General features: G+C 71.6%; 37 protein-coding genes and 1 pseudogene. 17 read left to right on the top strand and 21 right to left on the bottom strand.

Translation table 11 applies throughout. The features are described from left to right. From GXW76_RS13590 to GXW76_RS13575, 4 genes and pseudogenes are all read left to right on the top strand, one after another. Positions 1-381 (top strand): annotated as a pseudogene (locus tag GXW76_RS13590) (hypothetical protein); the annotation flags it as partial. 53 nt (positions 382-434) lie between these two features. Further along, complete coding sequence (locus GXW76_RS13585; RefSeq protein WP_211862622.1) at positions 435-689, top strand: hypothetical protein; 255 nt, start codon at positions 435-437, stop codon at positions 687-689. A gap of 14 nt (positions 690-703) precedes the next feature. Next, a complete protein-coding gene (gene ggt, locus GXW76_RS13580; RefSeq protein ID WP_246514263.1) occupies positions 704-2,395 on the top strand; it encodes a gamma-glutamyltransferase in 1,692 nt (563 codons plus the stop codon). A gap of 147 nt (positions 2,396-2,542) precedes the next feature. Then, a complete protein-coding gene (locus GXW76_RS13575; protein WP_211862621.1) occupies positions 2,543-3,631 on the top strand; it encodes an LCCL domain-containing protein in 1,089 nt (362 codons plus the stop codon). A gap of 8 nt (positions 3,632-3,639) precedes the next feature. On the opposite strand, the gene GXW76_RS13570 is transcribed toward GXW76_RS13575, so the two are convergent. The 3 genes from GXW76_RS13570 to GXW76_RS13560 all read right to left on the bottom strand — a co-directional run bounded on the left by GXW76_RS13570 (position 3,640) and on the right by GXW76_RS13560 (position 7,100). Further along, positions 3,640-4,962: a carbohydrate porin gene (locus tag GXW76_RS13570; RefSeq protein ID WP_211862620.1), complete on the bottom strand. Its 1,323-nt coding sequence runs from the start codon at positions 4,960-4,962 to the stop codon at positions 3,640-3,642. Positions 4,963-5,059: 97 nt separating this feature from the next. Beyond that, on the bottom strand, positions 5,060-6,430 hold the full coding sequence (locus GXW76_RS13565; RefSeq protein WP_211862619.1) for a sensor histidine kinase: 1,371 nt from the start codon (positions 6,428-6,430) through the stop codon (positions 5,060-5,062). After that, positions 6,423-7,100 (bottom strand): winged helix-turn-helix domain-containing protein, encoded by a 678-nt coding sequence (locus GXW76_RS13560; protein ID WP_211862618.1) that lies wholly within the window; start codon positions 7,098-7,100, stop codon positions 6,423-6,425. Before GXW76_RS13560 ends, GXW76_RS13565 begins: the two co-directional genes overlap by 8 nt. A gap of 140 nt (positions 7,101-7,240) precedes the next feature. Here GXW76_RS13560 and GXW76_RS13555 point away from each other — a divergent pair, with 140 nt between their 5' ends. Further along, on the top strand, positions 7,241-8,674 hold the full coding sequence (locus GXW76_RS13555; RefSeq protein WP_211862617.1) for a Do family serine endopeptidase: 1,434 nt from the start codon (positions 7,241-7,243) through the stop codon (positions 8,672-8,674). Positions 8,675-8,779: 105 nt separating this feature from the next. On the opposite strand, the gene GXW76_RS13550 is transcribed toward GXW76_RS13555, so the two are convergent. After that, a complete protein-coding gene (locus tag GXW76_RS13550; protein WP_211862616.1) occupies positions 8,780-9,694 on the bottom strand; it encodes an aminotransferase class IV in 915 nt (304 codons plus the stop codon). A gap of 123 nt (positions 9,695-9,817) precedes the next feature. Between GXW76_RS13550 and GXW76_RS13545 the strand changes: the two genes are divergently transcribed. The 7 genes from GXW76_RS13545 to GXW76_RS13515 all read left to right on the top strand — a co-directional run bounded on the left by GXW76_RS13545 (position 9,818) and on the right by GXW76_RS13515 (position 17,110). Further along, entirely contained in the window at positions 9,818-10,639 is an 822-nt protein-coding gene (locus tag GXW76_RS13545; protein ID WP_211862615.1) for an enoyl-CoA hydratase, read from the top strand. 7 nt (positions 10,640-10,646) lie between these two features. Continuing rightward, positions 10,647-12,275, top strand: coding sequence for an acyl-CoA synthetase (locus GXW76_RS13540; RefSeq protein ID WP_211862614.1), 1,629 nt, complete (start codon positions 10,647-10,649; stop codon positions 12,273-12,275). Next, positions 12,272-13,660, top strand: coding sequence for a dipeptidase (locus GXW76_RS13535; RefSeq protein WP_211862613.1), 1,389 nt, complete (start codon positions 12,272-12,274; stop codon positions 13,658-13,660). Before GXW76_RS13540 ends, GXW76_RS13535 begins: the two co-directional genes overlap by 4 nt. 118 nt (positions 13,661-13,778) lie before the next feature. Further along, positions 13,779-14,708: a DnaJ C-terminal domain-containing protein gene (locus GXW76_RS13530; RefSeq protein WP_456307108.1), complete on the top strand. Its 930-nt coding sequence runs from the start codon at positions 13,779-13,781 to the stop codon at positions 14,706-14,708. A 1-nt stretch (position 14,709) separates the two neighbouring features. Further along, positions 14,710-15,039 carry a MerR family transcriptional regulator gene (locus tag GXW76_RS13525; protein ID WP_211862611.1) on the top strand — a complete coding sequence of 110 codons (330 nt, stop codon included), beginning with the start codon at positions 14,710-14,712 and terminating at the stop codon, positions 15,037-15,039. Beyond that, the gene (locus tag GXW76_RS13520) at positions 15,036-15,938 is read left to right on the top strand and encodes a dihydrodipicolinate synthase family protein (RefSeq protein ID WP_211862610.1); all 903 of its coding nucleotides are present in this window, start codon (positions 15,036-15,038) and stop codon (positions 15,936-15,938) included. The genes GXW76_RS13525 and GXW76_RS13520 overlap by 4 nt, the downstream gene beginning before the upstream one ends. Beyond that, on the top strand, positions 15,935-17,110 hold the full coding sequence (locus GXW76_RS13515) for a Bcr/CflA family multidrug efflux MFS transporter (protein ID WP_211862609.1): 1,176 nt from the start codon (positions 15,935-15,937) through the stop codon (positions 17,108-17,110). Before GXW76_RS13520 ends, GXW76_RS13515 begins: the two co-directional genes overlap by 4 nt. 93 nt (positions 17,111-17,203) lie before the next feature. Here GXW76_RS13515 and GXW76_RS13510 read toward each other — a convergent pair whose 3' ends face one another. Together GXW76_RS13510 and GXW76_RS13505 are read right to left on the bottom strand one after the other, a co-directional pair. Beyond that, the gene (locus GXW76_RS13510; protein ID WP_211862608.1) at positions 17,204-18,880 is read right to left on the bottom strand and encodes a thiamine pyrophosphate-binding protein; all 1,677 of its coding nucleotides are present in this window, start codon (positions 18,878-18,880) and stop codon (positions 17,204-17,206) included. Positions 18,881-19,270: 390 nt separating this feature from the next. Continuing rightward, positions 19,271-21,241: an elongation factor G gene (locus GXW76_RS13505; protein ID WP_211862607.1), complete on the bottom strand. Its 1,971-nt coding sequence runs from the start codon at positions 21,239-21,241 to the stop codon at positions 19,271-19,273. A 319-nt stretch (positions 21,242-21,560) separates the two neighbouring features. Between GXW76_RS13505 and GXW76_RS13500 the strand changes: the two genes are divergently transcribed. Further along, complete coding sequence (locus GXW76_RS13500; protein ID WP_211862606.1) at positions 21,561-22,646, top strand: OmpA family protein; 1,086 nt, start codon at positions 21,561-21,563, stop codon at positions 22,644-22,646. Between the two features lie 61 nt (positions 22,647-22,707). On the opposite strand, the gene GXW76_RS13495 is transcribed toward GXW76_RS13500, so the two are convergent. The 10 genes from GXW76_RS13495 to GXW76_RS13450 form a co-directional block, all read right to left on the bottom strand. Continuing rightward, positions 22,708-23,553 (bottom strand): UPF0280 family protein, encoded by an 846-nt coding sequence (locus tag GXW76_RS13495; RefSeq protein ID WP_211862605.1) that lies wholly within the window; start codon positions 23,551-23,553, stop codon positions 22,708-22,710. 4 nt (positions 23,554-23,557) lie between these two features. After that, positions 23,558-25,042 (bottom strand): 6-hydroxynicotinate reductase, encoded by a 1,485-nt coding sequence (locus tag GXW76_RS13490; RefSeq protein WP_211862604.1) that lies wholly within the window; start codon positions 25,040-25,042, stop codon positions 23,558-23,560. 67 nt (positions 25,043-25,109) lie between these two features. Then, positions 25,110-27,878 carry a molybdopterin-dependent oxidoreductase gene (locus GXW76_RS13485; protein WP_211862603.1) on the bottom strand — a complete coding sequence of 923 codons (2,769 nt, stop codon included), beginning with the start codon at positions 27,876-27,878 and terminating at the stop codon, positions 25,110-25,112. Next, positions 27,875-28,717: an FAD binding domain-containing protein gene (locus GXW76_RS13480; protein WP_211862602.1), complete on the bottom strand. Its 843-nt coding sequence runs from the start codon at positions 28,715-28,717 to the stop codon at positions 27,875-27,877. The genes GXW76_RS13485 and GXW76_RS13480 overlap by 4 nt, the downstream gene beginning before the upstream one ends. Then, on the bottom strand, positions 28,714-30,453 hold the full coding sequence (locus GXW76_RS13475) for a hydantoinase B/oxoprolinase family protein (protein ID WP_211862601.1): 1,740 nt from the start codon (positions 30,451-30,453) through the stop codon (positions 28,714-28,716). Before GXW76_RS13475 ends, GXW76_RS13480 begins: the two co-directional genes overlap by 4 nt. A gap of 145 nt (positions 30,454-30,598) precedes the next feature. Further along, complete coding sequence (locus GXW76_RS13470; protein WP_211862600.1) at positions 30,599-32,617, bottom strand: hydantoinase/oxoprolinase family protein; 2,019 nt, start codon at positions 32,615-32,617, stop codon at positions 30,599-30,601. Positions 32,618-32,622: 5 nt separating this feature from the next. Further along, positions 32,623-33,336, bottom strand: a complete 714-nt coding sequence (locus tag GXW76_RS13465; protein ID WP_211862599.1) for an ABC transporter ATP-binding protein — start codon at positions 33,334-33,336, stop codon at positions 32,623-32,625. Then, positions 33,329-34,111 (bottom strand): ABC transporter ATP-binding protein, encoded by a 783-nt coding sequence (locus GXW76_RS13460; protein WP_211862598.1) that lies wholly within the window; start codon positions 34,109-34,111, stop codon positions 33,329-33,331. Before GXW76_RS13460 ends, GXW76_RS13465 begins: the two co-directional genes overlap by 8 nt. Then, entirely contained in the window at positions 34,108-36,012 is a 1,905-nt protein-coding gene (locus GXW76_RS13455) for an ABC transporter permease (protein ID WP_338150957.1), read from the bottom strand. The genes GXW76_RS13460 and GXW76_RS13455 overlap by 4 nt, the downstream gene beginning before the upstream one ends. Before the next feature lie 6 nt (positions 36,013-36,018). Beyond that, on the bottom strand, positions 36,019-37,233 hold the full coding sequence (locus GXW76_RS13450; RefSeq protein ID WP_211862597.1) for an ABC transporter substrate-binding protein: 1,215 nt from the start codon (positions 37,231-37,233) through the stop codon (positions 36,019-36,021). Positions 37,234-37,337: 104 nt separating this feature from the next. Here GXW76_RS13450 and GXW76_RS13445 point away from each other — a divergent pair, with 104 nt between their 5' ends. Both GXW76_RS13445 and GXW76_RS13440 read left to right on the top strand, forming a co-directional pair. Continuing rightward, positions 37,338-37,883 (top strand): sigma-70 family RNA polymerase sigma factor, encoded by a 546-nt coding sequence (locus GXW76_RS13445; protein ID WP_211862596.1) that lies wholly within the window; start codon positions 37,338-37,340, stop codon positions 37,881-37,883. Beyond that, positions 37,880-38,569 (top strand): anti-sigma factor, encoded by a 690-nt coding sequence (locus GXW76_RS13440; protein ID WP_211862595.1) that lies wholly within the window; start codon positions 37,880-37,882, stop codon positions 38,567-38,569. The genes GXW76_RS13445 and GXW76_RS13440 overlap by 4 nt, the downstream gene beginning before the upstream one ends. Before the next feature lie 84 nt (positions 38,570-38,653). On the opposite strand, the gene GXW76_RS13435 is transcribed toward GXW76_RS13440, so the two are convergent. Further along, positions 38,654-39,532 carry an S-methyl-5'-thioadenosine phosphorylase gene (locus GXW76_RS13435; RefSeq protein WP_211862594.1) on the bottom strand — a complete coding sequence of 293 codons (879 nt, stop codon included), beginning with the start codon at positions 39,530-39,532 and terminating at the stop codon, positions 38,654-38,656. Positions 39,533-39,599: 67 nt separating this feature from the next. Between GXW76_RS13435 and GXW76_RS13430 the strand changes: the two genes are divergently transcribed. Next, positions 39,600-39,773 carry a hypothetical protein gene (locus GXW76_RS13430; RefSeq protein WP_211862593.1) on the top strand — a complete coding sequence of 58 codons (174 nt, stop codon included), beginning with the start codon at positions 39,600-39,602 and terminating at the stop codon, positions 39,771-39,773. Between the two features lie 79 nt (positions 39,774-39,852). On the opposite strand, the gene ychF is transcribed toward GXW76_RS13430, so the two are convergent. The 4 genes from ychF to GXW76_RS13410 all read right to left on the bottom strand — a co-directional run bounded on the left by ychF (position 39,853) and on the right by GXW76_RS13410 (position 42,852). Next, the gene (gene ychF, locus GXW76_RS13425; protein WP_211862592.1) at positions 39,853-40,947 is read right to left on the bottom strand and encodes a redox-regulated ATPase YchF; all 1,095 of its coding nucleotides are present in this window, start codon (positions 40,945-40,947) and stop codon (positions 39,853-39,855) included. Continuing rightward, a complete protein-coding gene (locus GXW76_RS13420; RefSeq protein WP_211862591.1) occupies positions 40,937-41,443 on the bottom strand; it encodes a hypothetical protein in 507 nt (168 codons plus the stop codon). The genes ychF and GXW76_RS13420 overlap by 11 nt, the downstream gene beginning before the upstream one ends. Next, complete coding sequence (gene pth, locus GXW76_RS13415; protein ID WP_211862590.1) at positions 41,443-42,039, bottom strand: aminoacyl-tRNA hydrolase; 597 nt, start codon at positions 42,037-42,039, stop codon at positions 41,443-41,445. Before pth ends, GXW76_RS13420 begins: the two co-directional genes overlap by 1 nt. A gap of 141 nt (positions 42,040-42,180) precedes the next feature. Then, positions 42,181-42,852 carry a 50S ribosomal protein L25/general stress protein Ctc gene (locus GXW76_RS13410; protein WP_211862589.1) on the bottom strand — a complete coding sequence of 224 codons (672 nt, stop codon included), beginning with the start codon at positions 42,850-42,852 and terminating at the stop codon, positions 42,181-42,183. Between the two features lie 204 nt (positions 42,853-43,056). On the opposite strand from GXW76_RS13410, the gene GXW76_RS13405 reads away from it, so the two are divergent. Further along, a partial coding sequence (locus tag GXW76_RS13405) for a DUF2339 domain-containing protein (RefSeq protein ID WP_211862588.1) occupies positions 43,057-44,662 on the top strand: 1,606 nt, incomplete at its 3' end.

Genomic DNA, 44,662 nt, shown 5'->3' with positions numbered 1-44,662 from the left:
CCCCCCGTGCCCGCGCCCGTACCGGAGCCCGTCCCGGCGCCGCCCGCGCCGCAGGGCAACGCCGCGCCGGTCCCGGTCGCCCCCGTGCCGCCGCAGCGGCCCCCCGCATCGCGGCTGATGAACGTCGCCAGCGAGACCATCTCCCGCCTTTTCGTCGCGCGGGCGCAGGAGGGAATCGGGCGGGAGGACTGGCTGGGCAACGCGCAGATCACCCCCGGCAACGCCGTGCTGCTCCGGCCGCCGGCGGGGCAGGGTTGCCTGTTCAACATCCGCGTTGTCTATGTTGGCGGCAGGACCGAGGATCGTCCGGGGGTTGACCTTTGCGCCGCGCCGGAACTGCGTTTCGAAGGAAGCAAGGCGGCGCCGTCCTCCTCGCGCTGACATTCGCCGCCGCGCAGGCCGCGGCGCAGCAGGAGGCGCGCCCGCGCCCCTTCATGCTGATGAACCTCGGCCCCGCCGACATCATCGCGGTGGAGATGTCGCCCGCCGGGGAGGCGCAGTACGGCGCCTCGCTTATCGGACGCGTCGAGTTGCCGCCGGGCAATGCGCTCCACATCACCCCGCCCTCGCGCAACCCCTGCATGAACGACCTGCGGATCCGCTGGTCCGACGGCAGGACGGAGGAGCGCGCGCGCGAGGATTTCTGCCAGCCGCAGCGCGTGCTGCGGCTTTCCACGCCAGCGAACTGAACGGACCCAACGGCATGACGAGCGACTGGACGACGCGCGCGGGCACGCGCTTCACCTGCGAGAAGCGGCCGGCCACGGGCAGCCGGGGGATGGTGGTGACGAACCATCCGCTCGCCTCCGCCGCCGGTGCGGAGATGCTGGCGGCCGGCGGCAATGCCGTGGACGGGGCGATCGCGGCGCTGTTCACGCTCACGGTGGTCGAGCCGATGATGGTCGGCCTGCTCGGCGGCGGCACGGCGCATCTGCGGCTGCCGGACGGCACGCACACCATCATCGACGGCATGGCGACCTGCGCGTCCGCCGCGCGGCCCGACATGTTCACCCCGGCGCAGCCGGAGAATCCGCGCTTCCTGGAATCCGTCGGGCGGACGAATGTCGTCGGCGGCCTGTCGGTGGCTACGCCGGGCAACCTCAAGGCCTGGTGCGAGATCCTGGAACGCTTCGGCTCCCTGCCGCTGGCCGACGTGATGCAGCCGGCGATCCGCCATGCGGAGCGCGGCTTCCGCGCCACGCCCTATCTCGCGGAATGTGCCAAGGAAGCTGCTTCGGACATGGCGAAGGACCCGGCCATCGCCGCGCTCTACGTGCCGGACGGCGCGCCGCTGAAGCCGGGCCATCGCGTGGTGCAGTCCGACTACGCGGAGACGCTGAAGACCATCGCGCGGGAAGGTGCGGCGGCGCTGGACGGCGCGCTGGGCCAGGCGGTGGCCGACGGCATCGCGCGCGCGGGCGGCATCGTCAGCGCGGAGGACATCCGGGCCTACTGCACCATCGAGCGCGCGCCGCTGCGCGGCCCCTACCGCGACGTCGAGATCGTGCTGCCGCCGCCGCCCGCCTCCTCCGGCGTGCATGTGCTGCAGATGCTGAACATCCTCTCGGGCTACGACCTGCGCGCGATGGGCTTCGGCAGCGCGGATACGCTGCACCTGCTGGCGGAATGCCTGAAGATCGCCTTCGCCGACCGGGCGGTGGCCTCGGGCGATCCGGCCTTCGTGAAGGTGCCGGTGGAGAAGCTGATCTCCGCGGCCTATGGCGACGAGCGGCGCGCGATGCTGGACATGGCGCGCGCGCAGGCGTGGGGCGCGGGCATCGCGGCAGCGGAAAGCAACAACACGACCCACATCACCGTGGCGGATTCGGACGGGCGCATCGCCTGCATGACGCAGACGATCAACTCGACCTTCGGCGCGCGCTTCATCGTGCACGGCACGGGGATGATCCCGAACAACTACCTCGCGACCTTCGACCCGAGGCCCGGCAAGGCGCTGTCCATCGCGCCGGGCAAGCGGGTGACGACCTCGATGGCGCCGATGATCGTGCTGCGTGGCGGCAAGCCGGCCTATGCGCTCGGCATGCCGGGCGGGCTGCGCATCTTCGGCTCCGTCATGCAGGGGATGCTGAACCTGGTGGACCACGGCATGTCGCTGCAGGAGGCGGTCGAGGCGCCGCGCCTCTGGACCCAGGGCGACGCCGTGGAGATGGAGCCCGCCTTCGGCGAGGAGGTGCGCGCGACGCTCGCCGCGCGCGGGCATGACATCGCGCGCATGCCGCATGTCGGCGGCGGCATGTGCGCCATCGGCTTCCGGCCGGACGGGGCGATGGAAGGTGCCGCGTGCTGGCGCGCGGACGGCACGGCAGTCGGCGTCGGCGGCGGGCTGGCGCGGGAGGGCGTGCGGTTCTGGCCTGACGCGGCCGGCCCGCGCTGAGGCGCTCCGCGCCGTCCGCCCCGCTGGACAGCATGCATCGTTTCAGCGCCGGCCAGGCGGCCGGCGCCTATCGCTCGGTGGTCCGTGGCCGCCCACCCTTCTGCGCGCCACCGGGTCCTCGTGGACGCAATTTGGAGGAATGCCCTGGTGCTGGTTCCTGCTCGTCTCCTTCCTGCGCTGGCGGTCTTCGCCTGGCTGTCGCCGGCCGTCGCGCAGGACGGCCCATTGCCCAACTGCCCCGACGACTTCACCGGCCGACGAACCGGCGAAACCTTCACCTGTGCCTGCCGCGCCGGCAGCATCAACGATGGAGCGGTCTGGGGCACCGATACCTACACATCGGATTCCCGCATCTGCACCGCCGCGCGCCATGCCGGCCTGCTGAGCGCGAATGGCGGGGAGGTCGTGGTCACCGCCGCGCGCGGCGCTTCAAGCTACCGCGGCAGCACGCGCAACGGCGTCACGACGGACGACTACGAGGCATACGATTCGAGCTTCACCTTGCGGCCCGCCGCAGCGCGCACGGCCGCGCCGCAGCCTTGCCCTGAGAACTTCGCGCTCTACCGCGGCGTCGCCGAGCCGTTGCGTTGCCTGTGCCCGGGTGAGGCGACGACCGCCGGCAACGTCTGGGGCGTCGAGTTCTACACGGATGATTCCGGCATCTGCCAGGCCGCGGTTCATGCCGGCGCGATCCCGAGGACGGGCGGCGTCGTCACGCTGCGCAGCCTGCCCGGCCGCGACTCCTACGCCGGGGCGCTGCGCAACGGCGTACGCAGCAGCGTCTTCGACGCCTGGCCCGGCAGTTTTCGCTTCGAAGGCGTCGCCGCGAACGCTGCCGCCCCGGCCTCGGCCGCCGTGCCGGTGCAGGCGCCGGTCGCGACGACGCTCGCCGCGCGCGGCCAGGTGCAACTCTACATCACCTTCCGCACCAATTCGGCCGAGCTCGATGCCTCCGCCGCCGCCGTGCTCGGGGAACTGCGCGCCGCGTTGCAGGCCGATCCGGCACTGCGGCTGAGGCTCGTCGGCCATACCGACAGCACCGGCACGGCAACGCAGAACCGTCCGCTGTCGCAGCGCCGGGCCGAGGCCGTGCGTGCCTGGCTGGTGGCGCAGGGTATCGAGGCGGGCCGCCTCGCCGTCGAGGGGAGGGGGCCGGACCAGCCGCTGGCGGATAACGCCACCGAGGCCGGTCGCGCGCTCAACCGCCGCGTTTCGGCGATCCGCGTCGGAAGCTAGCCGGGGGATCAGAACCGCGCCACCGCCCGCAGCCCGACAAGCACCGCGTCTGGAAGCGAGGTGGTGGCGCTCCTCCGCTCGTCCGCCGCTCCAGCGGCGGGATTGAACAGGACCTGCATCAGCGGGCGCACGTAGAGCCGATCCGGCTCAACGGCGAAGTCGTAGTTCACTTCGAGCAGCGTCTCGTGGCTGCGCACCGGCGTCGCTGTGCCGAAGGTGAGCAGGTCACGATCGTAGCCGCGCCCCGCTTTGCCGACTCGCGCCCAGGAAACGGCGAGCGCGGCCGTGTCGGAACTCCGGCCGAAGGGCCCGTTCCAAGCGACGCCACCATCGATCTGCAGCGCGACCTCGTTGCGGTCCCCTGGCTGCGCGAAGGCGCGGGTGAAGGCCAGCACGCTTTCGGACTCGTCGCGCCAGAGCACCGCCTCGCCGACCAGGTAACCGCCATAATTGTTGCCGTAGCGCCGCGGCACGCCGTTCGAGGCCGGGTCGGCGAGTGGTCGCCCATCCGATGCGTAGCGCTGCGAGTCGAAGCCGCCATTGTGATACCAGCCGCCCAGCTTCAGGACCCAGGGCCGCGGTGCGGTCTCCGATGGCCGGGCAGCGCCCGTCACGGCCTCGCCGAGGTAGAAGATGCCGCCGCTCGTGCTGAAGGTGACGCCGTAGCGGTTGTGGTCCTGCGGGTTGGTGTCAATTCCATGACGCCCGCCCGGATTGCCCGAATAGATCGCGAGGCGCACCCCCGTCTCGTCCTTCGGGTCACCGAGGGCAACCCGGACTCCTGGCGTTGCCAGTGGATAGCCGGGCCCGCCGCCGGGCAGGGTGGAACCCAGCGCAACCGGCCAGCCGAAAGTGCCGCTGACGAGCGTGCGCGCCGATTCGATCGTGGCGAATTCCATGTCCGCCGAAAGCTGCCCGAAGCGCAGTGAGCCATGGGGGCCGAAGGAGCGGTCGAGCCAGAACTCGAAGAGCCTGACGGTCGAGACCGCCTCGATGTTGCTCGATGGCGCGAGGCCGCCGGTCAGCGTCGGCGTCGGCTGGCGACCCAGGATGCCGATCAGCGAGGCGCGGCCGGTCCATCCCTCGAGTCCGGCGAGGGTTCCGAGATCGACATCGAGGTCCGACCAGACCTGGCCGATCCCAGCCACCCCGGTCCGAACGCCGCCGCGCAGATTGGCAAAGCCGTCGACCGTGACCTCGGTCGACAGGCAGAGTCCCGGCGTCAGGGCGAAGCCCTCGGCGCACTCGGGCTGTTCTTGGGCACGGGTCGCGGGAGGTTGCGCGCAGGTCAGCGCAATCATGGCGAGGGCGGCAATGCCCCGACGACGCACGGGAATGGGACACCTTCTGGTCCGCGGGCGGGCGATCGTAGCTTCCATGTAAGGCAATGCAAATATTGGAAAATTCTGAGAGGCGACGACGCATCGTTCAATTTCGTTCGGCTCGCGTCGCCCCCGATGCCGTTGCGGTGGGCAGCGTGATGCGCGCGCGGAGGCCCGGCGCGGCATCCTCCAGTGCAATCGTCATCCCATGCAGATCCGCCACCGCCCGTACCAGCGCCAGCCCGAGCCCGCTGCCTGGCGTCGAACGTGATGCATCGAGCCGGTGGAAGCGGCGGAACACCTTCTCGCGCTCCGCTTCCGGGATGCCGGGGCCGTCGTCCGTGACGGTGAGCGCGCCCCCCCGCAGCGCGAGCGCGACGCGCCCGCCCACCCGCCCATGGCGGACGGCGTTCTCCACCAGGTTGGCGAGCAACTGCGTCAGCAGCGCGGGATCGCCTGTCAGGGCGACGTCCGGGGCGATGTCGGTGGCCAGCGTCTGGCTACGCGCCTCGGCGGCCGGGGCATAGACCTCGGCGACGGATTCCGCGACCGCGGAAAGGTTCACCTGGGTGAAGCCGCTGCGCTGCGTGCCGGATTCCACCTGTGCGATGCGCAGCAGCGCGGCGAAGATCTCAAGGAGGTTGTCGGCTTCGCCCTGCGCGGCGGCGATGGCTTCGGCAGTCGGTGCGCGTGCGGCGTCGTCGAGCCTCTGGCGCAGGCGGGTCAGCGGCGTGCGCAGGTCGTGGGCGATGTCGTCCGTCACTTCCCGCAAGGCCGCCATGAGCGACTGCAGGCGATCGAGCGTGGCATTGATGCGGGCGGCAAGGCGGTCGAACTCGTCTCCGCCCGCTCCAGGTTCCAGCCGCCGGGTGAGGTCGCCCGCCTGCACCGCAGCGAGCGCCGCCTCCATGCCCGCCGCGCGCCGCGCGACGCTGCGGCCGATCAGCAGCCCCCCCGCGAGGCCCAGTACCAGCACCACGGCGCCCACCCAGACCGCGGCGGTGAGCAGCCGCTGCTCCAGCTCGCGGACGGCGGAAAGGTCCCGCCCCACCACGATCGCGCCGCCGCCGGGCAGGGGGGCGGCGAGCATCAGGACCGGCGCATCCGTCCCGCCCGGCAGGCGGATGCTGCCCTCGCGCCAGCCCGGCTCCGACGGCACGCCGGAGAGGTTGCCGGCGACGCGATGCCCGTCCGGTGCGGCCAGCAGGTAGAACTCCGCGCCGGAGCGGTCGGCGGCCATGCGCGCCTCGATCGACAGCGCGATACCGCGCGCACCCGACAGCGCGCCGGATTGCAGCAGCACGCCCATCCCACGCTCGATCTCCTGCGCCGCCTGGCGCGCGGCGAAGCCGGCGGTGGACCACCAGGCGACACCGCCCACCAGTGCCGTGCCGGCCAGCGTCAGCAACAGATGCAGCAGCGTCACCCGGAAGGCGGTGGTGCGCGCGAAGGCCCAGCTGGAATGGATGTCAGCCATCGGCACGAATGACGTAGCCGGCGCCACGGACGGTGTGGATCAAGTCCCGCTCGAAGCCCTTGTCCACCTTGCCGCGCAGGCGGCTGATATGGGTCTCGACCACGCTCGTCTTCGGATCGAAGTGGAAGTCCCAGACGCCTTCGAGCAGCATGGTGCGCGTCACCACCTGGCCTTCGCGGCGCATCAGATATTCCAGGAGGCGAAACTCGCGCGGCTGGAGATCGATGCGCTGCCCGGCGCGAGTCACCGCGCGGCGGATCAGGTCCATCTCCAGGTCGGCCACGCGCAGGACGGTCTGTTCCTGTTGCAGCGGCGGGCGGCGGGCGAGCGCGTTGATACGCGCGAGCAGTTCCGCGAAGGCGAAGGGCTTGGCCAGGTAGTCGTCGCCGCCGGCCTCGAGTCCCTCCACCCTGTCGCCGACGCCGGCGCGCGCGGTCAGGAAGATCGCCGGCGTGGCGATCCCGGCGGCGCGCACCGCGCGGACCATCGACAGGCCATCGAGCTTGGGCAGCATGCGGTCCACCACCATCACGTCGTGCCCGCCGCCGGTGGCGAGGAACAAGCCGTCCTGCCCGTCCGCGGCGCGGTCCACGACATGCCCGGCTTCCTCGAGCCCGCGCGCGACATAGGCGGCGGTCTCGGCATCGTCCTCGACGAGCAGGATCCTCACGGTGCCTCCGGTGTCAGTCCCGCGCAGCATACGGATCGGTAAGGGCGGCGACAGGGGGCGGGGATGGTGGGGCGTGTCTTCTGCGATCCGACGCCCCGCCATCGCGGCGGGGCCCCGATATCCTGACCGGGAGAGACGACATGCCGACCCCCTTCAACCGCCGCCGCCCCGCCCTGATCGCCGGCGTGCTGGCGCTCGCACTCGGCACAACGGCGCTGACCGCGCTGCCGGGCATCGCGCAGCAGGCCCCGCCGGTCGCCGCCGTGGCGCTGCCGCGCGCCGTCGGCCCGGACTTCGCCGATGTGGCCGCGCGCGTCGCGCCGTCCGTGGTCCGCGTGCTGACCACCGAGCGCGTCCAGGCCGCCGCCGAGGTGCCGCCCGAACTGCGCGGCACGCCGATGGAGGAGATGTTCCGCCGCTTCGGCCGCCAGGGGCCCCAGCAGGGCCAGCGTCGCGCCGGCCAGGGTTCCGGCTTCGTGGTCGATGCCGCCGGCTACATCGTGACCAATGCGCATGTGGTGGGCGAGAACGCCCAGGTGCAGGTGGTGCTGGCCGACGGCCGCGAAATGCCGGCCCGCGTGGTCGGCCGCGACACCGCGACCGACGTGGCGCTCATCAAGGTCGAGGCGGGCGCGCCGCTCGCGGCGCTGTCCTTCGGCAACAGCGACAGCACGCGCGTCGGCGAATGGGTCATGGCCATGGGCAATCCCTTCGGCCTGGGCGGCACGGCCACGGCGGGCATCGTCTCGGCGCGCGGCCGGCAGATCGGCGCGGGGCCCTATGACGACTTCATCCAGACCGATGCGCCCATCAACCCCGGCAATTCGGGCGGCCCGCTGTTCAACGCCACCGGCGAGGTGGTGGGCATGAATACCGCGATCTTCTCGCCTTCCGGCGGGAACATCGGCATCGGCTTCGCCGTGCCGGCGCGGATCGTGACGAACGTGGTCGCGCAGTTGAAGGATCACGGCTCGGTGCAGCGCGGCTGGCTCGGCGTGTCGTTGCAGCCGATGGATCGTGACCTGGCCACGGCGCTCGGCATTGCCGACGCGAAGGGTGCGCTGGTCGCCGCGGTGGAGCCGGACAGCCCGGCCGCCAAGGCGGGGCTGCGGGCGGGCGACGTGATCACCGCGATCGACGGCCGCCGCATCGAGAACCCGCGCGACCTCGCCGCCGGCGTGGCCGACGTGGCGCCGGGCCGGACCGCGACGCTCGCGCTGCTGCGCGACGGGACGGCGACGGAACAGCGCGTCGAGATCGGCAACAATCCGGCCAACGCGCCCGTCGCGTCGAAGCCGGGCCCGGCGGGGCAGCCTTCCCTCGGCATCGCGCTTGCGCCGCGGCGCGAGGGTGGCGTCGCCATCACCCGCGTCGAGCCCGGCAGCGTCGCCGAGGAGCGTGGCCTGATGCCCGGCGACGTGGTGCTGCGCGCCGGTGAGCGAGAGGCGCGCCAGCCGCGCGACGTGATCGAGGCGGTGAACGCCGCCCGCGGCGCCGGCCGGCCCTCCATCGCGCTTCAGGTGGAGCGCGAGGGCAACCGCCGCTTCATCGCCCTGCCGCTGCGCGCGGCCTGAGGACCCGGCGCCCGGAGGACCCATCCCCCTCCTCCGGGCGACCGTGCGGGACGTCGCCGCCGCCATTTCCCCCTCGGCGGCACGCCCCCGGACGGCGCACGTCGGTCAGATGACCGGCGTGCGCCATTCCGCATGGGCGTTGGTGGTGCCGCGCACCACGGCCTCGTAGGCGGCCTGCAGCCGCATCGTCAGTGGGCCGGGCCGGCCATCGGCCACCGGAAGGCGGTCCACGCTCGTGACCGGCACCAGTTCCTGGCCCGTGCCGCAGAGGAAGACCTCGTCCGCGACGTGGAGCTCGGTGCGGTCGGCGCGGCGTTCCTGTGCCGGGATGCCATGCTCTGCGGCGAGTTGCAGCACGGTGTCGCGCGTCACGCTTTCCAGGATGTCGCTGTCACGCCCGGGCGTGACCAGCGCGCCGTCGCGCACCAGGAAGAGGCAGGCGGCGGCGGCCTCGCTGAGCTTGCCGTCGCGCGTCAGCAGGATGGGCGCGTCATAGCCGTCCGCCTTGGCCTGGAGCGTGGCGATGCGCCCGGCGTGGTAGTTCGCCGTCGCCTTCACGCGCGCGGGCATGGTGTTGTCCGCGATGCGCGTCCAGGAGGAGACGCAGACCGAAAGCCCGCTCTCGCGTTGCGGCGAGCGTTCGCGGGGGGTGGCGGCGCAGACCCAGCCGACCTTGCCGGTGGTGGCCTGGGAGCCACGGCTTTCGATGTGGACCTGCAGGCGGATGTAGCAATCGTCGTCCGGCGCATTGGCGCGGACGGAATCGAGCACGCCCTGGCGCAGCGCGTCGCGCGACGGCGGGTCGTCGAAGCGCAGGAACTTCATGCCCTGGTCGAGCCGCGCCAGGTGTTCCTCCAGCCGGAAGACCGAGAGGCGGCCGGTCGATGGGTTCATGTAGGCGCGGATGCCCTCGAACACCGCGGCGCCATAGGCGACGCCGACGGCGAGGGGGTGGATGCGTGCCTCCTCGAAGGGGATCGCCTTCCCGTTCTGGATGATGGTGTGGGCTGTCCAGGCCATGCACGGCTCCCCCCTGCTGCTCTCGCGGCAGGCTGGCCCCAGGGGCGGGGGCCGGCAAGGGGGTGCCTTCAAGCGGCGGGGCCGTACGGGCTATACTCCGCCCGCACGGCAGGAGGACGACCGATGAGCGCGGCAAAGGACATGGGCGCGGAAGCGCCGCTGCTGCTGCGGGAGGACGGCGCCGACGGCGTCGCCATCCTCACGCTCAACCGTCCGGCGGCACGCAACAGCCTGTCGCTGCCGATGCTCGAGGCACTGGAGAACGCCTTGGCCGCGATCGGCGAGGACCGCAGCGTGCGCTGCGTCGTGCTCGCCGCGGCCGGCCCGGTGTTCAGCGCCGGTCACGACCTGCGGGAGATCACCGCGCACCGCGCCGACGCCGATGGCGGGCGCGGCTTCTTCGACCGGGCGATGGAGACCTGTTCGCGCGTCATGCAGGCCGTCGTCGGCCTGCCGCAGCCGGTGGTGGCCGCTGTACAGGGCGTGGCAACGGCGGCGGGCTGCCAGCTCGTGGCGAGCTGCGACCTCGCGGTGGCTTCCGACCAGGCGCGGTTCTGCACGCCGGGGGTGGATATCGGGCTGTTCTGCTCGACGCCCGCGGTGGCGCTGGCGCGCGCCGTGCCGCGCAAGGCGGCGATGGAGATGCTGCTGCTGGGCGACATGATCCCGGCCGACGAAGCTTTCCGCATCGGCCTGGTGAATCGCGTGGTGCCGGGGGACAAGGTGATGGAGACGGCGCTGGCACTCGCCGGGCGCATCGCCGCGCGGTCCGTGCTGACGGTACGGATGGGCAAGAAGGCCTTCTACCGGCAGGTGGACCTGCCGCTCGGCGAGGCGTACCGCGAGGCCGCCTGCGTCATGGCCGAGAACCTGATGGCGCATGACGCCGCCGAAGGGATCGGTGCCTTCCTGCAGAAGCGCCAACCCGTCTGGGAAGATCGTTGAGGGACACATGACCGATTACGAGACGGGGCTGGCGCGCAACGCCGCGAACCACCAGCCGCTGACGCCGCTGCTGTTCATGGAGCGCGCGGCGCAGGTCTTCCCGGACCACCTCGCGGTGGTGCACGGCGCGACGCGGCGGAACTACCGCGAGCTGCGCGAGCGCTGCGTGCGCCTCGCGCATGCGCTGGCGAAGCGCGGCATCGGCCGCGGGGACACGGTGGCGGCGGTGCTGCCCAACATCCCCGAGATGCTGGAATGCCATTACGGCGTGCCGATGGCCGGCGCCGTGCTGAACACGATCAACACGCGGCTCGATGCCGCGACCATCGCCTACATCCTCGACCATGGGGAGGCGAAGGCGCTGATCGTGGACAAGGAATTCATGCCGGCGGTGCGGCTGGCCCTGGTGCAGGCCAAGGCGAAGCCGCTGGTCATCGAGGTGGACGACGCGCTCGCGCCCGCCTCCGCGAAGGGCGAGACTCTCGGCGGCATGGACTACGAGGCGCTGCTGGCCGAGGGCGATCCGTCCTTCGCCTGGCCGCTGCCGCAGGACGAGTGGGATGCGATCACGCTGAACTACACCTCCGGCACCACGGGCAAGCCGAAGGGCGTGGTCTATCACCATCGCGGCGCGCAGTTGCTGGCGGTGGGCAACGTGCTGTCGGCGGAGATGGGCAAGCACCCCATCTATCTCTGGACGCTGCCGATGTTCCACTGCAACGGCTGGTGCTTCCCCTGGACCGTCACGGCGCAGGCCGGCGTGCATGTCTGCCTGCGCGCCGTGCGCGGCGCCGACATGTGGCGCCTGATGGACGAGGAGGGCGTGACCAACATGTGCGGCGCGCCGATCGTCATGGCGACGCTGCTGAACACGCCGGAGACCGAGAAGCGGACGCTGCCGAAGCAGGTGAAGTTCATCGTCGCCGGCGCGCCGCCGCCCGAGGCGGTGCTCGCCGCCATGCAGGCCGCGGGCTTCGCCGTCTGCCACGTTTATGGCCTCACGGAGTGCTACGGGCCGTCGGTGGTCAATGAATGGCATGAGGCATGGGGCGCGAAGACCGGCCCCGAGCAGGCCGCGCTGATGGCACGCCAGGGCGTGCGCTACATCGCGCTCGAGGGCCTCGACGTCCTGGACCCCGCCACGATGCAGCCCGTGCCGCCGGACGGCGCGACGCTCGGCGAGGTGATGATGCGCGGCAACGTGGTGATGAAGGGCTACCTGAAGGACCAGGGCGCGACCGAGTCCGCCTTCAAGGGCGGCTGGTTCCACACCGGCGACCTCGCGGTGAAGTATCCGGATGGGTACGTCCAGCTCAAGGACCGCTCGAAGGACATCATCATCTCGGGCGGCGAGAACATCAGTTCGATCGAGGTCGAGGACGCGCTCTACAAGCACCCCGCCGTCGCGGTGGTGGCGGTGGTGGCGAAGCCCGACGAGAAATGGGGCGAGACGCCCTGCGCCTTCGTCGAGCTGAGGCCGGGCGCAAGCGCGACGGCGGAGGAGCTGATCACCTTCTCCCGCCAGCACCTCGCGCATTTCAAGGTGCCGCGGCAGATCATCTTTGCCGAACTGCCGAAGACCTCCACCGGCAAGATCCAGAAGCATGTCCTGCGCAGCCAGGCGAAGGAAGCATGAGCACCGTCGATACCGTTCTCGCCCACGCCGCCGCGCGGCGTGAGGAATCCCGCGCGCGCTGGTTCGAACTGCTGCGCATTCCCTCCGTCTCTGCGCAGCCCAAGCATGCCGGCGATTGCCGCAGGGCGGCCGAATGGGTGTGCGAGCAACTGCGCGCCATCGGCTTCACCGCGAATGTGCGCGAGACCAAGGGCCATCCGGTGGTGGTCGGTCATCATCCCGGCCCGACGGGCGGCGGGCGGCACCTGCTCTACTACGGGCACTACGACGTGCAGCCGCCGGAGCCGCTGGAACTCTGGACCAGCCCGCCCTTCGAGCCGGTGCTGACGGACGGCCCCAACGGCCCGCGCGTGGTCGCGCGTGGCGCGGTGGACGACAAGGGCCAGACCATGACCTGGCTCGAGGCGCTGCGCTTCTGGCACGAGACCGCCGGCGGCCCGCCCTGCCGCGTCAGTGTGCTGGTGGAAGGCGAGGAGGAGATCGGTTCCCGCAACCTCGCGGAATTCCTGGAGGAGAATGTCGAGGAACTGCGTGCCGACCTCGCCGTGGTGTCCGACACCAACCAGTGGGACGCGAAGACGCCGGCGATCAGCACGCGGCTGCGCGGCATGCTCTACACCCAGATCGACATCCGCGCGGCGAACAAGGACCTGCATTCCGGCCTGTTCGGCGGGTCCGCGCTGAACCCGATCAACCTGCTGACGCGCATCCTCGGCGACCTGAAGGACGAGAGCGGCGAGATCCTGATCCCGGGCTTCTACGACGAAGTGCCGGACCTGCCCGAGGCACTGCGGAAGCAATGGGATGCGCTGAACTTCGACGAGAAGGCGTTCCTCGGGGGCGTCGGGCTGTCCGTGCCGGCGGGCGAACTCGGCCGCGGCGCGCTGGAACGGCTTTGGGCGCGGCCGACGGCGGACGTCAACGGCATCTGGGGCGGCTACATGGGGGAAGGTTCCAAGACCGTCATCCCGGCCGAAGCCCATGCGAAGGTGTCCTTCCGCCTGGTGCCGGGGCAGAGCCCGACGAAGGTGCTCGCGGGCCTGCGCGACTTCATCGTCGCGCGCCTGCCGGATGACGCGCAGGTCTCGATCCAGGTGTTCAGCATGAGCGAGGGCATCGAGGTGCCGGCCGACAGCCCCTACATCACGGCCGCGAAGGGCGCGTTGGAAGCGACCTTCGGCCGGCCGGCGGTGCTGATGGGCTGCGGCGGATCGATCCCTGTGGTCAGCAGCATGAAGAGGATTCTCGGGCTCGACAGCCTGCTGGTTGGCTTCGGCCTCGACGACGACCAGGTGCACAGCCCGAACGAGAAGTTCGACCTGAACTGCTTCGAGAAGGGCATCGACAGCCATGTCCGGCTGCTCGGGGCGCTCGCCGGGGGCTAGACGGCTTCCGTTCGCAAGGGCTCACGGCGGCCGCTCCAAGCCCTGGTTTTCGCCAGCATCTTTACCCGATCAGGTGAGTCCACCTGATCGGGGCCTGCTCCAGCCGGCACGAGGAGGCATCGTGAACGAGGATCCCTACGACGTCCTGGGCGTGAAGCGCGACGCGTCGCAGGACGCGATCCGCAAGGCCTACAGGGCGCTCGCGCGCAAGCTGCATCCGGACCTCAATCCGGGCGACAAGGCGGCGGAGGACAAGTTCAAGGCGGTTTCCGCCGCCAATGACATCCTCGGCGATCCCGAGAAGCGTGGCCGCTTCGACCGGGGCGAGATCGACGCTGCGGGCCAGGAGCGGCCGCCCGAGCCGCCGCCGCACTACTACCGCGACCACGCCGGCGGCGCCGGCGCCTATCAGACCGATGCCGGCTTCGCCGACATGGTCGATGAGGACGAGTTGCTCGGCGCGCTCTTCGGTCGCGGCGGGCGGCGGCGAGGGGGCGGGGCGCAGTTCCGCATGCAGGGCGGCGACATCCATGCCCGCCTCGACATCGAATTCCTCGATGCGGTGAACGGCGGCACGAAGCGCGTGACCCTGCCGGATGGCAGCACGGTGGACGTGACCATTCCGCCCGGCACGCGCGAAGGCCAGGTGCTGCGCCTGCGCGGCAAGGGATCTCCCGGCCTTGGCGGCGGCCCGGCCGGCGACCTTCTGGTGGAAGTCAGCATCGGGGAGCACCGGCACTTCACGCGCCGCGACGACGACATCCTCCTCGACCTGCCGGTGACGCTGCCGGAGGCGGTGCTGGGCGCGAAGGTCGAGGTGCCGACACCGGCCGGGCCGGTGATGGTGACGGTGCCCAAGGGGTCCAACACCGGCACGGTGCTGCGGCTGAAGGGGCGCGGCGTGCGGCGGAAGGACGGTACGCGCGGCGACGCCTTCGTGACGCTGCGACTGGTGCTGCCGGACACGCCGGACGCCGAGCTCGAAGCCTTTGCCGAGCGCTGGGCGGCCGGCAAGGCGCAGAACCCGCGCGCGGGGATGGAGGGCTGACATGGCCGAGGACACCGACAGGCTGCGCCGGCTGCACCTGCAAGCAACGACGATTGAAAGCTGGATCGCCGCAGGCTGGATCGCGCCGCGCGCCACCGAGGCGCCGGGCTACACCGAGGCCGACCTCGCCCGCGCCTGCCTGATCCGCGACCTGCGCGAGGCGATGGGCGTCAACGAGGAGGGCGTGAGCGTGGCTCTCGACCTCCTCGACCAGATCCACGGGCTGCGGCAGGCGCTGCGCCGGGTGGCTACCGCGGTGCATGGCCTGCCCGAACCGGCGCGCCAGGAGATCCTGGTGGTGCTGCGCGAATTGGATGAAGGATCGGCATGAGCGCGTTTCACGGCGTCTTTCCCTATCTCGTTTCCCCCGTCGCGCCGGACGGCGCGGTGCTGGAGGGCGAACTCCGTCGATTGGTGGACCACCTGATCGCGGCCGGTGTGCACGGGTTGACGCCCCTCGGCAGCACGGGGGAATTCGCCTACCTCGACACGGCGCAGCGGCGGCGGATCATCGAGGTCGTGGTGGACCAGGCGAAGGGCCGCGTGCCGGTGGTGGCCGGCGTCGCCGCGACCACCACGGCCGATGCGGTGCGCCAGGCGAAGGATTATGCGGCGATCGGCGCGGATGGGATCCTCGCGATCCTCGAAGCCTATTTCCCGCTCTCCGAGGCCGCGGTGGTCGCGTACTTCACGGCCATCGCGGATGCGACCGACAAGCCGGTGGTGCTCTACACCAATCCGAACTTCCAGCGGTCCGACCTGACGCTGCCGGCGATCGACAGGCTGTCGCAGCACCCGCGCATCGTGGGCATCAAGGATGCGTCGACCAATACCGGGCGGCTGCTGTCCATCCTGAACCGCACGGGCGGGCGGCTCGAGGTCTTCGCAGCCTCGGCGCACATCACGACCGCGGTGATGATGATCGGCGGCAAGGGCTGGATGGCCGGGCCGGCCTGCGCGATCCCGCGCGAGAGCGTGCGCCTGTACGAACTGTGCCGTGCCGGGAAGTGGGATGCGGCGATGACGCTGCAGCGGGCGCTGTGGCGGGTGAACGAGTTGTTCGCCGCGCATTCGCTCGCCGCCTGCATCAAGGGCGCGTTGCAGATCCAGGGCTTCGCCGTGGGCGACCCGGTGCCGCCGCAGGCGCCGCTTTCGGCGGAAGGCCGCGCGGCGGTGGAACAGGCCCTGGCGCTCGCCGCCGAGGCGCTGTCCGCCGCGCCCCGGGCGTGAGCGCGCCGAGCCATCGTCGCCTCGCGCTGGTCCTTGGCGCGCTGGCAGGGATCGGGCCTTTCTCGATCGACATGTACCTGCCTGCGCTGCCGGCGCTGGGGGCGTCGCTGGGCGCCTCGCCGGGGGCGGTGCAGGGGACGCTGGCGATCTACTTCCTGGGCCTGGCCTGCGGGCAGGTGGTCTATGGACCTCTGGCGGACAGGTACGGGCGGCGCGGGCCGCTTTTCGCCGGGTTGGGCCTCTACACGGTCGCAGCGGTCGCCTGCGCGCTGGCGCCGGACATCCAGGCGCTGACCGTGGCGCGACTGGTGCAGGCGCTTGGCGGCTGCGCGGGCATGGTCATCGCGCGCGCCGTGGTGCGCGACGTGACGGATGAACGAGGCTCGGTTCACCTGATGGCGCAGATCATGCTCGTGATGGGCGTGGCGCCGATCGTCGCGCCGATGGTCGGCGGCGCGGTGCTGCCGGTCTTCGGCTGGCGCGGCATCTTCTGGCTGTTGGCGGCCTATGGCGCGACGATGTTCACCGTGATCGCGCTGTTCCTGCCGGAGAGCCTGCCATTGGAACGCCGACGCCGCGGCGGCGTGGCGGAGGTGGCGGGTGTCTGGCGCGGGCTGCTCGGCAATCGGCGCTTCATGGGGCACGCGCTGACGGGCGGGTTCATCATTGGCGGGATGTTCGCTTACATCAGCGGCTCGCCCTTCGTGTTCATGGAACTGCATGGCGTTTCGGCGGGGCAGTTCGGGTTCTATTTCGGGGCGAATGCGCTTGGCATCATGGTGACGGGGCAGGTGGTGGGGCGGCTGGCGCAACGCGTCGCGCCGGCGCGGCTGCTGCCAGTGGTGCTGTGGGTGCCGCTGCTGTCGGGGCTGACCCTGGTGTTTGTGACCGCGACGGGCATCGGCGGTTTCGCGACGCTGCTCGTGGCGTTGTTTGGCTATATCGCGATGATTGGGGCCGTCATGCCGCTGACGACCGCGCTTGGGATGGGGCCGCATGGCGCGGTGGCGGGCAGTGCATCCGCGCTGATGGGCACGCTGCAGTTTGGGATCGGCGCGGGCGTCGGCGCGATACTCGGCGCGCTGCAGGATGGGACGGCGGTGCCGATGGCGGCGGTGATCGCGGGGTGCGGCTTGGCAGGGTGGACGGCGCGGCGGGTGCTCGCGAGGTAGCCGGGGAAGCCCTTCGTCCCCGGTACCCGGTCATGGTTTGCAAAGGCCTTTCGGCCTTTGCCGGGTGGTCCGGAGGGCAGGGCCCTCCGGTTCCTACGCGCGCGCCCTCTCCGCGTGCTTCCCCATGGTGGAATACGGCGCATAGGGCGGCACCGCCCCGATCGCGCGCATATCCACTTCCACCAGCGCCGGTCCCTTCACCGCCAGCGCCTGCGCCAGCACCGTGCCGACCGTCTCCGCGCTCGACACCCGGAAGAAGGGCAGCCCCGCCAGTGCCGCGAGCCCCTGCAGGTCCGGGGTCAGCAGGTTGTCGCCGAACTGCCGCCCGTCGGCGACCGCGTCCTGGATGTGGCGGATCACGCCGTAACCGCCGTCGTTCATCACCATGGTGACGAGGTCGGGCTTCTCCTGCGCGACGGTCCAGAGTTCGCACATGCCCAGCGAGAAGCCGCCATCGCCGCACATCGCGATGGTCTTGCGCCCCTGCGCCGCGATCGAGGCGCCGATGCCGAGCGCGAGGCCCGGTCCGATCGCCGCGCCCACGGGATAGACGGAGTTGCGCGGGTCGTAGAGCGGGAAGATGCGGTTGCCCCAGGTGGAGTTGGAGATGGTGACGTCGCGCACCCAGACGCCGTCGCGCGGCAGGGCGGCGCGAATCGCATCGGGGAAGGGGGCGTAGGGGCCGAGGGTCGCGAGGTATTCCTCACGCGCGCGCGCCTTCATCGCGGCGAAGTCCGCGGCGAAGCCGGCATCGACCGAGGCCTTGCCGGCGAGCCGGTCCGCGATGCCTTCCATCGCCAGCGCCGCGTCGCCATGCACGAACAGGCTGTTCGGATAGGTGCGGCCATTGGCGGTGGCGTCGCTGTCCACATGGATCAGCGTCTTCGGCAACTTCATGGAGAAGTCGCCCGTCTCGTGCCCGCGCAGGCGGGACCCGACGACGAGCATCGCATCCACGCTGCCGTAGAAATCCTGTACGCGCGGCGATCCGTTGCCGTGCATGCCGCCGAGGGTCATCGGATGGTCCTCGGGGATCGTGCCGCGCCCGTTCCAGGACGACACCGCGCCAAAGCCCAGGTCCATCAGCCGCATCGCCGCCGCGCGCGCCTGCTTCGCGCCATTGCCGAGCCACAGCATCGGCCGCTTCGCGCCGGCCAGGATCTCGGCGGCGGCATCGAGTTCCGCCGGGCTCGGCGGCAGCGGCGCGGCGATCGGCAGTTCCAGCGCGTCGAGGCCCGCGGGCCGCGCGGTCGGCGTGCGCTGCAGGTCGATCGGGATCTCCACGCTCACCGGGCCGCGCGGGGCGGAGAGTGCCTCGGCCGCCGCGCGCACCAGCACGCCGAAGGCCTCGTTCGCCGTGCGCACGCGATAGGCGGCCTTGCAGGCCGCGGCGAGCATCGCCGTCTGCCCCGGCACGTCGTGCACCGTGCCGGCGTCGCGGTCGATATGCTTCGTCGCCGTCTGCCCGGTGATGTGCAGCACCGGGCTGCCGGCGAAGCGCGCCTCCACCAGGCCGGGGATGGCGTTGGCCATGCCGGGCCCGGTCGAGGTGAACAGGACGCCGAGATGCCCGGTCACGCGCGCATAGGCATCGGCCATGTGCGCGCCGCCCATCTCGCCGCGCGCCATCACGTAGCGCAGCGCATTGCGTTGCCCGATCGCGTCCAGCATCGGGATGTTGTGCACGGAGACGATGCCGAAGACGGTCGAAACCCCCATGCGCGGCAGGATATCCGCGACGAGATCTGCGACGGTGTACTGGCTTTCCATGAAGTGGCGTTCCCTTTGCTGTGGGGCGGAGTGTGCCACGCGACGCGCCGAGGGGAAGGGGGGCGCGATCGCGGCGCGCCCGATGGTGGTGCCCCCGGTCGCGGTGGATCTCGGGGAGCTGCTGCGGAAGGGGCGTCGGCCGCATGTGAGCCGGTGGCCGTTCGGCCTCGAGAGCGGCCTCGTCGCGCGCAGGGAATCCGGCGACATCCGGTCCAGGATGATTCGGCGGCGAGGAACGTGGCCGCACGAGAGGGTCGTGGCGAGGCTCGCCGGGAGCGGGGGTGGCGTGCCTGGTGAACTGAAGGGCCGATCTCCGCCGGGCTGTCATGCGAAGGCCCTTGGGCCTTCGCATGATCCGCGATCGCGGCCGCTGCGGGCCGTCCCCGCGCCCTATCTGCCTCGCGCCTCCGCGAGGTGGTCGAAGCGCCGCGTATAGGTGCCGAGCCCCATGGTCTGCGACCGCAATTCTATGATGAGGTCGTGCAGTTCCATTTCCGGCACCAGCGCCTGCACCTCGTCCCAGCCCGGCCAACCTTCCTTCTCCGCATAGCCGAGGATCTGGCCGCGCCGCCCGGTCAGCAGCCGCTGCGCGGCCGCGGTCGCGTCCTGCGGCACCAGCACCGTCACCTGGTCCACCGGTTCGAGCATCACCGGCTCGGCCTTGGCCAATGCCTCCTGCATCGCCATGCGCGTCGCGGTGGCAAAGGCCATGTCGCTGGAATCGACGGAATGGAAGGCGCCGTCATGCAGCGTGACCGCGATGTCCACCACGGGATTGCCGAGCGGGCCCTTCTTCGCGGCTTCCTCTGCCGCGTCGCCGACGGCGGGGATGAACTTGCGCGGGATGGCGCCGCCGACGATGCGGTCCTCGAAGGCGAAGCCCTCGCCGCGCGGGCGGGGCGCGACTTCGAGCGTCACGTCGGCGAACTGGCCATGGCCGCCGGTCTGGCGTCGGTGGCGGGCGTGATGGCGCGCGGCGGCGCGGATGGTCTCCTTGAAGGGGATGCGTGGGCGGGAGGTGCTGACGCGCAGCCCGTGCGCTTCCGCCAGGCGTGTCACGGCGTGGCCGAGATGGATGTCGCCCTGCCCGGCGAGCACGATCTGCCCCGCTTCGGGATCGTGGGTGACGCAGAGGGAGGGATCCTCCTCCGTCAGCCGCGTGAGGGCGCCGGAGAGGCGCACGTCGTCCTTGCGGTCCTCCGTGGCGATGGCGAGCGCATAGACCGGCGCGGGCGGGGCCGGGAAGGGCAGCGATGGCGCGGCGCCGGAGGTCGTAATGACCGCGCCGCTCGGCACCGAATCCAGCCGGCCGAGGGCGACGATCTCGCCCGCGGCGGCCTCGCCCACCTTGGCGGGCTCGCCCGCCGGGAAGCGGGAGATGCCGCCGATGCGCGAGCCGTTGACCGTCGCGCCGTCCTTGAAGGACCCGCGCCAGATGCGGGCGTAGGAGAGCTTGCCCCCATGCCCCGCATGGACGGAGCGGAACACCTGGGCGAGCGGTTCGCCTTCCGGCGCGATGCCGCGGCGCGCCGCGGTCTCCTCCGGGGCCGGTACGTCGTGGCGCAGGGCCTTCCACAGCCGGAGCACGCCGTGCCGCCTCTCGGCCGCACCGATCAGGACGGGATCGACCGCGCCGGCGACGATGTCCGCGTGCAGCGGGCGGTAGAGGTCCGCGGGCGCCGGGATGGTGTCCTCCACCACCTTCTCGAGCAGCGCGTCATCGTGGTCGGCCAGCGTCTCGGCAAGGGCGGCGCGGGCCTCGGCCTCGCGCGCCGCGATCGTTTCGGGCATGCGGATGAGTTCGGAGGGCTCGCCCTTGCGCCAGCGATAGGCGCGTTCGCTCACCAGGTCGACATAGCCGGTGACCTCGCCCTTCTCGCGGATCGGAACCTGACGCAGCACGAGGGGGCGGCGCGAATGGGCCTGAAGCGCCGCGAGGGTGTCGCGGATGTGTTGTTCCCCCAGCGTATCGGCCTTGTTGACGAAGACCATGGCCGGCAGCCCGGCCTGTTCGAGGGCGTGGAAGGCCGGGGCGAGGGCGGCGGCACGGGCGGGGCTTGGGTCGCAGACGACCACGGCGAGGTCTGCGGCCGCGAGGGCCGCGGCGGTTTCGTAGGAGAATTCGACCGAGCCGGGGCAGTCCAGCAGGGCCCAGGGGTCGCCCATGAAGTCGCAATGGCCGAGACGCGTCTCGGTGCCCATGGCGCGGCTGCGGGCCTCACCCGGGCGTCGCGGCGGCGGGCTGCCGGCCGCGGTGAGCAGGGCGTCGAACAGGGTGGACTTGCCGCTGCCCTGCGGCCCGATCAGGGCGACGGCACGGGGCCGCGCCCCGGCTTCTGGTCTCGACGCGGATTCGGGCATGGTGGCGGGCCTCCCTTTGGTTCCCCGGCCGTGGACCGGCCGTGTTCATCCGCGGCCCGGCGGGGGGCCGCCATGGACAAGACTAGACCCGGATCGGCGAGGTGTCGGCGGAAAAGCGGGGCGGCCGCGGAATCCCGGCACTCCGCCGCGGGGCCACACAGCTGTGGCATGGCCGCCACAGTGCGCTGACGATGTGGGAATGCCGCGCCGGATGCTGGGTCACGGCGAGAGGATTCTGTGTAGAGTTTGGTCGAGCCCCTCCTGGGGGGAGCGATCAGCGCCGGCGCGGTCGGTGCGTGAGTGGATGCGAGGAACGACGATGAGCTTCAGGAAGACCCTTCTGGCTGCGACGCTGCTGTCGCTGCCGATGGCCGCGCAGGCGCAGACGAGCTGGGGTGATCCGCGGGTGCAGGGCGTGTACGTCGGCGCCGGCCTCGGCACCAACTACCTCCAGAGCTCCAGCGACAACGGCATCGAGGCTTCCTTCGAGTGGGGCTGGGCCGGCGTGCTGAGCGTCGGCTACGGCTTCGGCAACGGCCTGCGCGCCGAGCTCGAAGGCAGCTACCGCTCGAACGACGTCGACAACATCAAGGTGAACGGCCGCAACGCGCCGCGCGCCGGCGGCACCGTCAACAGCTACGGCGTGATGGTCAACGCCCTGTATGACTTCAACCTGGGCGGCGTGATGCCGTACATCGGCGCCGGTATCGGCTACGTCTGGCAGGACGTGGACAGCCTCGGCTTCCGCGCCAGCTCGAACAACGCCTCGGGCAGCGTTGACGTCGGTGGCACCGAGGGCGCCTTCGCCTACCAGGCGATCGTCGGCCTCGCCTTCCCGATCGACGCCGTGCCGGGCCTCGCGCTGACCGCCGAGTACCGCTTCATGGGCACGACCGGCCACACGATCGACGGCCGCGCCAACCAGAACGTCACGGTGAACGGGCAGAACTTCAACGCCCGCGACAACGTGTCGTTCGACATGGACAACTTCAACCACTCGCTGCTGGTTGGCGTGCGCTACAACTTCGGCCGCACGGCCGCCCCGGTGGCGGCGCCTGCCGCTGTCCCGGCGCCGGCGCGCACCTTCCTGGTGTTCTTCGACTGGAACCGCGCCGACCTGACGCAGCGCGCGCGCCAGATCATCGGCGAGGCCGCCCAGGCCCGCACCCGCCAGGCGGTGACCCGCATCGAAGTGAACGGCCACACCGACACCTCGGGTTCGGCTCGCTACAACCAGGGCCTGTCCGAGCGTCGCGCCAACGCGGTCGCCGCCGAGCTCGTCCGCCTGGGCGTGCCCCGGAACGAGATCGTGACCCGCGGCTTCGGCCAGAGCCAGCTTCTGGTCCCGACCCCGGACAACGTCCGCGAGCCGCAGAACCGGCGCGTGGAAATCGTCCTCCGCTGATCCTGCGCGACAGCGCAAGGTCTTCGAGGAAAGGGGCGCCGCAAGGCGCCCCTTTCTGCGTTCAGGGGGAAGGCAAGGCCGCGAGGCCCGTCGCGCGCAGCTCCCCGCCGAGCCGCAGCGCCGCGCCGAGGATCCGTCCGCTGGCACGATACGCCTCGGCCCGCGCCAGGCCGGCGGCCAGCGCAGCCGCCACATCGCCGGCGGCAAGCGGGCCGACCTCGACCGTGACGAGGCGCTCGCCGAGATCGCTGTCGGGATCGAGGCTCGATGCAGGCACGCGTCGGACTGCCGGGCTGTCCAGGTCCACGGCATTGGCGATGAGCGTCGCCGCGACATCCGCCGTCGCCGCATCCTGCGCGAGCACCGTGACCGCATCGGCGATGCCCAGCGAGAAGGAGCGCCCATGCCTGCCGGAGGTCGCGATGCCGCCGATGCCGCTTTCCGGCGTCACGCGCAGCGCGCCGTCGAGCGCCAGCCGCGCCGGGTCGGCGGCGAGGCCCACGGCGAGCGACTCGCCCGGCCTCACCCGCACTGCGATGTCGCCGCCGTCGTTCGCATAGGCGCGCTCGAGCGCCGCGGCGTCCCACATCGCGTCCAGCAGCGCGTCGGCCACCGCTCCGGCCACCGCGGCCATCGGCGTGACGAAGACCGGCGCGAAGGGCGTGCAGGCCGCGACCATGCGGCGCGCGACCGGGTGCCGGACGCGCGGGGACCCGGCCATCGGGCGGCGCAATTCATCGAGTTCCGCGACCAGGCCGGGCAGGATGCCCGGGAACATCGCCGTCGCGGCTGCCTCGGCCGCGCGCACCGCCTCGGGCGCCCCCCAGGCTCGGAGCACCACGTCTATCGGCCCGTGGGACAGGTGCAGGCGTTCGCCGGCCAGCCGCTGGGCGACGGGCGGGTCCACGGGATCAGCGCGGCAGCGGCCAGGGATTGGCGGGGTGCCAGGTCTCTACCCGGAGGTCCGCCCCGAGGCCGCGGAGCACCTCCTCCACCGGCACCACCTGGTCCATGTGGCCGCCGAGCCGCGCGTAGAGCGCGCGCGGCAGGGTGAACTCGATCGGAGCGACGATGGCCGGCGTCGGCACGTGCCCGAATGACATCCGCGGCATGCGCAGCACGTCCGCCATCACCGTGATGCCGCCGCCCGGCCAGAGATAGACCGGCGCGCCGCCCATGGTGACGCGCACCTGCCCCGACTGGACGGCCTGGGTCAGCAGCACCGGATTCTCCGTCACGCCGGCACGAAGCGACCCTCCGGCGCCAGCCATGAACACCACCGAGCAGAGGGACGGCTCGCAATTCTCCCCGATGCGGTCCACCACGCTGCGCACGGCGGCGGGCATGTCCGTCGGCACGGGGTTCAGCGCCTCGTCCAGCACGCAGAACAGCGCGTCCTCGCCGGTCGTGCTGGTCAGCAGCAGGCGGAGCCCGGGCCAGGCCACCTTGGGGTCGATCTTCTCGATCACCGCGAGCGGGTCGGTGATGTCGGTCCCGCCCCAGCCGAGGCCAGGCCGGGCGACCTGGAAATATCGCCCCGGCGTGGAGCGCCGCCCGCGCACGCGGATGCCGGCGGGGCGCATGTTCAACACCTTGCCGGCCTGGTGTTCGGTCAGCACGCCGGTGATGTGGTCGTCCACCACGATCACCTCGTCCACATGCCCAAGCCATTGCTGCGCGAAGATGCCGACGGCGGCACTGCCGCAGCCGACGCGCATGCGGCGTTCCGGCGTGCCGTCCACGATCGGCGCGGCACCCGACTGCACCACCACGGAATGCCCGCCCTCGATGGTCATTTCCACCGGCTCCGCGCCGCAGAGCCGCAGCAGCGTCTCGCAGGTGACGACGCCTTCCTTCTTCGATCCGCCGGTGAGATGCCGCACGCCGCCGATGGACAGCATCTGCGACCCGTACTCGGCCGTCGTCACGTGCCCGACCTGTTCCCCGTTCACGCGTACCGGCGCGGCTTCCGGGCCGAGATGACGGTCGGTGTCGATCTTCACCTTCACGCCGCAGTAGCTGAACATGCCCTCCGTCACGACGGTGACGGTGTCCACGCCCGCATGCGTGGCGCCGACGATGAAAGGCGCGGGCTTGTAGTCGGGATAGGTGGTGCCCGCGCCCACTCCGGTGACGAAGGCGCGCGACGGGTCGAGCAATTCGCCGTCCCACTCGGCCTGGGCGAAGGCGACGACAGGGCGGTGCTGGTCCACCGCCTGCGCGAGCGTCAGCGCGGGGTCGGTGCGGACCAGAACGCCATCCTGGTTGGCGTAGCGCGCGCAGGCACCGGCCCGGCCGGGGCGGATGCGGCAAAGCACGGGACAGGCATCGCAGCGGATGATGCCGTCGCCTTCGGCGGCGCCGAACTTTTCGCTGCGGGCGGCACGGGATGTCATGGGGATGCCTCCGGCGGCCGGGGGGAGAAGTGAACTTCTCCCCCCGGACCCCCCTCAACCTTTTTTGTCACTTGGCGCCCCGCTGCCGAGGTTCGGCGCCAAAAGACAAAGAAGGGAGGGGGCTCGGGGGAGGTTCTCCTCCCCCGATTCTTTCATGCAACCGATGCGGCAGCACCGGCACTTCCGTCATCCGCACCCCCGTCGCGTGGCGAACCGCGGAGAGGATCGCCGGCGCCGTCGGCACCAGCGCCGGCTCGCCCACGCCCTTCGCGCCGAAGGGGCCTTCGGGTTCCGGGTCCTCGATCAGGTGGATGCGGATGCGCGGCATGTCGCCGGCGGTGGGGATCAGGTAGTCGTGCAGGTTCTCGGTGCGGCCAGGGATGAATTCCTCCATCAGCGCCAGGCCTAGGCCCTGCGCGACGCCGCCATGGATTTGCCCGGCGATCAGCAGCGGGTTCACCGCGCGGCCGACATCCTGCGCGACGACGATCTCCTCCACCTTCACCTTCCCGAGCGTCGTATCCACGCGCACCAGTGCGATCTGCGCCGCGAAGCCGTAGGTGGCGTAGGGTACCCCCTGGCCGTCCGCATCGAGCGGCACGGTGGGCGGGTCGTAGCGTGCCTCCACGGTCAGATCCGAATTGAGGCGCGAGAGTTCCAGCACCCGCATGCCGTCGGCCCCCGACACGGCCAGCCGCGTGCCGTCGAGAGCGAATCGCGCATCGTCGCCGGCATTCGCGAGCGCGAGGATGCGCGCGCGCAGTGCCTTCGCCGCATCCTGCGCCGCGCGGCCGGAGACGAAGGTCTGGCGCGACGCCGAGGTCTTTCCCGCATCCGGCGTGAGCGCCGTGTCGCCGACCACCTGCCGCAGCACCGCGATCGGCACGCCGAGTGCATCCGCCACGATCTGCGCGATCACCGTGGAACTGCCTTGCCCGATATCCACCGCGCCGTTGAACAGCGTGATCGTCCCGTCGCGCGCCAGCGTGATGCGCATGGTGGAAGGGTTCGACAATGCCGTGTTGCCGCACCCGTACCACATGCAGGCGATGCCCGCGCCGAGGCGATGGCGCGCATGCGTCGCATTGTGCGCGGCGACGCGGGCGAGCATCTCATCCCATTCCGGCTTCAGCGCGTCGAGGCATTCCGACAGCCCCGCCGAAGCGTGCAGCACCTGCCCCGAGGGCGTGACATCGCCCTTGCCGATGGCGTTGCGCCGCCGGATGTCCCAGCGGTCCAACCCGAGTCGTTCGGCGAGATCATCCACCAACGCCTCGGTCGCGATCGCCGCCTGCGGCACGCCGAAACCGCGGAAGGCGCCCGCCGGCGTGTCGTTGGTATGGACCGCACGCGTGCGGTTGCGCACGTTCGGCACCCGATAGGGGCCGGAGGCATGCACCGGCACCCGGTTCGCCACGGTGGGGCCCCAGGATGCGTAGGCGCCGGTGTTGAAGTCACCGTCCAGCGTGAAGGCGGTGAAGCGGCCATCCGCATCCGCCGCCATGCGCGCGCGCAACGTCGCGGGGTGGCGCTTCGTCGAGGACGCCATGCTCTCGGTACGCGAATAGACCATGCGCACGGGGCGATCCGTGACACGCGCGGCAACCGCCAGCAGCGGCTGCACCGAGACATCGAGCTTGCCGCCGAATCCGCCGCCGCAGGCGGTGGGGATGATACGCACCGCCTCGTCGGGAACACCGAGGACCCGGGCCGTCTCCTCGCGATCCATCACCGGCGCCTGGGTGCAGGCGGCGACGGTCATGGCGCCGTTGGTGCCCGGTTCCGCGAAGCCGGCCTCGGGCTCTATGTAGGCGTGCTCGACGAAGGCCGTGCGGAAGGTGCCTTCGGTGCGTGCGGCGGCGGTCGCGAAGGCGGCTTCCGCGTCGCCGCAGCGCAGGTGCCCGCGCACCAGCACGTTGCGCGGCGCATGGTCGTGCAACCGCGGCGCCCCCTCGGCGAGCGCGGCGGCCACGCCGTGCAGCGCGGGCAACGGCTCCCAGGCGACGGGCAGATCGGCGTCGCGCACGGCGGCCACGTCCTCGCGCGCGCCGAGCAGGCCGAGCACCGCTTCCCCGCGGTAGCGCACGTAGCCGTCGGCGAAGACCGGCTGGTCCTTGAGGTCCGGCATGATGCCGAAGGCGTTGCGCCCCGGCACGTCGCGCGCGGAAAGGATGGCGGTCAGCCCAAGCCCGGCGCGCGCAGCCTCGAGGTCACCCAGCGTGAAGCGCGCATGCGCGTGCGGCGACCGCACCACGCGTAGCCACAGCGCGCCGGCAGGTGCGGCGTCGGCGCCGTAGCGCTCGGTGCCGGCGACCTTCGCGGCGCCGTCCACGCGTGGGAGCGGCGCGCCCACGGCGCTGCCGGCAATCCCTGCGAAGGGCGCCGCGACGGTGCCGTGCGCGGCGTCGAGCACCGCCTCGATGATCTGCAGGTAGCCCGTGCAGCGGCACAGCACTCCGCCGAGCGCATCCTCCACCGCCGCACGATCCGGCGCGGCGTTTCGGCGCAGCAGGTCGAACGACGCCATCAGCATGCCTGGCGTGCAGATGCCGCACTGCGCCGCGCCACGCGCGAGGAAGGCGGCGCGCAATCGATCAAGCAGCGGATCCTGTGCCTCGATCGTGGTGATCTCCGCACCTTCCGCCTGCGCGGTGGACACCAGGCAGGAACAGACCTGCGCGCCGTCCATCAGCACGGTGCAAGCGCCGCAATCGCCGGCGTTGCAGCCTTCCTTGGTGCCGGTCAGGCCGAGGCCTTCCCTCAGCGTGTCGGACAGCGGCGCGAAGGGATCGGCGGCAACCTCCCGCCGTGTTCCGTTGACGATCAGCGCGGTCATCCCAGGAAGCCCGCCAGCAGGTCGCGCAGCAGCGCGCGGGCGGCGTCGGCGCGATAGGCGGCAGATCCGCGCACGTCGTCGATCGGCGCCAGCGGCGCGAGGTGCGCCGGCTGCGGCACCTGCGGCATCTCCGATGGGTGGATGCCGATGAGCGCGGCTTCCAGCACCGGCAGGCGGCGCGCCACGGGCGAACAGGCACCGACCGCGATGCGCGCTTCCGCCACGCGGTCGCCCTCGAGCCGTATCACCGCCGCCGCCATGGCGATGGAGATGACGAGGTAGCGCCGCGCGCCCAGTTTCTCGAAGCGACCGCGCGCCCGCTCGCAGCGTGGAATGTGCAGCGCGGTGACGATCTCCCCCGGCGCCAATGCGGTCGCGCGGTATCCGGTGACGAAGTCCGCCACGCGCAGGCGCCGCGCGCCATGGGTGGAGGCCAGTTCGACCTCCGCATCCAGCACCAGCAGGTTCGGGATGCCGTCCCCCGCGGGGGAGGCGGTGACCAGGTTGCCGGCAATGGTGCCACGATTCTGCACCTGACGGCCGCCGATCTCCCGCGCCGCCGCGCGCAGGCCGTCGAAGAGGGGCGGCAATGGCGCATCCGCAATGCTCGTCCAGGTGGTACGCGCGCCGATGCGCCAGCCTTCCCCAGTTTCCGCAATGCCCGCCAGATCCGGCACTGCGGAAAGGTCGAGGATCTCCGGCATCCAGGGATTGCCCCAAGCGGCGCGCGCGGTGCGCATCGGGTGGATATCCGTCCCGCCCGCCAGCGGCAGAGCGCCGGTCGCCGCGCGAATGGCGAGCGCGTCCTCCAGCGTGCGCGGGCGGTGATAGGCGGTCATGCGGCACGCCCCTGGCGCAGCGCCGCGGTGGCGGCCTCGTCCACCTGGCCGTCGGCGGCGATGGCCACGCGCCACAGCATCGCGGCCTGCGCCGGCGTGTAGTAGCCGCGCCGGACGTCGCGCGCGACGAGCCCCGCGTCGCGCGCGAAGGGATCGCCGTAGCCGCCGCCGCCCGGCGTCATGACCTCCACGCGGTCGCCGGGCGCGAGCGCGATGCCCTGGTCCTTGGACAGATGCAGCGGAATGGTCGTGCCGCCATCGCGGTGGATGCGCACCTCGTTCGGCGCGCCGTCGCCGCCGCCGAGCACGCCCGGCGGGCCGAAGCGGCCATGGTCCATGACGAAGGAGGCGCGCGCCTCGCCGCGCAGGAGTTCGACCTCGTAATGCACGCCGAAGCCGCCGCGATGCGCGCCGGCGCCGCCCGAGCCCTCCCGCAGCGCGAAGCGGCGGAAGAGGACGGGGTAGTACTGCTCCATCACCTCGACCGGCGCGGTCTTGCTGATGCCGATGGTCGAGCAGCCGTTGGACAGCCCGTCTTCCCGAGCATTGCCGCCATAGCCGCCGCCGGTGATCTGGTACATCACGTAGCCGGCGCCGCGCGCGGGATCGACGCCGCCGAGCGCGAAGTTCCCCGACGTTCCTGCGGGCGCCGCCGTGACTTCCTCGGGCAGTGCCTGGACAAGGCAGAGGAACACCGCTTCCGCGATGCGTTGGCTGACTTCCGCCGCGCAGCCGGAGACCGGGCGCGGGTAGCGGGCATCGAGGAAGGTGCCCTCCGGCCGGATGATGTTCAGCGGAGCGAAGGTGCCCGCATTGATCGGCACATCGGGAAAGATGTGCTTCACGCCAAGGCACACCGCCGAATAGGTCGTGGCCCAGACGGAATTCATCGGGCCGGCACAGGGCTTCGACGATCCGCTGAAGTCGAAGGTCAGCGTGTCGCCGGATCGCGTGACGGCGAGCGCGATGCGCAGCGGTTCGTTCACCACGCCGTCGGAATCGACGAAGGCCTCGGCGTGCCAGGTGGCTTCGGGCATGCGGCGGATCTCGGCGCGCATGCGCTCGGCGGCGCGGTCACGGATCAGCGCGATGGCCTCGCGCAGCGTGGCGGCGCCGTAGCGGGCGACCATCTCGCCAAGCCGCTTCTCGCCGACCAGAAGCGCGGCGGCTTGTGCCTTGATGTCGCCGATGCGCTGCTCGGCCACGCGGATATTGGACTGGATGATGGAGAGGATCTCGCGGTCCATTTCCCCGCGCTTGAACAACTTCACGGGCGGCAGGCGGAGGCCTTCCTGCTCGACTTCGGTGGCGTGCGCGGAGAAGCCGCCCGGCACCATGCCGCCCGTGTCGGGCCAGTGGCCGGTGTTCTGCAGCCAGCAGAAGAGTTCGCCATCGATGAAGAATGGCCGGGCGAAGCGCACATCCATCAGGTGCGTGCCGCCGAGATAAGGGTCGTTGACGATGTAGATGTCGCCCGGCTCAGGCGCGGCGACGGCACCTTCGCCGATCAGGCGGATCAGGTGGCCTGCCGAATGTTGCATGGCGCCGACGAAGACCGGCAGCCCACCTTCGCCCTGGGCGATCAGTGCGCCGTCCTTCGCCGCGTAGATGCCATCGGAACGGTCGTCGGCCTCCGCGATCACGGGCGAGAAGGCGGAGCGCGAGAAGGCCAGGTCCATCTCGTTGCAGACCTGCTGGAGGCCGGCCTGGATGACGGCGAGCGTCAGTGCGTCCATCGGGCGACAAGGTCGGGGGAGAGAACTCCCCCGAACCCCCTCCTTCTTCTGTCCGGGTGCCCGTCCTGCGTCCGGGCACAAGTATCCAAGGAAGGGAGGGGGATTCGGGGGAGGTTCTCCTCCCCCGACCTTCTCTCCGCCCTTCTCACACGCGCACCCGCAGATTGCCGAGCGCATCGACCACCGCCTCGGATCCCGGTTCGAGGATGATCGTCGCATCCGCCTGTTGCAGCACCGCCGGCCCTGCGATGCGCGTGGCTTCCTGAAGCGCCTCGCGCCGCCAGACGGTCGCCTCGTGCCAGGCGCCCCCGGCGTAGAGGCGGCGCGTGCCGAGGCGAGCCTCACCCTCCGCGCCGGCGGCGAGGGCTCGCAGGTCGAAGCTGCGGCGGCGGCCGACGACGCTCGTCGTCAGGTTCACCAGCACGGCGCGGATCTCCGGCAGGCGCAGCTGGAAGCGGGCGAAATAGGCTTCCTCGAAGGCCGCCTGGACCTCTGCGCGCGTCGGCGTGGCGGAGGCGAGCGGCACGCGGATCAGATGGGTCTGGCCGCGGAACTGCATGTCCGCGACGTGGCGGGTCTCGATGTGTTCCACCTCGGCGCCGCCGGCCTCGACACCGGCACGGCCGCGCGCGGATTGCGCGGCGAGGACGGCGGCGATCTCCGCCTCCTCGATGTCGTCCAGGCCGCGGTTCAGCGTGTTCACCACATCCTGCCGCAGATCGGCGACCAGGCAGCCGAGCGCATTGGTCAGGCCGGGGCGGAAGGGGACGAGGACTTCGGGGATGCCGATCTCGCGCGCCAGCGCCACGGCGTGCAGCGGGCCGGCGCCGCCGAAGGCGAAGAGGGCGAAGTCGCGCGGATCATGCCCGCGTGACAGCGACACCATGCGGATCGCGCCGGCCATCAGCACGTTGGCGAGACGGATCACCGCCTCTGCCGCCTGCTCGGGCGTCATGCCGAGCGGGCCGCCGACGTCGCGCGCGAAGACCGCGCGCACTTCCTCCACGGGAACGCGGCGTCCCGTAGCCAGCAGCGCATCGGGATCGAGCCGACCCAGCAGCAGGTTCGCATCCGTCACCGTCGTCCGCGTGCCGCCGCGCCCGTAGCAGATCGGGCCCGGCATGCTGCCGGCGCTTTCCGGGCCGACATGCAGCATGCCGCCGCGGTCGATCCAGGCGATGGACCCGCCGCCGGCGCCGACAGTTCGCACATCCACCATCGGGAGGTGGATCGGCAGGCCGTAGGCGAGGGACAGTTCCGCGGAAACCTCCGGCACGCCGCCGGCGATCAACGCCACGTCGGTCGAGGTTCCGCCCATGTCGCAGGTGATGGCGTTCCGTACGCCCGACTGCGTGAGCGTCGCCGCCGCCGCCATCACGCCGGAGGCCGGGCCGGACATGACGGTCTTCGCCGCCTCGGCCGCCACCGCGCGCGCCGGCACCGTGCCGCCATTGCCGTTCATCACCAGCAGGTCGCGCGCGTGCCCCGCATCGGCGAGCCGGTCCTGCAGGTGGCGGATGTAGCGGTCCAGCACCGGCTGCACCGCGGCATTCACCGACGCTGTCGTGCCACGCTCATACTCGCGGAACTCCGAGAGCAGCGCGTGTCCGAGGGTGACGTAGCCGTTCGGCCAGATGGCGCGCGCGATTTCCCCGGCGCGCAGTTCATGTACCGGGTTGGCGTAGGCGTGCAGGAAGTGGACGACCAGCGCCTCGCAGCCCGCGGCGAGCAGGGCATGCACTTCGCGCACCACCGCCGCCTCGTCGAGCGGCGTCAGGACCTGGCCGCGCGCATCCATGCGCTCGGGCACTTCGCGGCGCCATTCGCGGGGGATCAGCGGCTCGAAGGTGCCGGTCATGCCGTAGGCGCGCGGGCGGGTGCGGCGGCCGAGTTCCAGCACGTCCCGGAAGCCCGCCGTGGTGATCAGCCCCACCTTCGCCAGCTTGCGTTCGAGCACCGCATTGGTCGTGGCCGTGGTGCCGTGGACGATCAGGTCGAGCGCCGCGGGCGTGGTGCCGGCGGCGGCGATGGCGTCGAGCACGCCACCCGCCTGGTTCGCCGAGGTCGTCGGCACCTTGGCGATGCGGATGGTGCCGTCGGCGTCCTGCATCACCAGGTCGGTGAAGGTGCCGCCCACGTCGATGCCGGCGATGCGCCTGACCATGCGCGTCACACCGTCAGGTAGGCGCGGCGGACATCCTCGTCCGCCTCGAGCGCCGCGATGCTGCCCTGCCATCGCACCGTGCCCTTCTCGAGGATGAGCGCGCGGTCGGCGACGGCGGCGGCGAAGTCGAGATTCTGCTCGGAGACCAGCACCGCGATGCCCTCCTGCTTCATGCGCAGCACTGCCTCGGCCATCAGTTCCACGATGACCGGGGCCAGGCCCTCCGAGGGCTCGTCGAGCAGCACGGCCTCGGGGTTGCCCATCAGGGTGCGCGCGATGGTCAGCATTTGCTGTTCCCCGCCGGACATGGCGGCTGCGCGACGATGGCGCATCTCGGCAAGGTTGGGGAAGACCTCGAAGAGTCGTTCGGGTGTCCAGGCGGGATGGCCGGGCGGGGCGGGGCGGCGGCCCACCTCGAGGTTTTCGGCGACCGTCAGCTCGGTGAAGACGCGCCGATCCTCCGGCACGTAGCCGAGGCCGCGCCGGGCGATGCGGAAGGGCGCCCAGCCAGCGATCTCCTCCCCGGCGAAGCGGACGGAACCGCCGCGCGGCGGCAGCAGCCCCATGATGGCCTTGAGCGTGGTGGACTTGCCGGCGCCGTTGCGGCCCATCAGCGCCGCGACCTCGCCGCGCGAGAGGTGCAGTTCGACGCCGAACAGCACCTCCGCCAGGCCGTAGCCGGCGCGCAGGCCGGCGACCTGAAGCACGGGGTCAGCCATCCGCGGCCCTCCGTGCGCGGGCGGCGGCACGGGTGCCGGAATGGCCGAGATAGACGCGCTGCACCTCGGGGTCGGCGCGGACCTCCTCGGGCGTGCCGCGGGCGATGATCTCGCCGCGCACCAGCACCAGGATGCGGTCGGCATGGGCGAAGACAGCGTCCATGTCGTGCTCGGTGAAGAGCACGCCGATGCCTTCCTGGCGCGCGATGCCGGCGACCAGCGCCATCAGGGCTGCGCGCTCGGCAGGCGCCATGCCGGCGGTGGGCTCGTCCATCAGCAGCAGGCGCGGGGCTGCGGCGAGCGCGATCGCCAGTTCCACCCGCTTCACGTCGCCATAGGCGAGTTCGCCGACGGGACGCGCCGCCTGCGCTGCCATGCCGACGCGGTCGAGCAGCGCCAGCGCGGCCTCCCGGTGCATCGCGGCGGCATTCGCCAGCAGGCGGCGCGTCTGCCGGTGATGCGCGATCAGCGCCATCTGCACGTTGCCGAGGACGGTGAAGGAAAGGAATGTCTGCGCCACCTGGAAGGTCCGCCCGACGCCGAGGCGGCAGACCTGCCGCGGTGGCAGGCCCGTCACGTCCTGGCCCGCCAGCGTCACGCGCCCGCCATCGGGGCGTAACTGCCCGCCGACCATGTTGAAGGTGGTGGACTTTCCTGCGCCGTTGGGACCGATGATCGCCAGCATCTCCCCGACGTTCAGGGCGAAGGAGACATCCTTCGCGGCGAGCACGCCGCCGAAGCGTTTGGTCAGCCTGTCGACCGCCAGCAATGTCATGGCTGCCTCTCGGCCCACTTCCGAAGCGCGGTGAACAGGCGATGCACGCGGGCGTAGAAGCGCTGTAGTTCGGTCCATGCCCCCGCCAGCCCGCGCGGAAAGACCAGCACCATGGCGATGATCGACAGGCCCAGGAACAGCCGCCAGTGGTCGGTCAGCGGCATGAAGAAGTCCTTCACCGCGTGGAAGACCGTCGCGCCGGCAACGGCCCCCAGCACCGACTGGATGCCGCCGAGCAGGATCATGGACAGGAAATCGACACTGAGCGGAATGCCGAGCAGCGTCGGGTCGATGGACCCCTTGGAGAAGGCATAGAGCCCGCCCGCCAGCCCCGCCGCCGCCCCCGCCAGCGTGAAGCCGAGCCAGCGATGCCTGCGCACGTCCACGCCGATCGCATCCGCGCGCGGCGCCGAATCCCGTGCCGCGCGCAGCGTCGCGCCGAAGGGCGCGTGGATCACGCGGCGGAGAAGGATGATCGCCGCCACCGTCACCGCCGCCGTCAGGTAGTGATAGACCTCCCGCGACGCCGCCCAGCGCGACGGCCAGACGCCGACGAGGCCGTTGTCCCCACCCGTCACCTCCACCCACTGGAACACCACGGCATAGGCGATCTGCGCGAAGGCCAGCGTCAGCATCGCCAGGTAGATGCCGGACAGTCGCACGACGAAGAAGCCGAACAGCGCCGCGAAGGCGCCGCCGGCGACCGGCGCGGCGACCAGCGCCGGTTCCATCGGTAGCCCGGCCTTCGTGACCAGCAGCCCCGCGCCATAGGCGCCAAGCCCGAAATACGCCGCATGGCCGAAGGAAACGATGCCGCCATTGCCGACCAGGAAGTTCAGCGAGAAGGCGGCGAGCGCCAGCACCAGCACCTCGGTCCCCACCTTCACCGCATAGGCATCGAGCAGCGGCAGCGCCAGCACCGCGGCGAGCGCCAGCGCCGCCAGCACCTTGCCCGCAAGGTCGAGCGGCCGCGGATCGAGGATGCCCTCCGGCAGCACCGTGCGGCCCGCTGCCGTCTCCGGCTTGCCGAGCAGGCCCCAGGGCTTCACCACCAGCACCGCCGCCATCAGCAGGAAGACCAGCACCAGCGTGATCTTCGGGAAGACCAGCACGCCGAAGGCCTGCAACTGCCCGATCAGCAGCGCCGCCAGGAAGGCGCCGGGCACGGAGCCCATGCCGCCGATCACCGTGACGACGAAGGCGTCGGTGATGACGGACAGGTCCATCTGCGGGTTGGCGGAGATGCGCGGGATCTGCAGCGCGCCGCCCAGCCCCGCCAGCGCCGCGCCGAGGAACAGCGTGCCGGTGAAGAGCATCGCCTGGTTGACGCCGAGCGCGCCCACCATCTCGCGGTCCTGCGTGGCGGCCCGGATCAGCACGCCGAACCGCGTATGGCGCATCAGCAGCCAGAGCAGCGCCAGCACCGCCGGCCCGACGAAGATCAGGAACAGTTCATAGGCCGGGAAGCGCTGGTCGAAGATGTAGACACCATGCCGCAGCCCCGGTGCGCGGGGCCCCGGGATGTCCACCGGTCCCCAGGCCAGCAGCACCAGGTCCTGCACGATCAGCACCACGCCGAAGGTCGCGAGCAACTGGAACAGCTCCGGCACGCGGTAGATGCGCCGCAGCAGCATGACCTCCATGACCACGCCGAGCGCACCCACCGCGAGCGCGGACGCCAGCACGCCAGCGAAGAACAGCCAGGGCGAGCGGTCGAACTCGAGCAGCCACGGCACGATCGTGACCGCGACATAGGCCCCCAGCATGTAGAAGGACCCATGCGCGAAGTTCACGATGCGCGTGACGCCGAAGACGATGGTCAGGCCCGAGGCCATCACGAACAGCGATGATGCGCTGGCCAGGCCCGACAGGGCCTGGACCAGCAGGAAGTCCCACTCCACGAAGCGTCAGGCCGACCGACGCGCGGCGCGGACCTCCTCCTCGGGGAACATGTAGTCGGCCCCATCCGCGTAGCGGAAGTTCTTCATCGTGCCCTGGCGGCCGCGCAGCGTCGTCTCCCCCACCCAGGCCCCGAGCGTGCCCTGGTGGTCGATGCCGCGCATCGTGACAGGCCCGACGATCGTGTCGGTGCGCAGGTCGGCCAGCGCGTCCACCAGCGCCTCGTTGTCCAGCGAGTTCGCCTTGTTCAGCAGGGTGGCGATGATCTGCACGGTGACATAGCCGAGCACGGAGCCGAGGCGAGGCGTGTCGTTGACGCGCGCGCGGTAGGCGTCGACGAAGGCCTTGTGCGCCGGCGGGCTCTCCACCTGGTCCCAGGGGTAGCCGGTGACGATCCAGCCCTCCGGCGTCTCCTCGCCGAGGGGGATCATGTATTCCGGCTCGCCCGTCAGTAGGGAGACGACGGTGCGGCGCTCGAACAGCCCGCGCGTGTTGCCTTCCCGCACGAAGGCCGTGAGGTCCGGGCCGAACAGCACGTTGAAGATGCCGTCCGGCCGCGACTGGCCGAGCGCGCCGACGGTCGCCCCCGCATCCACGCGGCCGAGGGCCGGGAACTGTTCCGCCACGATCTCCGCGCCCGGGATGGCGGTGGGCAGCAGCCGCTTGAAGTTCGCCGCCGCGGACTGGCCGTACTCGTAGTTCGGCGCGACGATCGCCCAGCGCTTCGCACTGCGGCCGCGGATCGCCTCCACCAGCATCTTCGTCTGCATGAAGGTGCTGGGCCGCACGCGCCAGGTGTAGCGGTTGCCCTGCGCCATGGTGATCGCGTCGGTCAGCGGTTCGGTCGCCAGGAACAGGCGCTTGCGCTGGTTCGCGAAGTCCGCGACCGCGAGCCCGACATTCGAGAGGAAGGTGCCGGCGAGGAAGGCGACGTTCTCCCGCGTCAGCAGTTCCTCCGCCACGCGCACCGCGTCGCCCGGCGTCGACCCGTCGTCGCGGAAGACGAACTCGATGCGCCGCCCGCCCATCACGCCGCCGGCGGCGTTGATCGTATCCTGCGCGAGTTGCATCGCGTTGCGGTAGGGCACCGCGAAGGCCGCCATGCGGGAATAGGAGTTCAGCTCGCCGATGCGGATCGGCGCCGCCTGCGCGAAGGCCGGCCTGGCGAGGACGGCGAGCCCCGTGGCGCCGAGCGCGCGCCGGGTGAGGGTGAAGCGCGTCATCCTGAACCTCCTGTCCTGTCGGCGGGGATGATCGGTGCGCGCGGCGCGCGGCGCAATGGGGTCGTTGCGTCCGGGTCGCGGTGGTGCCACATGGCGGCTTCGGCATGGATACGACCTCGGTACTCGACCTGCCCGGCCTGCTCGCTGCCGTCGCCGCCGGCGACCGTGCCGCGCTGCGTATCGTCTATGCGCGGCAGTCCACGCGCCTCTTCGGCGTGGCCAACGCCATCCTGCGCGAACGGGACGTCGCCGCCGATGCGCTGCAGGAGGCCTTCCTGCGCATCGCCGGCCGCGCCGGCCAGTTCGACCCCGCGCGCGACAATGCCGAGGCCTGGCTCGCCGCCATCGTCCGCCACGCCGCCCTCGACATGCTGCGCGCCCGTGGGCGGGAAATGCCGACCGACGACCCGATGCTCGGCGAGGAGGCCGAGGCGGCTCAGGCCGAGGCGCGCATGATCGCGACCGCCGAGGGGCGCAGCCTCAGGGACTGCCTCGCCAGGCTCGAGCCGCGGAGCCGCGCGGGCATCGTGCTGGCCTTCGTCCACGGCCTGTCGCATCCGCAGATCGCCGAACGCCTCGACACGTCGCCCGGCACGGTGAGATCGTGGATCCGGCGGGGGCTGATCGCGCTGCGGGGAGGCCTGGCATGATCCCGGCCGATCCCGCGGAACGCGAGGCGCTGGCCGGCGAATACGTCCTTGGCACGCTGACCGCGAGCGAGGCCCGCGGCATCGAGCGCGCCATGGACACGGACGATGCGTTGCGCGAGGCGGTTCTGGCCTGGGAGGCGCGGCTCGCCCCGCTGACCGAATTCGCGCAGCCCGAGACGCCGCCGCCGGGCCTGTGGGAGCGCATTGCCGGGGCGCTCGATCCGCCGGCCGCCGCCGCGCCCGCGCCGGCGCCGCGTCCGTCGGGCATCTGGCGGATCTGGGCGCTCGGCGCCTCGGCCGTGGCGGCGGCGCTGGCGGCATTGCTGCTGCTGAGTCCGAAGCCCGAGCCGCGGCTGACGACCGTGCTGCTCACGCAAGGCGACCAGCCTGCCTGGCTGGTCGAGGCCGATCGCGGGGCGCTGCGCCTCGCCGCCTTGAACCCGCGGCCTTTGCCGCCGGATCGCGTGATGCAGATCTGGGCCTTGCCGCCGGGGGCGACGGCACCGACCTCGCTCGGGCTGATCCCGGCCGGGGAAGGGAGGCTGACGGTGGCGCCCGAAGGCGTGCGGCCGGAGCCGGGGATGCTGATCGAGATCACGCTGGAACCGCCGGGCGGGTCGCCGGCGGGGCAGCCGACGGGGCCGGTGCTGTTCGTCGGGCGGTTGGTGGTGGCAACGGGCAGTTGATCGGGGGGAAGGGAACTTCCCCCCGAACCCCCCAACCTTCTTTGGCTTCTGGGGACCGGCCCTCGAGGGGGGAGCCCTCGACCTTCAGATCACGCGCTGCGCCACGACGTCGAGCTTCGCCATAAGGTCCGGGTCCCGCTTGTCCGGTGCGGTGATCAGCGCGTGGTCCAGCGCCCGGTCGCATCCGGCAGGGCAGGGATCGCGCCGCGCGCCCAGCAACGGGACCACCGTCTTCACCACCGCCCGGGCCTTTTCGGCATTGCCGAACAGGACCTTGCCCACCTGCTCGACCGTCACATGGGCGTGGTCCGGGTGCCAGCAATCATAGTCGGTGACCATCGCGATGGTGGCGTAGCAGAGCTCCGCCTCGCGGGCGAGTTTCGCCTCCGGCATGTTGGTCATGCCGATCACGTCGCAGCCCCACTGGCGGTAGAGCAGGCTTTCCGCCTTCGTGGAGAATTGCGGGCCTTCCATCACCAGGTAGGTGCCGCCGCGGGTGACGGGCAGGGCGATCCGCCTCGCCGCGTCCTCCAGCGCATCACCGAGCCGCGGGCAGACCGGGTGCGCGACCGAGACATGCGCGACGCAGCCGGTGCCGAAGAAGGACTTCTCGCGGGCGAAGGTGCGGTCGATGAACTGGTCCACGATCACGAAATGGCCCGGCGGAAGCTCCTCCTTCAGAGATCCGACGGCCGAAAGCGAGATCAGCTCCGTGCAGCCGATCCGCTTCATGGCATCGATATTGGCGCGGTAGTTGAGCGCCGAGGGCGGCGTGGGGTGCCCGCGGCCGTGACGCGGCAGGAAGGCGACGCGCACACCGGAGAGAGTGCCAGTGAGGATCTCGTCCGAGGGATCGCCCCAGGGCGTGCGGACCTTCACCCATGTCCGGTCCTCGAGCCCATCGAGGTCATAGACGCCCGATCCGCCGATGAAGCCGATCATGGGGGTGATGGTCTCTGACATGGGGCCTCTCCGGTTCTGCTCGCGAGGGCGGTTTAGCGCGGGTGGCGGCCCGTGCTAAGCGGCGGGAATGACGCGCCCCACCGCCCTTCGAGTCCTCGCCCCTGTCCTGCTGCTGATGATGGCGCTGGCCGCCTGCGGCGACCGGGCGCGGGAACGCGAAGGCCTGGGTCCGCGCGGCACGGCGCTGCCGCCGCCCGATCCGGTGACGGGGGTGGCGCGGACGGAACTGCCGGGGCGCTGAGAGACCGCTCGAGAATGCGCCGGATGGCGCATTCTCCAATCGGGCAACGGCCCGCTCAGCCAGGCATCCGGCGTCGCGTTCAGACGTTGAAGCGAAACAGCATCACGTCGCCGTCCTTGACGACGTATTCCTTACCCTCGACGCGCATCTTGCCGGCTTCCTTGGCGCCCTGCTCGCCGCCGAGCGCCACGTAGTCGTCATAGGCAATGGTCTCGGCTGCGATGAAGCCGCGCTCGAAGTCGCCATGGATGACGCCGGCGGCCTGCGGGGCCTTGGTGCCCTGCACGATGGTCCAGGCGCGGGCCTCCTTCGGCCCCACCGTGAAGTAGGTGATCAGGCCGAGCAGCGCGTAGCCGGCGCGGATGATGCGGTCGAGGCCGGAATCCTCGAGCCCGAGGGAGGACAGGAACTCCGCCCGGTCGCCTTCCGGCATCTGGCTGATCTCGGCCTCGATGGCGGCGGAGACCACCACCGCCTGCGCGCCCTCGGCCTTCGCCTTGGCGAAGACGCGCTCGGCCTGCGCATTGCCGGTGGCGGCGCTGCCCTCGTCCACGTTCGCGACGTAGAGTACCGGCTTCGTCGTCATCAGCTGGAGGCGGGAGGCCGCGGCTTCCTCGCCCTTCGGCACCGCGGTGCGCGCGGGCCTGCCGGCTTCGAGCGCGGCCTTGATCGGCTCGATCAGCGCCATCTGCGCGATGGCTTCCTTGTCGCCGCCGCGCGCGCGCTTCACCAGGCCCTGGGCCCGCTTGTCCAGGCTGTCGAGGTCGGCGAGCATCAGCTCCGTCTCGACCGTCTCCGCATCGCGGATCGGGTCCACGTCGCCTTCCACATGGGTGACGTCGGTGTCCTCGAAGCAGCGCAGGACGTGGACGATGGCGTCCACTTCCCGGATGTTCGCGAGGAACTGGTTGCCGAGGCCCTCGCCCTTGGACGCGCCGCGCACCAGGCCGGCGATGTCCACGAATTCGAGGCTGGTCGGCACTTCCTTCTGGCTCTTGCCGATCGTCGTCAGGGTGTCGAGCCGCTTGTCCGGCACCGCCACCCGGCCGACATTCGGCTCGATGGTGCAGAAGGGGTAGTTCGCCGCCTGCGCTGCGGCGGTCTGCGTCAGCGCGTTGAACAGCGTGGATTTGCCGACATTCGGCAGGCCGACGATGCCGCAGTTAAAGCCCATGATTGTCCCCTGTGCCGCCGACCGGGGGCGCGGCCTTGCGCCACGCCGCCTCGAATTCCTCGGCGAATGTCTCCGCGATGGTGGCCGCGGCGATGCGCGCCGCGCCGTCGTCCGTCACCGGTGCCAGCGCCGCGGCGCGCAGGTGCCCCACGACCTCGCCGACCGAGAGCGATCCGCGCGGCAGCCGCCCCACCGTCTCATGCGCCGCGCGCACCACGTCGCCGGTGAAGCGCAGAAGGTGCCGGGCCGCCAGCAGCAGCGCGCCGGCCAGCGCCGCGGCTTCCCGCGTGCCTTCGCGCATGATGCGGCGGTCTTCGGCCTCGGGCGAGAAGCCGTCGATGAGGAATAGGTCGAGGGTGCCGCGCAGCCCGTTCGCGGCGTTCGCCAGGCTCTCCGCCTCCCGCGTCAGGGCGGAGGCGAGGATGGCGGTGCCGTTGGCGATGTCCTGCGGGCCGGGGCCGGTGAAGGCGCCCTCCATCGGGTGGTCGTCTTCCATCACGCCTCCTGCGTCGCCAGTGCCATGCGGGTCATGAAGTCCTCGGGCTTTCCTTCCGCGAGCAGCGGCGCGCACTCCGCCGCCGCGTCCAGCAGCCGGGACAGCCACGCCTGGTCCTGCTTCGCGAAATTGCCGAGCACATGGCCCGTCACCGCATCCTTGTGGCCGGGATGCCCGATGCCGAGGCGCACGCGCCAGAACTCCGCGTTCGAGAAAGCGCGGCGCATGTCGCGCAGGCCGTTGTGGCCGGCGACGCCGCCGCCCTTCTTCACCCGCACCTTGCCGGGTGCCAGGTCGAGCTCATCATGGAAGGCGGTGATCGCCTCCACCGGAAGCTTGAGGAAGGAGGCGGCCTGCTGCACGGAATCGCCGCTTGCGTTCATGTAGGTCATGGGTTTCAGCGCCCAGACCTTGCGGCCGGCGATCACGCCTTCGCAGGCCTCGCCCTTGAAGCGCTTGCGCCAGGGGGAGAAGTGATGGCGGCGCGCGATCTCGTCGATCGCCATGAAGCCGATGTTGTGGCGCTGGCGCGCGTGCTCGCTCCCCGGATTGCCGAGGCCGACCCAGAGCAGGGGGGTGTCGTCGCGGAGCGCCATGGGAACACCAGGGGGAGAAGGGAACTTCTCCCCCCGGACCCCCCTCAACCTTCTTTGGCTTCTGGATACTGACCGCCGAGGCCAGCGCCAAGAAACCAAAGAAGGGAGGGGGTGCGGGGGAGGTTCACCCTCCCCCGCCTCTTACTTCTTCTTCTTCGCCGGGGCGGCGGCAGCGGCGGCGGGCGCCTTCTGCTTCGTCGCCTCGACGGGGCCCGGCGCGGTGGCCGGGGCGGCCTCGTCCACCACCGTCGGGGCGGCGATGGAAGCGACCATGAAGTCGCGGCCGACGATGACCGGCTTCGCGCCGAGCTGGTCCTTCACCGCGGACCAGCGCAGGCCGGCGCCGATGTTCGCCTCGGCCAGGTCGATCTGGAAGGCCGCCGGCACGTTCTCCGGCTCGGCCAGCACCTCGATGTCGCGGCGGACGACGTTCAGCACGCCGCCGGCCTTGATGCCCGGGCAGGTTTCTTCATTGAGGAACTGCACCGGCACCTTCACGCGGATGCGGGCGCCCGGGGCGAGCCGCTGGAAGTCCACGTGGATCGGGCGGTCCGTCACCGGGTGGAACTGCACGTCGCGCATCAGGCAGCGCTGGGCGGCGCCATCCTTCACGGCGATCTCGAACAGGTGCGACTGCCAGCTGCCCTTCTGCAGTTCCTTCATCACGTCGCGGGGGTCGAGGGCGACAAGCGTCGCGTCCTGCTTCGCGCCGTAGATGACAGCGGGGACAAGCCCCTGACGCCGGGTTGCGCGGGCTGCCCCCTTACCTGCCTGCTCGCGCGCCTCGGCCTCGATCCGGATCGTCTGGACCATGGTCGTGCTCCTTGCATTGGTTTGGTCGCCGTTCCGGGCCGCGATCGGCACGCGCAACGACAAGCGCCGGCCTCCAGGGGTGCCGGCGCAGGCGGCTTCTAGGGGATGGGCGGCGGGGGCGCAAGCGCGGCGGGCTGCAGGACTTCAGGGCGCGTGCGGTGGATCCCTTGACGCGGCATGGTCGCGGGGCCGAGCGTTCCGCGCATGGAAGGCCTGTTTCTCCTCGTCGTGTTGTTCTTTCTGGGCGGCTGGATCTTCGGCATTGCCGGCTTCGCCCGTGCCGGCGCGGCACGCCGCGACCTGGAAGCGCTGCGCGCCCAGGTGGCGGCCCTGCGCGCCGAGGTCGGCGGCATGGCCGGGGCGCTGATCGCCGCCGGCTTCCGCGCGCCCGAAGCCGCGCCTGCTGCCATGCCGTTGCAGCCCGGGACGGCGCCCGCCCCCGAGGCGACGACGCCTGCGGCTGTCCGGCAGCCGCTTCCCGAAGAAGCCCCGCAGCCGGCGCCCGGCGCCGCGATCCCGCCCGAAGCTGTGGCGGGCGTGCCGGAACAGCCAGCCACCCTCCCGCCCTGGGCCCGCCCTGCCGGCCCGCAGCCCGAGCGTAACATCGAGGAACTCCTCACCCAGCGCTGGGGCGTCTGGCTCGGCGCCGGGGCGCTGCTGCTGGCTGGGGTCTTCCTCATCCGCTTCGCCGTCGAGGAGGGCTGGCTCGGCCCGGGCATCCGCTGCGTGCTGGCCGCGCTTCTCGGCTTCGCGCTGGTGGCCGCGGGGGAATGGCTCGCCCGGCGCCCGGCGCCAGAGGGCGCGGGGGGCAGGCTGCCGGACTACGCACCGCCTGCGCTCGCCGCCGGCGGCGTCGCCTGCCTCTTCGGCGCAGCCTATGCCGCCACGGCGATGTACGCCCTGCTGCCGCCGCTGGTCGGCTTCGTCGGCATGGCGGCGGCGGGAGGGTTCGGCCTGCTGCTCTCGTTGCGGCGCGGGCCGCTGGTCGCGGTGGTGGGCCTGGCCGGCGCCTTCGTGACGCCGGTCCTGGTGCAGACCGAGGATCCCTCCCTGCCCGGCCTCTTCGCCTATCTGCTGGTGGTGACGGCGGCGGCGATGCTGGTGGTGCGCGCCACCGCCTGGGGCTGGCTCGGCTGGTCGGCAACGGTGGCGGGCGCGCTCTGGGCGGTCGTCGGCGCGGCGGCCGCGGAGGGGCTGGACCTTTGGGCGCCCGCGCTTTTCGTGCCGCTGGCGGCGGGTTGCTTCCTCTTCCTCCTCCCGCGGGAGGCGCTGGGCACGCCGCTCGGCCGGTGGTTGGCGCATGTGCCGCCGGTGATGCTCGGCATAGCGCTGCTGCCGGCCGCCGCCACCGCGCCGGACCTGGCGCCGGCGGCGGGCGTGCTGCTGCTCTCGCCGGTCGCGCTGGCGGCGGGGTGGCGCGATGCGCGGCTGGACCGCCTGCCTTGGCTTGCCGCAGGGCTGGGGCTGTTCCTGCTGCTCGTCTGGGCGGTGCCGGCCTGGACCCCGACCGGCGAGCGCGTGACCATCGAAGGCGCCGTCCAGGCGATCATCCCCGGCGCCTGGGTGCCGGAGGCGCTGACCCGCTTCCTCGCCGCCGCGGCCATTTTCGCCCTGCTGCACCTGGCCGCGGGGCTGGCGATGGAGGCCGGGCGGGGCCTCGCCTGGGCCGGGCTGGCGGCGGCGGTGCCGGTGCTGACGCTGCTGGTCGCCTATCTGCGCGTGCGCGGCTTCGCGACGGATCCCACCTGGGGCCTCGCGGCCTGCGGCGTGGCGGCGGTGCATGTGGGCGCGGCGGCGCGGGCGATGCGCG

The sequence above is a fragment of the Neoroseomonas soli genome, from assembly GCF_018129065.1.
Taxonomy (GTDB): Bacteria; Pseudomonadota; Alphaproteobacteria; order Acetobacterales; family Acetobacteraceae; genus Neoroseomonas; species Neoroseomonas soli.
The sequence above is the reverse complement of the archived record's forward strand: the minus strand, read 5'-3'. Positions and strand labels throughout refer to the sequence as shown.

Excerpts from the sequence above, each read along its gene's own strand:
- GXW76_RS13585 (WP_211862622.1), top strand. The coding sequence starts at position 435 with ATGCTGATGAACCTCGGCCCCGCCGACATCATCGCGGTGGAGATGTCG.
- ggt (WP_246514263.1), top strand. The coding sequence starts at position 704 with ATGACGAGCGACTGGACGACGCGCGCGGGCACGCGCTTCACCTGCGAG.
- GXW76_RS13565 (WP_211862619.1), bottom strand. The coding sequence starts at position 6,430 with ATGGCTGACATCCATTCCAGCTGGGCCTTCGCGCGCACCACCGCCTTC.
- GXW76_RS13555 (WP_211862617.1), top strand. The coding sequence starts at position 7,241 with ATGCCGACCCCCTTCAACCGCCGCCGCCCCGCCCTGATCGCCGGCGTG.
- GXW76_RS13550 (WP_211862616.1), bottom strand. The coding sequence starts at position 9,694 with ATGGCCTGGACAGCCCACACCATCATCCAGAACGGGAAGGCGATCCCC.
- GXW76_RS13545 (WP_211862615.1), top strand. The coding sequence starts at position 9,818 with ATGAGCGCGGCAAAGGACATGGGCGCGGAAGCGCCGCTGCTGCTGCGG.
- GXW76_RS13540 (WP_211862614.1), top strand. The coding sequence starts at position 10,647 with ATGACCGATTACGAGACGGGGCTGGCGCGCAACGCCGCGAACCACCAG.
- GXW76_RS13535 (WP_211862613.1), top strand. The coding sequence starts at position 12,272 with ATGAGCACCGTCGATACCGTTCTCGCCCACGCCGCCGCGCGGCGTGAG.
- GXW76_RS13525 (WP_211862611.1), top strand. The coding sequence starts at position 14,710 with ATGGCCGAGGACACCGACAGGCTGCGCCGGCTGCACCTGCAAGCAACG.
- GXW76_RS13520 (WP_211862610.1), top strand. The coding sequence starts at position 15,036 with ATGAGCGCGTTTCACGGCGTCTTTCCCTATCTCGTTTCCCCCGTCGCG.
- GXW76_RS13510 (WP_211862608.1), bottom strand. The coding sequence starts at position 18,880 with ATGGAAAGCCAGTACACCGTCGCAGATCTCGTCGCGGATATCCTGCCG.
- GXW76_RS13505 (WP_211862607.1), bottom strand. The coding sequence starts at position 21,241 with ATGCCCGAATCCGCGTCGAGACCAGAAGCCGGGGCGCGGCCCCGTGCC.
- GXW76_RS13500 (WP_211862606.1), top strand. The coding sequence starts at position 21,561 with ATGAGCTTCAGGAAGACCCTTCTGGCTGCGACGCTGCTGTCGCTGCCG.
- GXW76_RS13490 (WP_211862604.1), bottom strand. The coding sequence starts at position 25,042 with ATGACATCCCGTGCCGCCCGCAGCGAAAAGTTCGGCGCCGCCGAAGGC.
- GXW76_RS13485 (WP_211862603.1), bottom strand. The coding sequence starts at position 27,878 with ATGACCGCGCTGATCGTCAACGGAACACGGCGGGAGGTTGCCGCCGAT.
- GXW76_RS13480 (WP_211862602.1), bottom strand. The coding sequence starts at position 28,717 with ATGACCGCCTATCACCGCCCGCGCACGCTGGAGGACGCGCTCGCCATT.
- GXW76_RS13475 (WP_211862601.1), bottom strand. The coding sequence starts at position 30,453 with ATGGACGCACTGACGCTCGCCGTCATCCAGGCCGGCCTCCAGCAGGTC.
- GXW76_RS13470 (WP_211862600.1), bottom strand. The coding sequence starts at position 32,617 with ATGGTCAGGCGCATCGCCGGCATCGACGTGGGCGGCACCTTCACCGAC.
- GXW76_RS13465 (WP_211862599.1), bottom strand. The coding sequence starts at position 33,336 with ATGGCTGACCCCGTGCTTCAGGTCGCCGGCCTGCGCGCCGGCTACGGC.
- GXW76_RS13460 (WP_211862598.1), bottom strand. The coding sequence starts at position 34,111 with ATGACATTGCTGGCGGTCGACAGGCTGACCAAACGCTTCGGCGGCGTG.
- GXW76_RS13450 (WP_211862597.1), bottom strand. The coding sequence starts at position 37,233 with ATGACGCGCTTCACCCTCACCCGGCGCGCGCTCGGCGCCACGGGGCTC.
- GXW76_RS13445 (WP_211862596.1), top strand. The coding sequence starts at position 37,338 with ATGGATACGACCTCGGTACTCGACCTGCCCGGCCTGCTCGCTGCCGTC.
- GXW76_RS13440 (WP_211862595.1), top strand. The coding sequence starts at position 37,880 with ATGATCCCGGCCGATCCCGCGGAACGCGAGGCGCTGGCCGGCGAATAC.
- GXW76_RS13435 (WP_211862594.1), bottom strand. The coding sequence starts at position 39,532 with ATGTCAGAGACCATCACCCCCATGATCGGCTTCATCGGCGGATCGGGC.
- GXW76_RS13430 (WP_211862593.1), top strand. The coding sequence starts at position 39,600 with ATGACGCGCCCCACCGCCCTTCGAGTCCTCGCCCCTGTCCTGCTGCTG.
- ychF (WP_211862592.1), bottom strand. The coding sequence starts at position 40,947 with ATGGGCTTTAACTGCGGCATCGTCGGCCTGCCGAATGTCGGCAAATCC.
- GXW76_RS13420 (WP_211862591.1), bottom strand. The coding sequence starts at position 41,443 with ATGGAAGACGACCACCCGATGGAGGGCGCCTTCACCGGCCCCGGCCCG.
- pth (WP_211862590.1), bottom strand. The coding sequence starts at position 42,039 with ATGGCGCTCCGCGACGACACCCCCCTGCTCTGGGTCGGCCTCGGCAAT.
- GXW76_RS13410 (WP_211862589.1), bottom strand. The coding sequence starts at position 42,852 with ATGGTCCAGACGATCCGGATCGAGGCCGAGGCGCGCGAGCAGGCAGGT.